Below are 56,379 nucleotides of genomic sequence, written 5' to 3' on the forward strand. Positions count from 1 at the left end.
TCGGCAACAGCATGGCGTTGCTATCACGCAGCGCCTGCATGAACAGCGCGCCGGACATCACCAGCGCTTCCTTGTTGGCCAGCAGGACGCGCTTGTCGGCCTTTACCGCAGCCAACGTAGGCCGCAGCCCGGCGGCCCCGACGATCGCCGCCATGACGGCGTCGGCTTCCGGATGCGCCGCCACTTCACACAGCCCACCCTCTCCGACCAGTACGCGGGTGCCCAGGCCCGCCTGCTGCAGATCCTGCTGCAGGCAACGTGCACTGGCCTCCTCGGCGACCACCGCATAGCGCGGCCGATGGATAAGGCAGAGTGCGCGCAGCTCGTCGATACGGGAGAACGCCGTGAGCGCGAAAGCCTGATAGCGTTCCGGATGGCGAGCAATCACATCCAGGGTGCTGAGTCCGATGGAACCGGTGGCTCCGAGCACGGTGACCTTCATGAGCTGACTCACCAGGCACCCCAGCGGGCGAGCCAGAGCAATACGACGAAAACCGGGATCGCCGCGGTAAGGCTGTCGATGCGATCCATCACGCCGCCGTGGCCGGGCAATAACTGACTGCTGTCCTTGATGCCAGACTTGCGCTTGAACATGCTTTCAGTGAGATCGCCCACCACCGAGATCAGCACGACCAACGCCGCCCCGACCAGCGCCAGGATCATGGCCTGTCCGTCCCAGCCCCGATAAAGCCCGACGCCCAAGGTGATCACGAGACTGGTCGCCAATCCGCCGAACAGCCCTTCCCAGCTCTTGCCAGGACTCACCAGCGGAGCCAGCTTGCGCTTGCCCAGCGCGCGCCCACAGAAATAGGCGCCGATATCTGCTGCCCAGACGAGCACCATCACCGCCACGATGAGCCAGTTGCCCAGCGGCCACTGCTTGAGTACGACCAGCGCCTGCCAGGCCGGCAGCAGGATCAGCAGACCGATCAACAGACTGCCCGGCGCACCGCCCCATAACCCCGTGCTTCGGGGATAGGTGAGTACCAGGGCGGTTGCCGCCAGCCACCACAGCACACCGGCCCAGAGCAACCAGGGCGCAAGCCCCGGGGCCTGATACGCCAGCACCAACAGGATCGCCACTGTAACGGCATAACCCACCCGCACCGGCTGGCTCTCGTAACCAGCCAGGCGCGCCCATTCCCAGGCACCCAGGGTGACCACCAGCCCGATGAACAACGCGAAGGCGACGCCATGCAGCAGAAAGAAACCGATCAGCGCAACGGGGAGCAGGATCAGCGCCGTGATGATTCTCTGTTTCAGCATTCAGCCCCAGCCTCTTTTTCGACCTGCTCGCAGGTCTTGCCGAAGCGACGCTGACGCGTGGCGTAGTCCGCCAGCGCCTGGCGCATCGCCTCGTGTTTGAAATCGGGCCAGTAGAGGTCCGAAAAATAGAGCTCCGCATAGGCAATCTGCCACAGCAGGAAATTACTGATGCGGCGTTCGCCTCCGGTGCGTATGCACAAGTCAGGAAGCGGGCCGCCCTCGGTGGCAAGATGGCCTTGAAATAGAGCCGGCGTGATTTCGTCGGGATTCAGCCGTCCGGCCTGGGCCTCGCGCGCCAGCTGCTGGGCGGCCTGCACGATGTCCCACTGACCGCCGTAGTTGGCCGCCACCTGCAAGACGAAGCGATTGGCGCCAGCGGTCATGGCTTCGGCCTGAGCCATCGCAGCCTGCAATTCGGGATGAAAACGCGAGCGATCGCCGATGACCCTCAGGCTGATGCCATTCTCGTTGAGCTTTCTCGCTTCGCGGCGCAACGCCGACAGGAAAAGCTCCATCAGCGCACCCACTTCTTCGGCCGGACGCTGCCAGTTCTCGCTGGAGAAGGCGAACAGCGTCAGCACCTCGACGCCCGCTTCCGCGCACACTTCGATCACTGCTCTTACCGCGTCGACCCCGGCCTTGTGGCCAGCCACTCCCGGCAACAAACGCCTTTTAGCCCAGCGATTGTTGCCATCCATGATGATTGCGACATGACGGGGAACGCTCCGCCCGGCAATCTGCCTGACCTTTTCCATGAAACGACTCTACTTGCGCTATAAGCGCGGCGAACGATAAAGGATGAACCCAGACCTGCGCATCACGTAGCCGACGCAACAAGGATGCTGGCTGCCCAAGGCGGGCCAATCGGCGACCCGCATGGAATGAGACAGCACCCCGCATCAGACGATAGCCGAACCGGGCCTTATACGGCCATCAGATCGGCTTCTTTGGCTTCGAGCGACTTCTCGATTTCGGCGACGAACTTATCGGTGAGCTTCTGCACATCGTCCTGCGCACGACGCTCTTCGTCTTCGCTGATTTCCTTTTCCTTGACCAGGTCCTTGAGCTGCGCGAGCGCGTCGCGACGAATATTGCGTACGGCTACGCGCGCGTTTTCCGCCTCGCCACGCGCCTGCTTGGAGTAGCCTTTTCGGGTCTCCTCGGTCAGAGCCGGCATCGGCACGCGAATGGTGGTACCCGCAGTGGCCGGATTCAGGCCCAGATCGGCAGTCATGATGGCCTTCTCGACGGCCTGGATCATGCTCTTGTCGAACACGCTCAGGGCGAGGGTGCGAGAATCCTCGACGGTCACGTTGGCGACCTGGCGCAGCGGAGTATCGCTGCCGTAGTAGGACACCATGACGCTGTCGAGAATGCTCGGATGCGCCCGACCGGTGCGAATCTTGGCGAAAGCATGGCCGAGGGATTCCAGGCTCTTCTGCATGCGCTCCTGCGCGTCCTTCTTGATCTCGTTGATCATTCGTTCGACTCCTCGATCAGTGTTCCTTCGGCGCCACCGAGCACGATGTTCAGCAGGGCGCCGGGCTTGTTCATGTTGAAAACTCGTAGCGGCATATTGTGATCGCGGCACAGGCAGATGGCTGTCAGATCCATCACGCCGAGCTTGCGATCGAGCACGCCATCATAGGTCAGTCGCTCGAATTTCTCCGCATTCGGATCCTTGAACGGGTCGGCCGTATAGACGCCGTCGACCTTGGTCGCCTTGAGCACCACATCGGCATGGATCTCGATAGCCCGCAGGCACGCTGCCGAGTCCGTCGTGAAGAAGGGGTTACCGGTTCCCGCAGAGAAGATCACCACTTCGCCGGTATTGAGATGGCGCATGGCCTTGCGGCGGTCGTAGTGATCGGTCACCCCGACCATAGAGATGGCGGACATCACCAGTGCCGGAATATTGGAGCGCTCGAGCGCGTCACGCATGGCCAGAGCATTCATCACGGTGGCCAGCATACCCATGTGGTCCCCGGTGACCCGATCCATGCCCGCTGCCGAGAGCGCCGCACCACGGAACAGGTTGCCACCGCCAATCACCAGGCCGACCTGGACGCCGATTCCAACCAACTGGCCAACTTCCAGCGCCATTCGATCCAGCACCTTGGGATCGATCCCGAAATCTTCGGACCCCATCAGCGCTTCGCCGCTTAACTTGAGCAGAATCCTTTTATAGCGAGGTTTGCGTCCACTAACCTGCTGAGCCATTGCGAGTCTCTCCTGCGGCGTTTCGATGTAAGAAGGCTGAAGCAAAATATCTGCGGTGTGACAGCGCGAAGCGGCTTTGGTGCCACGACGCATGTGACAGGGCGCTAAAAACAAAGTCCTGCACCCATTTGACAAAGAGGCCGCGCGCGTTAGCGGGCAGCCTCTTTCATTACAGCAACGTGCCTTACTGCTTGGTAGCCGCTACCTGGGCAGCTACTTCGGCAGCGAAGTCGACCTCGGCGCGCTCGATGCCCTCGCCCACTTCGTAGCGAACGAAGGAAACGATCTCGGCGCCGGCCTTCTTCGCCAGGTCACCGACCTTGACTTCCGGATCCTTGACGAAAGGCTGCTCGACCAGACTGGCTTCGGCCAGGAATTTCTGGATGCGGCCACCGACCATCTTCTCGACGATTTCGGCTGGCTTGCCCTTGATCTTGTCTTCGTTCAGCGCAAGGAAGACGCCCTTCTCGCGCTCGACGGCTTCCTCGGAAACCTCGGACGGATTGAGGAACTGCGGGTTGCTCGCGGCAACATGCATCGCGATTTCCTTGGCCAGGTCGGCATCGCCACCCTTGAGCACGACCAGTACACCGATACGGTGACCGTGCAGGTAGGTACCGACGACCTCGCCTTCAACACGAGTCAGGCGACGGATGTTGACGTTCTCACCGCATTTGGCGACCAGCGCTTCACGAGCCGGTTCTTGCGCCGCGATCAGCGGAGCCGCTTCGGTCAGTTGCTGGGCGAATGCCTTGTCCAGGCTGTCGGCAACGAAGGCCTTGAAGTCGTCTTGCAGGGCCAGGAAGTCGGTCTGGGAGTTGACTTCGATGATCACGGCAGCCTTGTTGTCATCGGCAACCTTGACCGCGATGGAACCTTCGGCAGCGATGTTGCCGGCCTTCTTGGCCGCCTTGATCGCGCCAGCGGCACGCATGTCGTCGATCGCTTTTTCGATGTCGCCGCCGGCAGCAGTCAGTGCCTTCTTGCAGTCCATCATGCCCTGGCCGGTACGCTCGCGCAGTTCTTTAACCAAGGCCGCAGTAATTTCTGCCATGTCGCAATCCTCTCGATAGGTATTCAAACCATTCATCCGCCACGCGGATGATCAATTCGGAAGTGGCAAAAAGGGGGCCTAGCCCCCTTTTTGTTCAACGGGTATCAGCTATGCAACGACGCTCGCTCAGCCTTCGGCGGCCTCGGGTGCAGCTTCTTCGACGAACTCGTCGGAACCGCCACCAGCATTCTGACGACCACGCAGGACAGCGTCAGCCATCGCACCAAGGTAAAGCTGAACGGCGCGGATGGCGTCGTCGTTACCTGGGATGATGTAGTCGACGCCTTCAGGGCTGCTGTTGGTATCGACGATGCCGATAACCGGGATGCCCAGCTTGTTGGCTTCGGAGATGGCGATACGCTCGTGATCGACGTCGACGACGAACATCGCGTCAGGCAGGCCGCCCATGTCCTTGATACCGCCCAGGCTGCGATCGAGCTTTTCCAGATCGCGAGTGCGCATCAGGGCTTCTTTCTTGGTCAGCTTGGCGAAAGTACCGTCCTGGGACTGAACTTCCAGCTCACGCAGACGCTTGATCGAAGCGCGGATGGTCTTGTAGTTGGTCAGCATGCCGCCGAGCCAGCGATGATCGACGAACGGCGAGCCGCAACGGGCCGCTTCTTCGCGAACGATCTTGCCAGCGGAGCGCTTGGTGCCGACGAACAGGATCTTGTTCTTCCCGGAAGCCAGCTTCTCAACAAAGCTCAGGGCTTCGTTGAACATCGGCAGGGTCTTCTCGAGGTTGATGATATGGATCTTGTTGCGCGCGCCGAAAATGTACTTGTCCATTTTCGGGTTCCAGTAACGGGTCTGGTGGCCGAAGTGCACACCGGCCTTCAGCATATCGCGCATGGTGACTTGAGACATGGGACTTCCTCAGATAAGTCGGGTTAGGCCTCCACGCATCCCGATATCCAACCCTTGCGGGCACCCAGGATACCGTGTCGATACGTGTGTGGGGTTATGCTCGTCGGGGACTGCCCTTCAGAGCGGCGCGTTTTATAGCATAGTTCGAAGGCTCGATCCATAGCGCGAACGATCGAAAAGCTGCTTCAGGGTAGCTGGCGAACGCGCCAGCGGGCCTTCCGCTTTTTCGACTGTCGACCTATTTGGTTTATCATCGGCGTTTCCGTTTCTGCCTTGCGCCCAGCTGCGCCCACGAGGTTTGCATGACCGTTAGCATCAAGACGCCCGAAGATATCGAAAAGATGCGCATCGCCGGCCGGCTGGCCGCCGAAGTGCTCGAGATGATCGGCGAACACGTGAAGCCAGGCGTCACGACCGAAGAGCTCGACCGGCTGTGCCACGACCATATCGTCAACGTGCAGAACGCGATTCCCGCGCCGCTCAACTATAAAGGCTTTCCCAAGTCGATCTGCACCTCGGTCAACCATGTCGTCTGCCATGGCATTCCGGGCGACAAGCCACTCAAGAACGGCGACGTTCTGAACATCGATATCACCGTCATCAAGGACGGCTACCACGGCGACACCAGCAAGATGTTCCTGGTCGGCACCGTTCCCGAATGGGCCGAGAAGCTCAGCCGCGTGACTCAGGAATGCCTCTATAAGGGCATCGAGCTGGTGCGTCCCGGCGCTCGCCTGGGAGACATCGGCGAGGTCATCCAGAAGCACGCAGAAAAGAACGGCTTCTCGGTGGTACGCGAGTATTGCGGGCACGGCATCGGCAAGGTATTCCACGAGGAGCCCCAGGTGCTTCATTACGGCCGCGCCGGCACGGGCCTGGAACTGAAGGAAGGCATGACCTTCACCATCGAACCGATGATCAACCAGGGCCGCCCGGAAACCCGGCTGCTGGGCGACGGCTGGACGGCCATCACCAAGGATCGCAAGCTTTCCGCGCAGTGGGAGCACACCGTCCTGGTGACCGCGAACGGTTACGAGATCTTCACCCTGCGCAGCGACGACACCATCCCCCGCACCTCGGCCTGAACCGTTCTGGCCGCTCGGTGTTGCAGTATTAAGGAGGGCGCCATGCCTCAGGTGGATTCAGAGCTGTTCGATCATGGCCAGTTCCAAGCAGAGCTGGCGCTGAAGTCGAGCCCCATCCCTGCCTTCAAGAAGGCTATTCGCAACGCCCGAGAGGTGCTCGACAGCCGCTTCTCCAGTGGCCGGGAAATCCGCACGCTGATCGAGGACCGCGCCTGGTTCGTCGACCAGATCCTGCGCGCGGCCTGGGGCCGCTTCGACTGGAGCGAGGACGCCGACATCGCCCTCGTGGCAGTCGGTGGATACGGTCGCGGCGAGCTGCACCCCTTCTCCGATATCGATCTGTTGATCCTGCTCGATGACAGTGATCACGAAATCTTCCGCAACCCCATCGAAGGTTTCCTGACCCTGCTGTGGGACATCGGCCTGGAGGTCGGACAAAGCGTGCGCTCGATCGCCGAGTGCGCCGAACAGGCCCGTGCCGACCTGACCGTCATCACCAACCTGATGGAAAGCCGGACCATCGCCGGCCCCGAGCGGCTGCGCCAGCAGATGCTGCAGGTCACCAGCACCGACGAAATGTGGCCGAGCCGCGAGTTTTTCCTCGCCAAGCGCGCCGAGCAACTGGCACGGCACGCCAAATATAACGACACCGAGTACAACCTGGAGCCGAACGTGAAGGGGTCGCCCGGTGGGCTGCGCGATATCCAGACGATCCTCTGGGTAGCGCGCCGCCAGTTCGGCACACTGAACTTGCGGGCGATGGTCGGCGAAGGCTTCCTGACTGAAAGCGAAAACGCGCTGCTCGCCTCCGCCCAGGAGTTCCTCTGGAAAATCCGCTACGCCCTGCACATGCTCGCAGGACGTGCGGAAGACCGTCTGCTGTTCGATCACCAACGGCGTCTGGCTGCGCTGTTCGGTTACGAAGACAGCGATGGCAAGCTCGCCATCGAGCGCTTCATGCAGAAGTACTACCGCGTGGTGATGAGCATCGCCGAGCTCAGCGACCTGATCGTCCAGCACTTCGAGGAAGTCATCCTGAGCGATGGCGACTCCCCAGCCCCTGTTGCGCTCAATAACCGTTTCCAGCTCCATGACGGCTATATAGAGGCTACCTGCGCTTCGGTCTTCAAGCGCACGCCCTTCGCCATCCTCGAGATATTCGTGCTGCTGGCGCAGAACCCCGAGATCAAGGGCGTGCGCGCCAATACCATTCGCCTGCTGCGCGATCACCGTCACCTGATCGACGACGATTTTCGCGCCGATATCCGCAACACCAGCCTGTTCATCGAGCTGTTCAAATGCCGCGAAGGCATCCATCGCAACCTGCGCCGGATGAACCGCTACGGCATCCTCGGGCGCTACCTGCCCGAGTTCGGCCATATCGTCGGGCAGATGCAGCACGACCTGTTCCATATCCACACCGTCGATGCCCATACGCTCAACGTCATCAAGTACCTACGCAAGCTGACCAAGCCCGGCGTGGCGGAGAAGTTCCCGCTGGCGGCCAAGCTGGTCGAGCGCCTGCCCAAACCTGAACTGATCTACCTGGCCGGCCTGTACCACGATATCGGCAAGGGCCGCGGCGGCGATCACTCCGATCTCGGGGCCGTCGATGCCGAGCTGTTCTGCACTCGCCACCAGCTACCCGCATGGGACACGCGGCTGGTGGTCTGGCTGGTGCAGAACCACCTCTGCCTATCCACCACGGCGCAACGCAAGGATCTCTCCGACCCGCAGGTGATCAACGACTTCGCGCAACTGGTCGGCGACGAGACGCACCTGGACTACCTCTACGTGCTCACGGTGGCGGACATCAACGCCACCAATCCGAGCCTGTGGAACTCCTGGCGTGCCAGCCTCCTGCGTCAGCTGTATACCGAGACCAAGCGCGCCCTCAGACGCGGCCTGGAAAACCCGCTGGGCCGCGAGGAGCAGATCCGCCAGACCCAGCGTGCCGCGCTGGATGACCTGGTGCGCAACGGCACCGATCCCGACGATGCGGAACAGCTCTGGGCCCAGCTGGGCGACGACTACTTCCTGCGCCATACCGCCACCGATGTCGCCTGGCACACCGAAGCGATCATCGAGCACCCCAGCGATGGCGGGCCGCTGGTATTGATTCGCGAAACCACCCAGCGCGACTTCGAAGGCGGCACCCAGATATTCATCTACGCCGCGGACCAGCATGACTTCTTCGCGGTAACCGTAGCGGCGATGGATCAGCTCAACCTGAACATCTACGATGCCCGGATCATCACCTCCACCAGCCAGTTCACCCTCGACACCTACGTGGTGCTGGATGCCGACGGCATTCCCATCGGCAACAACGCCGAACGTGTCGAGGAGATCCGCCAGGGGCTGGTCGAAGCTCTGCGCAAGCCGGAGGACTACCTGACCATCATCCAGCGCCGTGTGCCGCGCCAGCTCAAGCACTTCTCCTTCGCGCCGCAGGTGAACATCCACAACGACGCGCAGCGTCCGTTGACGGTACTCGAGATCATCGCGCCGGACCGTCCCGGCCTGCTGGCGCGCATCGGGCAGCTGTTCCTCGATTTCGACATCTCGGTGCAGAACGCCAAGATCGCCACCCTCGGCGAGCGCGTCGAAGACGTGTTCTTCATCACCGATGCCCACGCCCAGCCGCTCTCGGACCCGGCGCTATGCGCGAGGCTGCAGCAGGCACTGATCGAGCAACTGACCCAGGAAAATGCGCAGCAACCGTCTCCAAGCAGCTTCGCGATCTGAGCCTCGCTCACCCAACGAACCAGGAATTGTCGCCAGGCGGCAACCACTAGATAGAACCTGACATGAACGACGCCCTCAACGCTCTACAGCCTTACCCATTCGAGAGACTTCGCGCCCTGCTGGCTGGCGTTCAGCCGGACGCCGGCAAAACACCGATCGCCCTCTCCATTGGTGAACCTAAACACCCCTCGCCCGCCTTCGTTGGCGAAGCCTTGACGGCCAATCTCGATCAATTGGCCGTCTACCCCACTACCCAAGGTATTCCGGCGCTGCGTGAAGCCATCGCGCGCTGGTGCGAACGGCGTTTCTCGGTCGCGGCCGGTACGCTCGACCCGGCCAGCCAGGTCCTGCCGGTCAACGGCACCCGCGAGGCCCTGTTCTCCTTCACCCAGACCGTCGTACAGCGGGGCGTTGAGGGCCTGGTGGTCAGTCCCAACCCCTTCTATCAGATCTATGAAGGCGCGGCGCTGCTGGCCGGCGCCACCCCGCATTACCTGCCGTGCCTGGCGGAAAACGGCTTCAACCCCGATTTCGATGCCGTCGCTCCCGAGATCTGGGCGCGCAGCCAGATCCTCTTTCTCTGCTCGCCAGGCAACCCCACTGGCGCCCTCGTACCGCTCGCAACCCTGAAGAAACTCATCGCGCTGGCGGACCAGTACGACTTCGTCATCGCCGCCGACGAGTGCTACAGCGAGCTGTATTTCGACGAACAGACGCCGCCTCCCGGCCTGCTGACCGCCTGCGCAGAACTCGGACGCACCGATTTCAAACGCTGTGTGGTGTTCCACAGCCTGTCCAAGCGCTCCAATCTGCCGGGCTTGCGCTCGGGCTTCGTCGCGGGAGACGCGCAGCTTCTAAAAGCCTTTCTGCTCTACCGCACCTACCACGGCTGTGCGATGCCTGTGCAGACGCAGCTGGCTAGCATCGCCGCGTGGAACGACGAGGTCCACGTGCGCGCCAATCGCGACCTGTACCGGGAAAAGTTCGACGCGGTGCTGGACATTCTCCAGCCCGTGCTGGAAGTCGGACGCCCCGACGGAGGGTTCTATCTCTGGCCGAAGACGCCGATCGACGACCAGACCTTCGCCCGCGACCTCTTCGCGCAACAGCACGTCACAGTGGTTCCGGGCTCGTACCTGTCTCGTGAGGTGGATGGTTTCAATCCGGGCGCCGGACGGGTGCGCATGGCGCTGGTCGCGCCGCTCGCCGACTGCGTCGAGGCAGCGCAGCGGATCCGTAACTACCTGCAGAGCCGCTGACACATGGCGCCGGGCGAACAGCCCGGCGCCTCGACTTCAGGCCACGCCTGGCGGAATCTTGTCCTTGCCGTAGTCGCGCAGCTTTTCCAGATTTTCCGGCTTCATGTGCTCCGGGATATCGCTGCGCGGCTGCCGATCATCCTGCCGCTCGCGGTCGGTGTCGTTCTGCTCGCTCATGATGCTCTCCTCTTATCTCTGCGGATGCGCGGCTCGTAGCCTCAGATCGCGTTTTCTTCCCAGATCAGTTCACCCTCCTCGTCGACCTCGATCACCTTGGTCAGCGCCGCCTCGGCCGCGACGTCCGCTTCCGAAGCGAGGTCGTAGCGCTGGCCGTTGGCAACGGTAAAGACTCGCGCAGGGTCATCCGTATCACGACGTTTCACGGCGATGACCGCCTCGAAGGCGTCGTCGGCCGGAACCGCCGAAGAAACTGCCTCGAACTTCTCGAAATGCTTGCGCGCCATGGTGCTGCTCCATCGTTGCGAATGTCTTCAATGGACAGACGCGGACGGCAAAAGGTCGAACGCAAGCACCGGCGGCAACGGTGCATCATCGATGCAACGTGGCATAATCGCCGACCCGGTATTGGCAGAGGTCACGGAGAACCGTCATGCCCAACGACAAGCCGCTGGTGCGCCTATTCGGCATCAAGGCGTGCGACACCATGAAAAAGGCCCGCACCTGGCTCGATGAGCAGTGTGTCGAGTACGCCTTTCACGATTACAAGAGCGTCGGCATCGACCGTGCGCACCTGCAGGCCTGGTGCGACGAGCACGGCTGGCAGACCGTGCTGAACCGCGCGGGTACGACCTTTCGCAAGCTCGACGACGCGCAGAAGGCCGACCTCGACCAGAACAAGGCCATCGAACTGATGCTCGCGCAGCCCTCGATGATCAAGCGCCCGGTGCTCGACCTGGGCGACCGCACCCTGGTCGGCTTCAAGCCCGACCTCTACGCCGCCGCGCTGCCGGCGCGCACCTGAACCCGACATGCGCCCCACGCCGGGCGCGACTGACCAGAAGGAACCGTAATGTCCACTACTCTCTTCAGCCTGGCGTTTGGCGTCGGCACCCAGAACCGTCAGGGCAACTGGCTGGAAGTCTTCTATGCGCAGCCGCTGCTGCGTCCAGCCGGTGAACTGGTCGACGCGGTCGCCAATCTGCTCGGTTACAGCGGTGGCAACCAGGCAATCAGCCTGACCACCTCCCAGGCTTCGCAGCTGGCCGACGCCGTCAAGTTGGTCGACCCTGCGCAATGCGCGTTGCTGACCCGTTTGGCTGAGAGCCAGCGCCCGCTGGTGGCGACCTTCCTCGCGGAAGATGCCGCATTGACCTCCACGCCCGAGGCCTACCTCAAGCTGCACCTGTTGTCGCACCGACTGGTCAAGCCCCACGGCCTGAACCTCGCCGGTATTTTCCCGCTGCTGCCCAACGTGGCGTGGACCAGCGAAGGCGCGATCGACCTGGCCGAGCTGGGCGAACGTCAGCTCGAAGCACGCCTGAAAGGCGAGCTGCTGGAAGTGTTCTCGGTAGACAAGTTCCCCAAGATGACCGATTACGTGGTGCCGGCCGGTGTGCGCCTGGCCGATAGCGCGCGCGTGCGCCTGGGCGCCTACATCGGAGAAGGCACAACCGTCATGCACGAGGGTTTCGTCAACTTCAACGCCGGCACCGAAGGCCCGGGGATGATCGAAGGCCGCGTCTCGGCCGGCGTCTTCGTTGGCAAGGGCTCCGACCTGGGCGGCGGCTGCTCCACCATGGGCACCCTGTCCGGCGGCGGCAACATCGTCATCTCGGTGGGCGAAGGCTGCCTGATCGGCGCCAACGCCGGTATCGGCATCCCGCTCGGTGACCGCAACACCGTGGAAGCCGGCCTCTACATCACCGCCGGCACCAAGGTGAACCTGCTCGACGAGCAGAACGCATTGGTCAAGGTAGTGAAGGCACGTGAACTGGCCGGTCAGACCGACCTGCTGTTCCGCCGCAACTCGCAAAGCGGCGCGGTCGAATGCAAGACTCACAAATCCGCTATCGAGCTCAACGAGGCGCTCCACGCGCACAACTGACAGGAGCAGCGACGGGCTGCAAGCCGTAAGCCGCCTCCAGCGCCGCTTCAGCTTGCCGCTCGAGCTTTCAGCCTATGGCCCTCACGTCCCCCTGGCGAGCCGACTTCCCGGCGATCTCCGTGCTCGAAGCCGAAGGCCAGACCTACCTCGACAGCGCCGCCACGGCGCAGAAGCCGCAAGCCTTGATGGACCGGGTGTACGGCTACTTCCGCAGCGGCGCGGCGAACGTGCACCGGGCCCAGCACCTGCCCTCCGAACGTGCCACCCGCGCGTTCGAAGCGACACGCGAAACCACCGCGCGCTGGCTCAACGCCTCCGCAGACGACGAAATCGTCTTTACCCATGGCGCCACCGAGGCGTTCAACCTGCTGGCGTATGGCCTGGAGGCGCAGTTCCAGAGCGGCGACGAGCTCGTCATCAGCGCACTCGAACACCATGCCAACCTGCTGCCCTGGCAGCAGCTCGCGCGGCGCAAGGGGCTGCGGCTGGTGGTCCTGCCGATCGATGCGCAAGGCCGGGTGGACCTGCAGGTCGCTTCCGGGCTGATCGGCCCACGCACACGGCTGCTCGCAATCAGCCAGCTCTCCAATGTGCTGGGTACCTGGCAACCGCTCACCGAACTGATCGCTCTGGCCCGAAGTGTGGGTGCGATCACCGTGGTCGATGGCGCCCAGGGGATCGTCCACGGACGCCACGACGTGCAGGCGCTCGGCTGCGATTTCTATGTGTTCTCCAGCCACAAGCTCTACGGGCCGGAAGGCCTGGGCGTGCTCTACGGGCGCCGGGACCGCTTGCGGATGCTCGAGCACTGGCAGTTCGGCGGCGAGATGGTTCGCCACGCCCGCCTGGAGGACGCCGATTTCCATGCGCCGCCGATGGGCCTGGAAGCCGGAACCCCCGCGATTGGCGCCGTGATCGGCCTGGGCGCCACGCTCGGCTATCTGGGCGGTCTAGACGCCGAGGCCGTTCGCCGCCACGAAAGCGCACTGCTTGATAGGCTGTGCCAGGGGCTGCGTCAGCGCACCGGCGTACGGCTGCTGGGCGAGCCGCAGGCAGCGCTCGCCAGCTTCGTCGTCGAGGGCGTGCACAATGCCGACCTGGCGAACCTGCTCGGCGAGCAGGGCATCGCCGTTCGCGCCGGGCAGCATTGCGCGATGCCCCTGTACCAGAGTCTCGAACTCGGTGGCGCGATACGGGTGTCGCTGGCGCTGTACAACGATGGCAGCGATTTGGACCGCTTCTTCGCCGCACTGGACGCGGCGCGGGAGATACTCGGATGACCTTGCCCGCCGCGGCCGCCGAAGCCATGCAGCGGTTCGCCGCTGCGGGTGGCTGGGAGCAACGCGCGCGCCTGCTGATGCAGTGGGGCGAGCGCCTCGAGCCGCTGGACGACAGCGAGCGTAACGAAGCCAATCGCGTTCAGGGTTGCGAAAGCCAGGTCTGGCTGACCGGCACGCAACAGGACGGCCTCTGGTACTACCGCGCGGCCAGCGAGGCTCGCCTGCTGCGTGGCCTGCTGACACTGTTGATCGAACGCGTCAACGGACTCAGCGCCGAAGAACTCGCCACCCTCGACCTCACTCAGTGGTTCACCGATCTCGGCCTCGCGCGGCAACTGTCCCCCTCGCGCAGTAACGGCCTGATGGCGGTGCTGCGTCGTATGCGCGCGTTGTCCGAGCAAGGCTGACCAACCGTTAGGCCGCGCCAGCAGCGGCATGGTTTCGCCATCTATCTCTGCCCCGCCGGCACCCTGATTCAGCGCTTGCCGGCAGACCGCTCCGCAGGTCGTCGCGCACCGGCGACCAGCTTGTCCACCGCACGGGCGGCGGCCACCATGCCGAAGCTCGCGGTTACCATCATCGACGCCCCGAAGCCGCCGGCGCAGTCGAGCTTGACGCCCTCGCCCACGAAGCTTTTCGACTGGCAGACGCCGCCATCGGGCTTCGGATAGCGCAGCTGCTCGGTGGAAAAGACGCAGGGCACGCTGTAGTGCCGGCCCGGCGTACGCGAGAAGTTGTAATCGCGGCGCAGCATGGAGCGCACCTTGGCGGCGAGCGGATCGTTGAAGGTTTTGTTCAGGTCGGCGACCTGGATTTGCGTCGGGTCGATTTGCCCACCCGCCCCGCCGGTGGCGATGATCTGGATCTTGCGCCGCTTGCACCAGGCGATCAGCGCCGCCTTGGCCGGAACGCTGTCGATGCAGTCGATGACGCAGTCCATCTCTTCGGTGATGTACTGATCCATGGTGTCACGGGTGACGAAGTCCGCTATCGCATGGACAGTGCAGCGCGGGCTGATGGCCCGCAGCCGCTCGGCCATCACCTCGACCTTGGGCCGGCCGACCATTCCCTCCAGCGCATGGACCTGGCGGTTGGTGTTGGTCACGCATACATCGTCCAGGTCGAACAGGGAAATTTCGCCGACGCCACTGCGCGCCAATGCCTCGGCCGCCCAGGAACCCACCCCGCCGATGCCCACCACCGCGACGTGAGCCGCCATCAGGCGCTCGAGCCCCTCGCTGCCATACAACCGGCCGATGCCGCCGAAACGCTCGTCTTGTCTGTCCACTGGCTGCCCTCCGCTATCGGCGCAGTTTATCGAAACCCGTCCCTGCACCCAAACGGGGAGACAGGCGAGGCGCAGCCCGGCGCGGGTCAAATGATCGGCATTGCTTTAAAATGGCGCTCTTTGTCCGTGCCATCCGGAGTCGCAATGCCCGTCGCCCCGCTTTCCCCGACCTTGGAACTCGCTTGCGAGCTGATCCGTCGCCCCTCCGTCACCCCCGCCGACGAGGGCTGCCAGGAGCTGATGCGAAAGCGCCTGGCCGACGCGGGGTTCGCCATCGAGCCGATGCGCATCGAGGACGTCGACAATTTCTGGGCGATCCGCGGCAGCGAAGGGCCGGTGCTGTGCTTTGCCGGCCATACCGACGTGGTGCCCACCGGACCGCAGGCAGCCTGGGAACACAAGCCCTTCGAAGCCAGCATCGACGAACAGGGCATGTTGCGCGGGCGTGGCGCCGCCGACATGAAGGGCAGCCTCGCGGCCATGGTGGTCGCCGTCGAGCGCTTCGTCGCCGAATACCCGCAGCACCGGGGCCAGATCGCCTTCCTGATCACCAGCGACGAGGAAGGCCCGGCCCATCATGGCACCAAGGCCGTGGTCGAGCGCCTGCGTGAACGCGGCCAGCGGCTGGACTGGTGCATCGTCGGCGAGCCCTCGAGCACCACGCTGCTCGGCGACGTGGTGAAGAACGGCCGGCGCGGCTCGCTCGGCGGCACCCTGACCGTGCGCGGTCAGCAGGGCCACGTCGCCTACCCACACCTGGCGAAGAACCCGATCCATCTGGCGGCACCGGCGCTGGCCGAGCTTGCCGCCGAACACTGGGACGACGGCAACCGCTTCTTTCCGCCAACGAGCTTCCAGATCTCCAACCTCAACTCCGGTACCGGCGCCACCAACGTGATTCCCGGCACCCTTGAAGCCGTGTTCAATTTCCGCTTTTCCACCGAATCGACCGTCGAGCAGTTGCAGCAGCGCACCGCCGAGATCCTCGACCGCCACGGTCTGGACTGGCACGTCGACTGGGCGCTGTCCGGCCTGCCGTTTCTCACCGAACCGGGCGAGTTGCTCGATGCAGTGGCCTCCAGCATTCGCGAGGTCACCGGCCGTGAAACGACTCCATCGACCAGCGGCGGCACCTCCGATGGACGCTTCATCGCCACGCTGGGAACCCAGGTGGTCGAGCTGGGCCCGGTCAACGCCACCATTCACCAAGTGGACGAGCGCATCCTTGCCAGCGACCTGGACGTACTGACCGACGTCTATCACCAGACGCTGGTTCGCCTGCTCGCATGCTGACCTGCCCGCTCTGCCAGGCACCGCTGCATGACGCTGAGCGAGGCGTCGCCTGCCCGGCCGGGCATCGCTTCGACCGGGCGCGCCAGGGCTACCTCAACCTGTTGCCGGTGCAGCACAAGAACAGCCGCGACCCGGGCGACAACCAGGCGATGGTGGAGGCGCGCCGGCGCTTTCTCGACGGTGGCCACTATGCACCGCTCGCCGCGCGGCTAGCCGAACTCGCTGCCGACCGCGCGCCGGACAACTGGCTGGACATCGGTTGTGGCGAAGGCTACTACACCGAACAGCTGGCCCGTGCCCTACCCCATGCCAAGGGCTATGCGCTGGACATCTCCCGCGAAGCGGTCAAGCGCGCCTGCCGCCGGGCGCCGCAGCTCGACTGGCTGGTCGCAAGCATGGCGCGCATTCCGCTGGCCGACGCCAGCTGCAACCTGCTGGCCAGCGTATTCAGCCCGCTCGACTGGACCGAGGCGCGGCGCCTGCTGTCCAGTGGCGGTGGCCTGCTGCGCATGGGCCCGACCCGTGATCACCTGTGGGAACTGCGGGCCCGGCTGTATGACGAAGTGCGCGATTATGACGATGAAAAACACCTGTCGCTGATTCCCGAAGGCATGCACCTCGCCCATAGTGAAACATTGAGCTATCGCCTGCGCCTGGATGACACCCAGGCCCGCGCCGACCTGCTGGCCATGACACCGCACGGCTGGCGGGCGAGCGCCGAGCGCCGAGCCGCGGTGATCGAGGCGCCACTTGAGGTCGGCGTTGCGATACGCTACGACTGGATTCAGCGGGACTAGCCCGGCCCCCTTCAGACAAGGCAGACAGATGCGTCAACCGGATATCGAAATCTACCTCAGGGACGCTGATCAGCAGGCCGTCTCGGCCTGGCTGGAACAGGCCATCGGGCCCTGCTCGCCGTGGCAGCAGAAAGGCCAGACCTTCAAGTGCAATGCAGCCGACGTGCCGGTGACCTGGCTGCCCAAGGCGGCCGGCAAATGGCATTGCCTGCTGCTGGAAAGCGATACCACGCCGTGGCCGGACGATCTCGCCTGCGCGCGCGCCGCCTATCAGGCGCTGGGTGTCGAAATACGCTGCGCGCCGGGGAGCTGGCAGGAGGAGGAAGCGGTGGAAGACGCCGACCGCTGGATCAGCGTCAGCGAACGTGGCGAAGAGGAAATCGTCTGGCGCACCGGCTGAGCGCCTGATGCAAAGAGGAGGCGCAGCTGACGCGGCAGCCATCCGCGCCGCCAGTTGCCACAGCCTGAACCGGATATAAAGAAAGGCCCGTCGATGACGGGCCTTCTGGTCTCAGGCGCCGGAAACGTCTTCGGCTTGCAGGCCTTTCTGACCCTGGATCACCGAGAACTCCACTTTCTGGCCCTCGGCCAGGGAGCGGTGACCCTCGCCACGGATAGCGCGGTAGTGCACGAACACATCGGCCCCGCTATCACGCTGAATGAACCCATAGCCCTTGGCATCATTGAACCACTTGACGGTTCCGATCTCACGATCAGCCATTACCACTTCTCCAACTCTTTTTTATTAGCCTCCGGGGAGGGTTTCGACGGCTCACGAGAACGTTCTTCCATGACCGGCCTTGCAAGAGCAGGGAGCGGGTACGAGTCGCATTCCAGGGAAGCCGCTTCGGGAGTATAAAGCACTCGCTACGGCTTTAAATGACTTTTTTGATTTCGCCAGAGCCCTTGCGCCACTAGGCTTCCAGCGCTTCTTCGGCGAGTCCCGAGCAACTCGCACAGCATTGATGCAGCCTTCAGGGGTGCTTTTGCAACGGCGCCCTATAACTGAGCAATTTGCTCGTCCCCAGTCCCAGACTCACCAGCGATTCGACCCACTTCAGCGCCACCTGGACACCATCGATCACGGGGGCACCGAGGGCATCCTGCAACGGCCTGGCCCATTGACTCATGCCGGCACAACCGAGCACCAGGCATTCGCTGCGATCGTTCTGAAGAATTTCCCGCCCGAGCGCGAGCAGTCGTTGGTAATGCGCCGGGTCACGCTCGAGTTCGAGCACGGGTATGTCGGCCGCATGTACCCTGGCGCAGCGCCGGTCAAGCCCATAGGCGCTCATGTTCCGTTCGATGATGTGGATCGAGCGCGGCAGGCTGGTGAGGATCGAATACCGCACGCTGAGCATGCTCGCCGCATGCATCGCCGCCTCGCCGATCCCGATTACCGGTCCGCTGGCGAGCTCTCGCGCGGCATCCAGGCCGGTATCGTCGAAACAGGCGATGATGAAACCGTCCACGCCTGCGGCCTGTCCCCTGGCCACGGCCGGCAACAGATGAAACGCCGCCTGCACCCCGTCGGCCGCACCTTCGATGCTGGCCACCGAAGCCGGCAGATGCAGCACCTCCAGTTCGGTATCGGGTCCCTTGACGCGCCGGCCGGCCTTGTCCAGCAGCTGCGCCATGCCGGCCGAGGCATTGGGGTTGATCAGCTGGATCTTCATGCGCCCTTCCTTGCCCGAGCGCTTACCGCCATCGCCAGCAACACCAGGGCGATGAGGCTGAAGGAAAACAGCGTGGTTAGAGTGCCCAGCGCGTAGAGCACCGGGGTGGTGACGTTGGTGGTCATGCCGAAAACCTCCAGAGGCAAGGTGTTGAAGCTGCCAGCGACCATCAGCGTACGGGCGAACTCGTCATAGGACAGGGTCAGCCCGAACAGCGCCACGCCGAACAGGCTGGGGGCAATCAGCGGAAGGACGATCAGACGCACCGTTTGCCAGGGGCTCGCGCCTAGGTCGCGGGCGGCCATTTCGTAGGCGCGGTCGAAGCGATTGAACACCGCGAACATGATCAGCAGCCCGAACGGCAGCGTCCAGGTCAGGTGCGCGCCGAAGGCCGAGCTGTACCAGTTCGGGTCCCAGCCCAGACGATCGAACATCAGGCCGATGCCGAGGCTGACCAGAATGGACGGAATGATCAGGCTGGCCAGGGTCAGGTAGAACAGCCACTGGCTACCGGCGAACCGGCGGCGATAAGCGAAGCCGGCCAGCACCGAGAACAGCAGCGTACAGACCATCACCCCAAGCCCCAGCAGGATCGAGCGCATGAACGAGCCGCCGAAGTCGCCGACTTGCTGGGTGGTGAACAGATTGCCGAACCAGTGCAGCGACACGCCGTTGAGCGGAAAGGTCAGCCCGCCGTTCGGCCCTTGGAACGAGAGGATGCCGATGGTCAGCGTCGGCCCGTAGAGAAACAGGAGGAACAGCCCGAAGACCACACTCAGGAAGTAGAAACTGGCCGGGCGGCGGGTGCGTTTCATGGCTACAGCTCCTTGCGGATGTCGACCAGACGGAACATCGCCACCAGCATCAGCAGCACGGTGGCCAGCAGCACCACGGCACCCGCAGCGGCGGCCGGATACTGCAGCAGGCTGATCTCGTTGTGGATCAGTACACCGACCGAAGCCCTAAGCCCGCCGCCCATGATCCGCACGGTGACGAAATCCCCCATCACCATGGTCAGCACAAAAATGCTGCCGATCAGGATGCCGGATTTGCACAGCGGCACGATCACCAGCAGCAGGATCTGCCAGGTATGGGCGCCGGCGTCGCGCGCCGCCTCGATCAGCCGGCGGTCGATGCGCATCATGGTGTTGAAGATCGGTACCACCATGAACAGCGTGTACAGATGGACGTAGGCCAGCACGATGGAGAAATCGCTGTAGAGCAGAAACTCCAGGGGCTGGTCGATCAGCCCCACGCTCTGCAGGCTGGAGTTGACCAGGCCATTGCGACCGAGCAACGGAATCCAGGAAATCATCCGGATGATGTTGGATGTGAAGAACGGAATCGTGCACAGCAGAAACAGCAGCGTCTGCATCCGGGTGCTGCGGATGTGGAACGCCAGGTAATAGGCGACGGTGAACCCCAGCACGAAGGTGATCGCCCAGGTGATCACCGCGTACTTGAATGTGTTGAGGTAGGCCTGCCAGGTCACCGACGAGGACAGCAGATACTGGTAGTTATCGAAAATGAACGCCGGTAGCAGCTGGTAGGAGTCGTAGCCCCAGAAGCTCACCGTGACGATCACGGCAATGGGAAAGACCAGGAAGACCAGCAGCGTCAGCGCCAGCGGCAGCGACTGCAGGTGACTGATGTTGGCGAGTGCGGTACGCATGCGGGTTTCCATGTTGGCGCCGGCCCGCCCGCGCCGAAGCGAAGGCGGACCACTGCGCTTGGGTGCTCAGGAGACGATGAACTCGTTCCACTTGCGGATCATGTGGCGGTTCTCGTCCATCACCGAGTTCCAGCAGGCCACGCTGCCCATGCGCTGCTCGTAGGAGCCGCCGTCACGCACCGCACCGGCCTTCTCCATGACTTCCCCTTGCGGGCTGAGAATGTCGCCTTGGGCCGCCTTGCCTTCCATCCAGTAGCCCCACTCGTCCTCGCTCATGAACTGCCGCGAGGTCTCCGGTGCGGCGCTGTAGTAGCCCTGGCGGTTGAGGTAGGCGCCGACCCAGCCGGAGAGGTACCAGTCGATATATTCGTACGCCGCGTCGAGCTCCAGGCCCGACAGGTGCTTGGCCAGGCCAATGCCGCCGCCCCAGGCACGATAGCCCTCTTCCAGTGGCTGGTAACGGCACTCCACGCCACGGCTGCGCACTGCGGCCACCGCTGGCGACCACATCGACTGGATCACCACTTCGCCGGATGCCATCAGGTTCACCGACTCGTCGAAGCTCTTCCAGAAAGCGCGGAACTGGCCGTCCTTCTTGGCCTGCATGAGAATCGCGATGGTCTTGTCGATCTCCTCCTTGGTCATGTTGCCCTTGTCGCCGTAGCTCACCTCCCCCATCGACTCGCAGATCATCGCCGCGTCCATGATGCCGATCGACGGGATATTGAGGATCGAGGTCTTGCCCTTGAAGGCCGGGTCCATGATGTCGCGCCAGTTGGTGATCGGCCGGCCCACCAGATCCGGACGGATGCCTAGCGTGTCGGCGTTGTAGATGGTCGGCACCAGCGTCATCCAGCGTGTCGGCTCGCTGGCGAACTTCACCGAATCGGCGCTTTCGACGAAGCCGACCGTATGGGGCGCGGTCCCCTGGGCAATGGTCGAGTCGGCTGTCAGCTTGCCGTTGATGAACAGTGGCGAGATCTTGTCGAAGTTCTTCAGACGCGTCGTATCCATCGCCTGCATCACGCCCGACGGGAAGACCTTCTTGCCGATCCAGTACTCGATGTCGGCGATGTCGTAGGATTTGGGCTGAGTCACCGCGCGTTGCGCCACCGCATCGGAGTCCAGCGCCGTGAGCTGCAGCGTGATGCCCAGGTCTTCCTTGGCCTTGCGCGCGATGTCGTTGAGGTTGGACACGCCGGTACCGAACTGGCGCAGCGTGACGTTCTTGATGTTCTGCGCCCAGATCATCGGAAATCCGGTGATCGCTCCGGACCCGACCGCAACCGCCGACGCGGCGCCCAGCCCCTTGATCAGGCTACGCCTGGACAATCCCTTTTCGGCCACCGGGGCGGTGATTGCGGTGTTCTGCTCAGGCGTGCTGTCGTCGTGCTCTTTCATGGCTGGACCTCCGTGGTCGGGTTGGCATGCTGTGGGGAAAACAGATTGATGTGGGCGCAGCTCCAGCCGAGGCAGACCTCGCTGCCGACCTCCGGAACCTGCTGCGAGCGGTCGGGCAGGTAAACCAGCAATGGCACCGAACCGGCACTCTCGCACTCGACGTAGATGAAGGCGCCCTGGAACTCGACGTCGGTGACGCGCACCGGCAACAGGAAGCGCCCCGGTGCCGGTGCGGTCGTCGCCGGCAGGATGTCCAGGTGATCGCTACGCACCGAAAAGGAAACCGGCGTTCCAGCCGCAGCCTCGCGGAAAGGGCCGAGCTGGGTGTCGCCCAGGAGCCCGCGAGGGGCACCTTCGATGATCAACTCGGTGCCCGGCGCAGAGCGGCTGCCAAGGCTGCCCTGCATCAGCGCATGGCCGCCGATGAATTGAGCGACGAAGGGGGTGCTTGGCGTCTCGAACAGCGCCCGTGGCGAGCCGACCTGCTGGATCCGCCCGCCATCCATCACCACGGCCAAGTCCGCGAGGGCGAAGGCCTCTTCCTGAGAGTGGGTGACATGAATGAAGGTCAGGTCGAGCTTCTTCTGGATCGCCTTGAGTTCCTTGCGCATGCGAATCCGCAGAAAAGGATCGAGCGCCGAAAGCGGCTCGTCGAGCAGCACCACGTCCGGCTGGGTGATCAGCGCGCGCGCCAGCGCCACGCGCTGCTGCTGTCCTCCGGAAAGCTGGTCGGGGTAACTTTCGGCGAAGTCCTGCATGTTCACCAGCGTCAGCAGCTCCCGGGCCCGGGCATGGCGATCGGCCTTGCTCATGCCGGCGATGCGCAGGCCGAAGGCGACGTTGTCCAGGCAGCTCATGTGCGGGAACAGCGCATAGTTCTGGAACATCATCGCGGTGCCGCGCTGGGTTGGCGAAAAGTCGGTGACGTTGCGGTTGTCCATCAGGATGTCGCCATCGCTGACCTGCTCATGGCCGGCGAGCATTCGTAACGTGGTGCTCTTGCCACAGCCGCTTGGGCCGAGCAGACAGCAGTAGCTACCGCTGGGAATGACCAGATTGATATCGCTGACGGCGCTACGCGCATCGTAGGATTTATGCACCGCGACCAGTTCGACCCGTCCTTTGCCTGACATCACCATCGCCCGCATTGCTAACAATTTTGTTTTTTAAGTTAGCAACAGCTATGCCATCGACTGCGACGCTTCAGGCTGCGCGTGCGCAAACGGCTGAAAGACGACAGGTTTTAGTGATCGGACGAAAACCTGATAACCCTGCCTTATCTGGTCTTCTGGCGGAGAATCGCACCATCGCAGTGCAGCACCAGAAGCCGTGCACCGCCTTTAACAAGCCTCCAACCCCTTGCGCATAAATTGTTAACAATTAGAATCGAGGCTGTCTATCGTCCGGGCCGATGCTCGGCAAGCCACGAGTGAGTAGTTCTATGGCCAGCGTCGTCGCCCGCGAGGTTCAGCGCATCTTCACCGCTATCTACGACGCCATCGTCGAGCAAAGGCTGCCCCCGGGCACCCGGCTCACCGAGCTGAATTTGGTGGAGGTATTCGGGGCCAACCGCAATCACATCCGCAGCGCGCTACGCGATCTGGCTCACCGCAAACTGGTCCGCCTGGAAATGAACCGTGGCGCTTTTGTCGAGGAACCGACACCGGAGCAGGCGCGTGAAGTCTTCGCCGCGCGCCGCGTCATCGAGCAGGCGATCGTCGAGGAAGCGGTACGACGCATGCGACCAGCCGACCGCAAGGCAATCCGCGAACATCTGGCCGAAGAGCTGGCGCTGGGGCACGACAGCGACAAGCCCGCCTTCATTCGTCTGTCCGGGGATTTCCATCGGCTGCTCGCGCGCATCGCCGGTAACGGTACGCTGGGCGACATCCTCGACGGGTTGATCGCGCGCAGCTCGCTGATCATCGCGCTCTACGAGAACCAGACCGGCGTCCAGTGCTCCCACAACGAGCATCAGGAGCTGGCCGACGCACTGCTTAGCGGCGATCCGCAGCGGGCCACCGCCTGCATGGCCAGGCACTTGCTGAAGATCGAGGAGCGCCTGCGCCTGGCTACAGCGGAAGAGGCGGAGATCGATCTATTCCAGGTGTTCGCCGCCCACCGCAAGTGATCCTTACCCTCGGTGTTCTGGAGCGTTTTGCGGCCCGCTCGCGGATACGTCACACTAGCGCCCCCCGCGCCCCGGCCCAACGTTCGCAGAAGATCCATGACCCGCTCGCCCTTTCACCGCCTCGTGTTCGGCGCCCTGCGCCGCCTGCTTTATCTGTGGGTTCGCTCCGAAGCCATCAACCAGTCGGCCTTCACCCTCAAGCTCGACCGTAGCAAACCGGTGCTCTATGTCCTGCAGAAGGATTCGCTGAGTGACCTGGCCGTGCTGGATGTGGAGTGCATGAAGGCCGGCCTGCCCCGGCCGGTGGTGCCGGTAGCCGTCGGGGATCACGTGGAGCCAGCGGCATTCTTCTTTCTCATGCCGGCGGCGAGCTGGTTCGGCCGGCCGAACCGTTTCGTCGCCTCGCCGACCCTGGTACGGCTGGTCGACGCACTGGACCACAACGCCGTGGACAACGCCCAGATCGTGCCGGTCAGCGTCTTCTGGGGCCAGTCGCCAGACCGCGAGACCAGCCCGTGGAAGCTGTTGTTCGCCGACAGCTGGGCGGTGACCGGTCGCCTGCGGCGCCTGGTGAGCATCCTGATCCTGGGGCGCAAGACTCGCGTGCAATTTTCCTCGCCGATCCAGCTCAGCGAACTGGTGGCGATGAACAAGGGCCAGGAGCGCACGCTACGCATGGTCCACCGCATCCTGCGGGTGCATTTCCGCAACCAGAAAACCGCCGTGATCGGCCCGGACCTGTCCCACCGCCGCAACCTGGTCAAGGGGTTGGTACATGCGCCGCACGTGCGCCAGGCCATTCGCGACGAGGCCGAACGCGAAAAGATTTCCGTCGAGAAGGCCGAGGCTCAGGCGCTGCGCTACGGCAACGAGATCGCCTCGGACTTTGCCTACACCGCGGTGCGTTTTCTCGAAGTCCTGCTGTCCTGGTTCTGGAACAAAATCTACGACGGCATCAAGGTCAACCACCTGGAGCAGGTGCAGGAAGCGGTCCATGGCCATGAGGTGATCTACGTGCCGTGCCACCGCAGCCACATCGATTACCTGCTGCTCTCCTACCTGCTGTTCCGCAACGGCCTGACGCCGCCGCACATCGCTGCCGGGATCAACCTCAACATGCCGGTGATTGGCGGCCTGCTACGCCGCGGCGGGGCTTTCTTCATGCGCCGCACGTTCAAGGGCAACCCGCTGTACACCGCGGTGTTCAACGAATACCTGCACACCCTCTTCAGCCGCGGCTTCCCGGTGGAGTATTTCGTCGAGGGCGGGCGCTCGCGCACGGGACGCATGCTGCAGCCGAAGACCGGCATGCTGGCGATCACCCTGCGCAGCTTCCTGCGCTCCTCGCGCCAGCCGATCCTCTTCGTGCCGGTCTACATCGGCTACGAGCGGGTGCTCGAAGGGCGCACCTACCTCGGCGAGCTGCGCGGCGCGGCGAAGAAGAAGGAGTCGATATTCGACATCTTCAAGGTCATCGGTGCCCTCAAGCAGCGCTTCGGGCACGTCTATGTCAACTTCGGCGAGCCGCTCAAGCTCGCCGAATTCCTGGAACAGGAACAGCCCGGCTGGAGGCGCCAGGAGCTGGCGCCCGAGTTCCGTCCCGAGTGGCTCGCCGACACCACCAACCGCCTGGCAGAACGGGTGGCGCAACGCCTCAACGAGGCTGCCGCGATCAACCCGGTCAACCTGGTGGCCACAGCGCTGCTGTCGACCAGCAAGCTGGCCCTGGACGAACGGGCGCTGGCGCGGCTGCTCGATCTCTACCAGGCGCTTCTGCGCGCGGTGCCCTACTCGCCCCATGTCACCCTGCCCGAAGGCGACGGCCTGGCGCTGATCGCCCACGTGCAGAGCATGGACCTGCTCGCAGAACAGAAGGACGCGCTGGGCAAGATTCTTTATCTGGACGAGCAGAACGCCGTCCTGATGACCTACTACCGCAACAACGTCATGCACATCTTCGCGCTTCCGGCGCTGCTGGCGAGCTTCTTCCAGAGCAGCGCACGGATGATGAGCCGCGAGCAGATCCTGCGGTTCACCCGCGCGCTGTATCCCTATCTGCAGGCCGAGCTGTTCATCCGTTGGGACATCGAGGAGCTGGACGCGGTGGTGGACCAATGGCTCGAGGCCTTCGTCGAGCAGGGGCTGCTCAAGCTGGATGGGGAGGTCTATGTCCGCCCGGCGCCAAGCTCGCGCCAGTTCGTATTGCTGACCCTGCTCGCCCGGACCATCGTGCAGACGCTGCAGCGCTTCTACATGGCCATCGCCCTGCTGCTCAATGCCGGCCAGTACACCCTGACCGCCGAAGAGCTGGAGAATCTCTGCACCGTGATGGCTCAGCGCCTGTCGATCCTCCATGGCCTCAACGCGCCGGAATTCTTCGACAAGAGCCTGTTCCGCCATTTCATCAAGAGCCTGTTGGCGCAAGGCGTGCTGCGCCAGAACGAGGGCGGCAAGCTCAGCTACCATCCACTGCTGGGCGAGCTGGCCGAGGGTGCGGCGAAGCGGGTCCTGCCAGCCGAAATCCGCCTGTCGATTCGCCAGGTTGCGCTGGAGCGCAACGAAGACTCCGTCGAACCGGCATGACCGGCTCTCCTGCCACCTTGCAAAGGACATCCATCATGATGCGCACCCTCACGCTTTTCGCCGGCCTGCTGCTGGCTGCCAGCGCCCAGGCCTTGTCGCTGAAAGACCTGAGCCAGGGCGACGCTGCCGCCGGGCTCAAGGATGCTTTGAACCAGGGCACCAAGATCGCCGTCCAGCAGCTGGGTCGCCCCGGCGGGTTCAGCAACGACCCACAGCTGCGCATCGAACTGCCCGGCACCCTGGGCAAAGCCTCGCGGGCCATGAAGATGGTAGGCATGGGCGCCCAGGTCGAGCAGCTCGAAGCGAGCATGAACAAGGCCGCCGAAGCCGCAGTGCCGCAAGCCCAGGCGCTGTTGCTCGATGCGGTGAAGAAAATGACCGTGCAGGACGCCAAGGGCATTCTCGCCGGCGGCCAGGACTCGGCGACCCGTTACCTCGACAAATCCAGCCGGGCGCAGCTGCGCGCCAGGTTCCTGCCCATCGTCAAGCAGGCCACCGACCAGGTCGGCCTGGCCCAGCAATACAATGCCCTCGCCGGCAAGGCGGCGACCTTCGGTGCGGTCGATGCCAAGCACACCAACATCGAGAGCTACGTCGCCGAGCAGGCCCTCGACGGCTTGTTCAGCGTGATCGCCGAGCAGGAAGCGAGCATCCGTCAGAACCCCGCCGCGGCCGCCACCAGCATCGCCAAGAAGGTCTTCGGCGCGCTCTGATCGGGCGGGCTACTGGCTGCATTCGTTCGCGGTCGAGACGGCTCCGATGGTTTCGCCGTCCCAGCGTCGGGAGCGGTCGTGACCGCGAATAGCCTTACCCGCGGGGCCGGATAGCCGATCAGCCCTGTTGCGGCTGCTCACCTTCCCGAACCCTGAACCAGGTCGCGTAGAGCGCCGGCAGGAACAGCAGCGTCAGCGCCGTGGCGACGATCAGCCCGCCCATGATGGCGACCGCCATCGGGCCGAAGAACACGCTGCGTGACAGCGGAATCATCGCCAGCACCGACGCGAGCGCAGTGAGCACGATCGGCCGGAAGCGCCGCACGGTCGCATCGACGATCGCCGTGAAGCGGTCGTGACCCGCGCCGATGTCCTGCTCGATCTGGTCCACCAGGATCACCGAGTTGCGCATGATCATTCCCGACAACGCGATGGTGCCCAGCATCGCCACGAAACCGAACGGCTGGCGCAACAGCAGAAGGAACAGCGCCACGCCGATCAGCCCCAGAGGCGCGGTCAGGAACACCAGCGCGGCGCGGGAGAAGCTCTTAAGCTGCAGCATCAGCAGGCTCAGCACCACGATGATGAACAACGGCATGCCGGCGTTCACCGACGCCTGCCCCCGGGACGCGTCCTCCACCGTGCCGCCCACCTCGAGCAGGTAGCCGCTGGGCAACTGCGCCCGGATGGGGTCGAGGGTCGGCGAGATCTGCGCCACCAGCGACGCCGGCTGCTCCTGCCCATAGATATCGGCGCGCACGGTGACCGTCGGCAGACGGTTGCGGTGCCAGATGACCCCTTCCTCGAAGCCGTATTCGAGCGTCGCCACCTGCGCCAGCGGCACGCTACGCCCGCTGGAGGTCGGAATCGCCAGGCTCGGCAGCATCGACAGTTCTTCGCGCTCTCGCGGCGTGCCGCGCAGCAGTATCTCGATCAGTTCGTTGTCCTCGCGGAACTGGCTGACGGAAGTACCGCTGAAGGTGCGCTGCAGGAACCCCGACAGCTCCGCCGTGCTGACACCCAGCGCCCGCGCCCGGTCCTGATCGACGTTCAGCCGCACCACCTTGCTCGGCTCCTGCCAGTCCAGATGGACGTTGGATACCACTGGATTCTCCGCCACCTTCGCCGCCACCTGCCGCGCCAGGTCGCGGGCCACGTCGATGTGTTCACCGGTTACCCGGAACTGGATGGGATAGCCCACCGGCGGACCGTTCTCGAGCCGTGTAACCCGCCCACGCAGGCTCGGGAAATCCTCATGCAGGCGCTCGATCAGCCAACGGCGCAGCGCTTCGCGATCCTCGATGGTCTTGGACAGCACCACGAACTGGGCAAAGCTGGTCGCCGGCAACTGCTGGTCCAACGGCAGGTAGAAGCGCGGCGAGCCGCTACCGATGTAGGCCACGTAGTTGTCGATACCCGCGCGCTCCTTGAGCATTTCCTCCAGGCGCAGCACCTCGGCCTCGGTGGCCTTGAGCGACACGCCCTCGGCGAGCTTCAGGTCCACCATCAACTCGAGCCGGCCGGATGCGGGGAAGAACTGCTGCGGCACCAGCCGGAACAGGCCGATCGCGCCGATGAAGGCCAGCAGCGTCAGCACGATGACCGTCTTGCGATGCCGCACACACCAGTGCACCAGCCTGCGGACACGTTGATAGAACGGGGTCGCATAGGGATCGCTGCCCGCTGCACTGCCACCGTGCTTTTGCGCATGCAGCTTGGCCAGATCCGGCAACAGGCGCTCGCCGAGCAACGGCACGAACACCACCGCGGCGATCCAGGAGGCGATCAGCGCGATGGTCACTACCTGGAAGATCGAGCGCGTGTATTCGCCCGTGCTCGACTGCGCGGTGGCGATCGGCAGGAAGCCCGCCGCGGTGATCAGCGTACCGGTCAGCATCGGGAAGGCCGTGCTGCTCCAGGCATAGCTCGCCGCCTGGAGGCGGTCGAAGCCCTGCTCCATCTTGATCGCCATCATCTCCACCGCGATGATCGCGTCGTCCACCAGCAGCCCCAGCGCCAGTACCAGCGCGCCGAGGGAAATCTTGTGCAGGCCGATGTCCAGGTAGTTCATGGCGACGAAGGTCATCGCCAGCACCAGCGGGATCGACAGCGCCACCACCAGCCCGGTGCGTACGCCGAGCGAAAAGAAGCTCACCAGCAGCACGATCACCAGCGCCTCGACCAGCACGCGAACGAACTCGCTGACGCTGGTCTTCACCGCGGCCGGCTGGTCGGAAACCTTGCGCAGTTCCATGCCGGCCGGCAGCTCCTGCTGCAGGCGGGCGAATTCGCGCTGCAACGCCTCGCCGAGCACCAGGATGTCGCCACCGCTCTTCATCGACACCGCCAGGCCGATGGCCGGCTCGCCCATGAAGCGCATGCGCGGCGCCGGCGGGTCGTTGAACCCTCGGTAAACCTTCGCCACGTCGCCGATGCGGAAGGTCTGCCCCTCGACGCGGATCGGGAAGTCGCGAATCTCCTTCAAGGTCTGGAAACTGCCGGTGACGCGCAGTTGCACCCGGTCGCTCAGGGTCTCGACGAAGCCTGCCGCGGCCACCGAATTCTGCGCCTGCAGCGCCTGGCGAACCGCCTCCAGCGGCACGCCGAGGGTCGCCAGCTTGACGTTGGACAGCTCGATCCAGATCTTCTCGTCCTGCAGGCCGACCAGCTCGACCTTGCCCACCGAGTTGACGCGCTGTAGCTGCAGTTGCAGTCGATCGGCATAGTCCTTGAGTACGGCGTAGTCGAAACCCTTGCCGGTCAGCGCATAGATATTGCCGAAGGTGGTGCCGAATTCATCGTTGAAGAACGGCCCAAGGGTGCCGGCCGGCAGGGTGTGGCGGATATCGCCGATCTTCTTGCGTATCTGGTACCACAGGTCGGGAATGTCCCGGGAGCGCAGGGCGTCGTTGGCCATGAAGGTGACCGTCGACTCGCCAGGTCGGGAGAAGGAGACGATGCGGTCATACTCGCCGGTTTCCATGAGCTTTTTCTCGATGCGCTCGGTGATCTGCCGCGACACTTCTTCAGCCGTCGCGCCGGGCCACTGGGTGCTGATCACCATGGCCTTGAAGGTGAACGGCGGGTCTTCGCTCTGCCCAAGCTTGCTGTAGGACAGCGCACCGACCACCGCGATCAGCAGCATCACGAACACGACGAGCTGCCGGTTGCGCAGCGACCAGGCCGAGAGATTGAAACCCATCGCCGTTACTCCTTGGCCATAGACGAGACAGCCCGATTGTCACGATCGACCGGTCGCACGGCCTGCCCTTCCTTCAGCAGTTGTACCCCCGCCATGACGATCCAGTCATCGGCGCGCAGCCCTTCGAGGACCGGCACCAGTTCCTCGCCGAACGCACCGGTGCGCACCGGTACGCGCTCGAGCGTGGCGTCGGCGCGCACGCGCCAGACGAAGGGTTGACCCTGCTCGGCGCTCACGGCCGACAGCGGCACCGCCAGTGGCGCGCGCTGCTCGGCGCTGATGAACACCAGCGCGCTCTGCCCAAGCTCCACCGGCGCGTCGCCTTCGCTGAAGGCTACCCGCGCCGAATAGGTCCGCGACTGCTGCTCGGCCGCAGGCGAGAGTTCGCGAATGGTTCCGGCGTATCGCTTGCCCGGCTGCGACCAGAGCTCCACCTCCACCTCCTGGCCGATTCGGTAGCGTTCCACCGACTGCTCCGGCAGGTTGATGGCGACCTCGCGCTCGCCGTCGGCGGCGAGCAGAAAGACTGTCTGTCCGGCCGCCACCACCTGCCCGACCTCGACCCGGCGCTGGGCGATCACGCCATCGCGGGTTGCGCGCAGCACCGCGTAGTCGACCTGATTGTTGGCCACGTCGAACTCGGCGCGGGCCTGCTGCAGGCGCGCCACGGCCGAGCGATAGAGGTTTTCGGCATTGTCGTATTGGGAACGGCTGACCAGCTGGCGGTCAAGCAGGGTCTTGTAGCGATCCAGCTCGGCCTTGACGACTCGCTGGTTGGCTTCGGCCGCCGCCACCTGTGCCCGTATCCCTTCGAGCTGCAGGCGCACATCCTGGGGATCGAGGCGTGCAAGGGGCTGATCCTTGCTGACCCGCTGGCCCACCTCGACCAGCCGCTCCACCACCTTGCCGGCAATGCGGAAGGCCAGCTCCGGCTCGTAGCGTGCACGCACTTCGCCTGGATAGCTTTGCAGCGCCTCGCTGGCCGGCTGCGGCTGGACCACCATCACGGGGCGAACCGGTTGTTCGGGCGGCTCACCGTTGCCACATGCAACGAGCAGAAACGCGCAACCAAGGGAATACACGACAGGCAGGGCATGGCGGAACATGGAGATTCCTCTTGGCGCGGGCGCGCACGGGATACTTATACTGGCAGGCATACTAAAAATACCGAACCGCCCAGTCCAGTATTAAAAAGGCCGTGATGAGCAATAACCTTTCCCCAGGCCCCGGACGCCCGAAAGATCCTGCCAAACGGGCAGCCATTCTCGAGGCCGCACGCGTGTTGTTTCTCGCCAAGGGCTACGAAAGCAGCAGCATGGAGGCGATCGCCAGCGAGGCAGGTGTATCCAAGCTGACCCTGTACAGCCACTTCAAGGACAAGGAAGCGCTGTTCTGCGCAGCCGTCGCGGTGACCTGCGAAGCTCAACTGCCCCGTCAGCTGTTCGAGCTGCCCGAGGGCATGCCGTTGGATGCGGTACTGCGACGCCTCGGCCAAGCCTTCTGGCGCCTGGTAAATAGCCCCGAGTCGATCGGCCTGCACCGGGTAATGGCCTCGATGGGAAAGCAGAACCCGAGCCTCTCACGCATGTTCTTCGAGGCAGGCCCCCGGCAGGTCCTCGATGAGCTGCAGGCTCTGCTCGAACGCGCGCGTGCTCAGGGTCTGCTGGATTTCGATGATGGCGCCCCGCCTGCCGACCATTTCTGCGCGATGATCAAGGGAACGCACCACTTCCATCTGCTGATCGGCTACGCCGACCCGCTCGACCAGGCGGCGATGGAGGCTCATGTGGCCGACGTGGTGGACGTTTTCATGCGCGCCTACCGGCGCTGAACGTCAGCCCAGCTTTTTCTTCGGATAGATGTCATAGCGGCTGGATTTGCCGTCCAGGCTGTAGCCGGGTGCCACACCCTCCACCGCGGGGGCCTTGCGTGGGCGCTTGACGACCACCCGATGGCTGGCCAACGCCAGCGCAGCGGCCAGCAAGTCAGGCGCATCGTTGTCGTCACCAACGAAGGGGCGAAACAGGCGCATCTCCTTCTTCACCAAGGCGCTCTTGTCGCGGTGCGGAAACATCGGATCGAGGTAGATGACCTGGGGTGGCTCGCCGTCCCAGCGGGACATGAGTTCCATGGCGTTGCCCTGCTGCAGGTGCATCCGCGCGGCAATGGCGGCGACCTCGGCATCGGCTGTCGCACGCGCCAGCCCGTCCTCCAACAGTGCCGCCACCAGCGGCTGACGCTCGAACAGGCTAACCTCGCAGCCCAGCGTGGCCAACACGAAGGCGTCCCGCCCCAGCCCGGCGGTGGCATCGAGCACCCGGGGGCGCACCCCGGGCTGGATGCCGACCGCCTTGGCGATCATCTGGCCGCTGCCGCCGCCGAACTGCCGCCGATGCGCCGCGGCACCCTCGACGAAGTCCACCCGCACCGGCCCCGGCGTATCGGACCCCAGCTCCTGCAGCTGCAACCCGGCATGACCGACCTGCAGGGCGAACTGCGCCTCGCCTTCCAGCGGCAGATCGAGCCTCTGCGCCCAGTGGCTGGCCTGCTCGGCGAAAGCGGGTTCGAGCGGTTCGACGCGAACCTTAGGAGGGATGACGGACATCGGCGGGCTCATGCATTGGGCAGACGGAAGCGCACCATTGTGCCAGAGCCTGGGCGTCATCTTCAGCGGCAGACGCCAAAGCCACCCATGTCGACATGGAAATGGTCATGGTGGGCCGCGTTGTATTCCGGCCCGAGCGTGACGTTAAAGGATTTGCATGCCGCATCCCGCACCCGACGCAGGAAGCGCGCCTTGTCGTCGTCACCCTTCCAGTCCCGCGCGACGGTGATGCGGGTGCCATCCTTCAGGTGAAAACCCGCCAGATCCAGCGCATTGGCGCTGGCGTGCTGGCTGCGCCGATTGCTGCGGGCGATGTTGCGGCAGGCGAAGCTGCCGAAGTGGTCAATGCGCGTTACCGGCTGGCCGAAGATCTCCTGCGCCGCCGGCTGCAACCCGTGGAGCTCGAACATCGCATAGGCGGCCGCCAGCGGGCAGGTCGCCAGGAACGGGCCGTTGAAGCGCACCTCCGAGCCCTGCACCCGCACACTGTTCTCCACAGGGCAGCCGGGTTCCGGCGTGCTGTCGGGCACCGCCACGTAACGCAGGGTCGAGCTGCCGAGCGCCTGCTCGCACAGGCTGCGGTCCTGTTGCAGACGGCGCAGCTTGAACGGCGTCAGCACATTGGGCGCCTCGCGCACGTTCAGCGGCGCCCAGGGATTCCAGCGCGGCGGAATATCTACGTATTCGCGCCACACCGCGAAGGCGAAGCCCGCCCCGGCCAGCAGTATCAGCAGAAGGAAACGTCCAAAGGTCATGCCAGTTCGGCAACGAGGCGCGCGCAGGGTTGCATGGCTGGCTCGGGACCTGCCGGCAAAACGTTACCAGTCTTGCGCAGCGGGTTCAGCGTCTTCGCCGAGCAGGGACAGCTGCGCGCTGCTCTGCAGCGGCGCGGCTGCCAGGTCCGGTAAACCAGAGAGCCGTTCACTCAGAAGGCGATGAAAGCGCTGAGCCAGATCCGGCGCGAGGCGGTTGTCCGGCGTATGCAGGTAAACGTGGGGCGTTTTCCCTGCCTCGATCCACCCGGCGACCTTCTCCAGCCAGGGCGCAAGGTACGCATCGTTGGCTTCGAGCAGCGGATGGCCGACGAAGCGCACTTGCGGCGACTCGCTGAAGGCCGTTGGCCGTGGAGGCAAACGCGGCTTCTTGGCCTGTGCATGCAGCACATCGGGCGTCCGCGTCAGGCAGCTGAACAGAGCTCGGGTATCCAGACAGATGCGCTCGACGCCTCGCTCGAGAAGCACACGATTCAGTCGACGCTCCTCCTCGCCCCGCGCGAAAAAAGCCCGATGACGCACTTCCACCGCCACCGGGCGGTCGAGATGCGCCAGCACCGCGATCAACTCATCCAGACGCGCAGGCCCGAAACTCGCCGGCAGCTGCAGCCAGAGCGGCATCACGCGGCGGCCCAGCGGCGCGAGCAGCGACAGAAAGCGATCGACAGCTTCGAGCGCATCGCGGAGGTCCGCTGACTGGCTGATCTCACGGGGAAATTTGGCGCAGAAACGAAACGCTTCGGGCATCTGCTCGGCCCAACGCTGCACGGACTCCGGAGAAGGCCAGGCATAGAGCGTGGTGTTGCCCTCGACCGTGTTGAATACCGAGCAGTAATGGCGCAGATAGTGGGTCGAGCTGAGCGAAGGCGGATACAGGGCGCCGCGCCAGGCGGCCTCGCTCCAGGAGGGACATCCAAGGTAATACGGCAAGCTCACCAGTGCCGGATCGCCTGCATCATGCGTAGAGATCCAGACCCAGCACCTCGTTGGCGTCGAGGTCGGTGCTCAGACTGGCGGTGCTGCTGTAACTGGCCAGCGCCTGAGCTGCCCTACTGCTCAAGGGCCGATCAGAATCGCCCGGATCGAAATGGGGCTGCGCCAGACGCGCCGGGAAGTAATCGCTGTCGACAGTGGCGCCATCGGTCGCGGCATTGACTTGTCGCGGCTGCGCAATGCGCTCCAGCCCCTGACTGGCCGAGTTGGCGGGTAATTGCTCGCGCTGCAGTTCGGCGTGGCGCTGGCTTTCCCGGTACGGCGTGACGGCGCCGCCCGGGCGAACGGGGCGGTCAAGCGGATAGGAAGAGGACGAACCATCGATGCGCATCATTCAGCCTGTAAGAGCGAAGTCGTAGGATTGGACCGCACGCTGCGCCCAATGATCGCCAATGGTTCTCTGGCGTCAAGGGCCAGCCGATCAAATACTTTTTTTCGGCGTCGCCACGTTGTCACGCAAATAAATCGGCTGCGCCAATTCCGCATCGACGGCTTCGTCCCGCCGCCAGGCGAAGCTCGCCAAGGCCAGCAGATCTTCGGCATGCGGCAGTAGCGTCGCGTCCTGGCCAACCACCGTGACCGCCAGGCGGTCAGCGTAACCCCAACCGGTACCGGCGCCGAACCAGTCGCCTTCCGCGCCACGGGGCAAGGCTACCTGCTCTGGCGGCAGCACGGCTTCGACACCAGCCAGGCGCATCTCCCCTTCTTCCTCGCGATAGCAACCCCAGTACACCTCATCCATACGCGCATCGATCGCCGCTGCGACCTGGCGCGCACCCTGCTCGCGATAGGCGCGCTGGGCAAGTACGGCGAGGTTGGATACCGGCAATACTGGCCGCTGCAATCCAAAGGCAAGACCTTGGACCACCCCAATGGCGATGCGCACCCCGGTGAAAGCGCCTGGCCCTCGCCCAAAAGCGATCGCGTCGAGCGCCGACATCGCCACGCCTGCTTCGCCGAGCAGTTGTTGGATCATAGGCAACAGGCGCTGCGCGTGCAGGCGCGGAATCACCTCGTAATGGCTCAAGACCTTACCGTCGTGCAGCAGCGCGACGGAGCAGGCTTCGGTGGCGGTGTCGAGTGCCAGCAACGTGGTCATGGTAAGTCGGACGGGATAGCGAAGGGGGCGGGCATTAAAGCGGTTTGCCGCCGGTTTTTCCAGTGCGGCGGCCAGCGCGGCGGCTAGCGCAGAGGCCAGTGTGATGTCTGCCCTGCCCCTGCCGGCGTCTGTGCGACGCTGAAACGAAAACGGCCCGCAAGCGGGCCGTTTTCTAGCGCTCGGATCGATCAGCTCAGGGCGGCGAGCACCTTGGCAGTGATCTGCTCCACCGAACCGATACCTTCGACGCAGCTGTACTTGGGCGTACCTTCGCTGGCAGCCAGGTTCTGATAGAAGGCAACGAGCGGCTTGGTCTGGGAGTGATAGACCGAGAGACGGTGACGCACGGTCTCTTCCTTGTCGTCCGGACGCTGCAACAGGTCTTCCCCGGTGACGTCGTCCTTGCCGGCGACTTTCGGCGGGTTGTGCAGGGTGTGATAGACACGCCCCGACGCGGCATGCACCTGGCGACCAGCGATGCGGCTGACGATCTCTTCGTCGTCCACCGCGATCTCCAACACGTGGTCGAGCTTCACGCCGGCCTGCTTGAGCGCTTCGGCCTGAGGAATGGTGCGGGGAAAGCCGTCGAACAGAAAGCCATTGGCGCAGTCGGGCTGAGTCAGGCGCTCCTTGATCAGCGCAATGATGATGTCATCGGAAACCAGGCCGCCGCTGTCCATCACGTCCTTGACCTGCAGGCCCAGGGGCGACTGCGCCTTGACTGCTGCGCGCAGCATGTCGCCGGTGGAGATTTGCGGGATGCCGAATTTCTCGGTGATGAAGCGTGCCTGGGTACCTTTGCCGGCACCGGGCGCTCCCAGCAGAATCACGCGCATCGATGTGCTCCTTAAGTTGGAAATAAATCCTGCCGGATGGCCAGTTTATGCGGCGCATCTCGGTAATTATTGTTAGGTGCCGCACTGCGGCAAAAGGTTGATCACCATACACAGCGCCCCAAAGCGGCACAAGCCGCCAAAAGTAGCAGCGCAGGCAGCTCATCGGTAGTCGATGACAGGCCCCCGCCCGCTACCGTCAGGGCCTTGCAGGGTACGGCCCCAACTGCGCAGCGGGGCCTCTGCGCGACGCCTTGCCGCAGCGTCAACCGGTGTTGCGCAACCCTGCCGCGATGCCCGCGACACTGACGAGCAAGGCTTGCTCCAGCGGGCTTTCCGGCTCGTTCTGCCGCTGCCGCGAGCGCGCCAGCAACTCGACCTGCAACAGGTGCAACGGGTCCAGATAGGTGTTGCGCAGGCTGAACGCTTCGAGGGTTTCCGGGCTATGGGTAAGCAGCTCGGATTGCCCAGTCAGCTGCAACACGGCTTCGACCGTCTGCGACAATCGGTCGCGCAGCTGCTGACCCAGCGGCCGCATGCCGTCCGCCACCAGGCGCTCGTCGTAACGCTCGGCAATTTCCGCGTCGGCTTTCGCCAGTACCATCTCGAGCATGTCGATGCGCGTCGAGAAGAACGGCCAGCGTTCGCGCATCTGCTGCAGCAGCTCACGCTCTCCCGCCGCCAGCGCACCCTGCAACGCCTCGCCCCAGCCAAGCCAGGCCGGCAGCATCAGACGCGTCTGGGTCCAAGCGAAGATCCAAGGAATCGCGCGCAGACTTTCCACGCCACCCTCGCGACGCTTGGCCGGCCGGCTGCCCAATGGCAGGCGCCCAAGCTCCTGCTCGGGGGTCGCCTGACGGAAGTAGTCGACGAACCGAGGATCGTCCCGGACGACCCCGCGGTATGCCTCCACGCCAGCATTGGCCAGGCGGTCCATGGCATCGCGCCAAGCCGGCTCGGGCAATGGCGGCGGCTGCAGTGTCGCCTCCAACACAGCGGCCAGGTACAGGTTCAGATTCTGCTCGGCGATCTCGGGCAAGCCGAACTTGAAGCGGATCATCTCGCCTTGTTCGGTGGTGCGAAAGCGCCCCGCTACCGAACCCGGTGGCTGCGACAGGATTGCCGCATGGGCCGGGCCACCACCGCGGCCGACCGTGCCACCGCGACCGTGGAACAGGAGCAGTTCGACGCCGTGGTCGCGGCACAGGTTGACCAGACTTTCCTGGGCCCGGTATTGCGCCCAGGCTGCCGCAGTGGTGCCGGCGTCCTTGGCCGAATCCGAGTAGCCGATCATCACCTCCTGCGGGCCATGCAGGCGCAAACGGTAGCCCGGCAGCTGCAACAGACGGTCAATCGCCGGGCCAGCGTTGTTCAGGTCATCGAGCGTCTCGAACAGCGGCACCACACGCATCGGCCGGCGTAGCCCCGCTTCCTTGAGCAGGAGCTGCACCGCCAGCACGTCGGACGCGTCGCGTGCCATCGAGATGACGTAAGAGCCCAGGGACGCGCCGGGAGCCGCCGCGACTACCGCACAGGTGGCAAGCACCTCCGCGGTGTCGGCCGAAGGCCGAAAATCGCGAGGCAGCAACGGCCGGCGGTTATCCAGTTCGGACTGGAGAAACTCGATGCGCCGCTGCTCGTCCCACTGATCGTAGTGGCCCAGCCCCAGGTAATCGGTGATCTCGCTGAGGGCGGCGGCGTGTCGGGAAGAGTCCTGACGAATATCCAGGCGAACCAGGAACAACCCGAAAGTCGCCGCCCGGCGCACGCAATCGAGCAGCGCGCCATCGGCGATCACACCCATGCCGCAGGCATGCAGCGAGTGGTAGCAGAGCTCCAGCGGCTCGCGCAGCTCGGCGTTGTCCTGCAGCACCAGCGGCGACGGCGGCAACTCCTGATGCAGCGCGCGCTGTGCCCAGTCACGAGTCGCACGCAGACGCTCGCGCAGTTGCTTGAGCAACGCGCGGTAGGGTTCGGCCGTTGAACCGGAGCGCGCGAGCAACTCTTCGCTGGCGGCCTGCATCGACAGCGCACCAATCAACTCGTCGACATCACGGTGGTAGAGATCGGCGGCCATCCAGCGCGCCAGCAGCAACACCTCGCGCGTGACCTTGGCGGTCACGTTCGGGTTGCCGTCCCGGTCGCCACCCATCCACGAGGCGAACCGGATCGGCGCCGCCTCGAGCGGCAGATGAAAGCCCGTACTGCGCCGCAGCGCGGCGTCGGTCTGGCGCATCACGCTGGGCAACGCATGCCACAAGGAATTTTCGATCACCGCGAAGCCCCACTTGGCTTCGTCGACCGGCGTCGGCCTGCTGCGGCGGATCTCCTCGGTGTGCCAGGCCTCTGCGATCAGCAGCTCGAGACGCTGCTCGATGCGCGCGAGCTCGCCAGCCGAGAGATCGGAATGGTCACGGGCGGCGAGCTCCGCGGCAATGGCATCGTATTTCTGGATCAGGGTGCGCCGCGCCACTTCGGTGGGGTGTGCCGTCAGCACCAGCTCGATGTCGAGTCGCCCGACCTGGCGGGCCAACGCCTCGCCAGGGTGGCCCGCTTCGAGCAGGCGCCCGAGCAGATCCGGCAGCACACTGCCCTCGAACGGCGGTGCCTCGTCGGGTCGTCGACGGCGCATGCGGTGGTATTGCTCGGCGATATTGGCGAGGTTGAGGAAGTGGTTGAACGCCCGGGTCATGGGCAACAGTTCATGCTCGTCCAGGCTGTCGAGGGTCTCGGTCAGCAACCGAGCCCCGTCGGCGAACCCTTGCCGTGCACCCTTGGCACCCTTGCGGATCAACTCGATCTTGCGCAGGAATTCCTCGCCATGCTGGTCACGGATGGTCCGCCCGAGCAGTTCGCCAAGCAGGTGGACATTCTCGCGCAGACGCGCATCGATCTTCGCCATTGCTGTCTTCTCCGGCTCGCAGCGCTACGCCATTGCCGCTGAACGGCGCAGCCACATTCATATCGAACCTAGAGTGCCCACCCCATGCGGGCATGGCAAGGCGAGACAACGCCTTGTGTTCGCAAGCCGGCGCGTGACGCCGCATTCGATAAGCAGCCGCTCGCGCCCGCGAGCTGAGGACGGTTAGATGAAAATCGCAGAACTGGTCAGGCACTGGGAAAGCGAAGCCAAAGGCAACATGACCCGCACCCGCTACAACATCCCGCTCGATCTGGAGTCGGCGGCGCGCCTGGCCGCGCTGGCCGAAATGTACCCGAAGCGAAACACCGAAGAGCTGCTCGGTGAGCTGGTCAGCGCAGCGCTGGAAGCCGTCGAAGCCAGCATGCCCTACGAACAGGGCAGCGAAGTCATCACCACCGACGAGCAAGGCGACCCGGTCTATGAGGATGCCGGGCCCACACCGCGCTTTCTCGAACTGTCGAAGAAACATCTGTTGCGCCTGCAGCAGGAACAGCAGCCTTGACGTCACCGGCATGCCTCGCGGCGCCTCGCGCGCGCATACCTTCTTCACTGAACGTTTGCGTGACGCCGGCCTCTGAAAAACTATGCCACGTCGCTCCACCGCCCTGACGAAGGGCCCTGGACAGCACGTTTGAGGCATTCACTGTCAGACATTCCACTGGAGACTGACCATGAGCGAAAACACTGCCGGAACCCTGAAATCACGTATTCGTCTGCCGGGCATCGCCGCCCTGGCCCTGAGCGGCCTCGTACTCGCCGGCTGCGCAGGCAGCCCGCCACCTAAGGAGCAGTTCGCCGTTACCGAATCCGCCGTTCGCAATGCCGAAAGCGCCGGTGGCACCGAGTTCGCTGCGGTCGAAATGCGCAACGCCCGTGACAAGTGGAACCAGGCTCAACTGGAGATGCAGCAGGAAAATTACGACAAGGCGCGCAAGCTGGCCGAGCAGGCGGAGTGGGATGCCCGTGTGGCCGAGCGCAAGGCGCAGGCCGCCAAGGCACAGCGGGCCGTGCAGGACGCCGATCAGGGCATTCAGGAGCTGCGCGAAGAGAGCATGCGCGCCGTGCCGCAATAAGCCCTGACGCCCATGGTTTTCGTTGAAAAGCCTGCAGATACCGCAGTCACCGTGCCATTGCTTTTCAACGATCTGCCCATTGTCGATCCGCATCAACACAGGATGACCAGATCATGCACAAACTCATTACCCTCCCTACGCTGCTTGCCGTAAGCATCGGCCTGACCGCCTGCGCCACTCCGCCGAATGAAAATCTCGAGCAGGCACGTACCCACTTCACCTCGCTGCAGAACAACCCCAGCGCCGCCCAGGTGGCCGCGCTGGAAACACGCGATGCCGAGCAGATGCTCAACAAGGCGACCCAGGCCTACGAAAACAAGGAGGACAAGGAGCGCGTCGATCAGCTCGCCTACCTGACCAAGCGCCGTGTCGAGCTGGCCGAGCAGACCATCGCGCTGCGCACCGCCGAACAGGAACTCGAACAGACCTCGGCCAGGCGCGCCGAAGCCCGCCTCGAATCCCGCGACGCCCAGCTGCGCCGCCAGCAGGAAGAGATCCGCCAGCTGCAGGAGGACCTGCAGACCAAGCAGACCGATCGCGGCACGCTGGTGACCTTCGGTGATGTGCTGTTCGACGTGGATCGCGCCGAACTCAAGCCTGGCGGCATGCGCGACGTGCAGAAGCTCGCGGACTTCCTCAACGAGAACTCCGACCGCCAGCTCATCGTCGAGGGTTATACCGATAGCACGGGTTCGGACGCCTATAACCTGCGCCTGTCCGAGCGCCGCGCAGAAGCCGTCCGCGCGGCCCTGGTCCGCATGGGCGTGGACGCGCGCCGCATCGTGACCCGTGGCTATGGCAGGGAATATCCGGTCGCCAGCAACGCCACCGCTTCGGGCCGGGCAATGAACCGCCGCGTAGAGGTCACCATCTCCAACGACTCGCAGCCGGTTCGCGAGCGTTCGAGCATGGGCAGCTAGGCGCACCTGTCGCCGTAATGAAAAGCCCCGCATCCGCGGGGCTTTTCATTTCATGAACGATTGGCCACACCCGCGCTTTCGCGGTCGAGACCGCTCCCATGAACAAGTGCGTGAACCGTGGGAGCCTCAGGGCCGCTCGACGGGTGACGTCTCTTGCCCCATGCAGCGCACGGCACGTTTGCGCTTGTCCACCAGTACGCCGGTCAGGCCCTTTTGCTCGGTGTCGAAAAGGACCAGGACGCCGTCGATGCACTGAGCCACCTGGGATGACGGACTCAGCGATACCCGGTAATCCTCGCCCGGCACCGTCTTGAGCATGGTGTAGTCATTGAGCAGCAGCGCATCTTCCGGGCGCGACAGATACAGATAGCCGTAGTACCAGAGCACCAGGACAGTGCCGATGACACTGCCGATGGCGGTGAGGATCAACGGGATGGGGCTTCGTTCGCTCATGCGGGGTTCCGGTTGCGGATCGGATCAGGGCCGGCCGCCATGGGCCGGGTCCGATCAGAGAATGTTGGAGTAGTCGGCCTCGATGCGGTCGAGGCTCAGGTGATTGAGGAAGTTCGAAAAGCACATCCAGGCCGATAGCGCGTTGAGATCCTGGAACTGCTGGGGCAGGTACTTGGGCGGCACCACCATGCCTTCGTCCACCAGTTGGCGCAACGTACGCATGTCCTCCAGGGTGGTCTTGCCGCAGAACAGCAGCGGAATCTGCTCCAGCCTTCCCTTTCGCACGGCCAGCTGGATGTAGTTGTAGACCATGATGAAACCCTTCAGGTAGGACAGGTCCTTGGTGAAGGGCAGCCCATCGGGTATCGAACCGCGGAACACCCGGCTGGCATTTCCGTAGCTGTCCTCGTCCGAATAACCCTGCTCTCGGAAGAAGCCGAACACGTCGAGGAAGTCGGCGCCCTCCTCGGCCATGTGGATGGCCCGCGTGCGGTTGGTGAGCTTGCGCAGGCGCGTCGGGTAGGACGCGAAGGCAATCACCTCCATCAGGATCGCCAGGCCTTCCTGGGTCACGGTCGACGACGGCGGCCCCTTGGCCAGGAAAGTGCAGATCGGCTGGTTCTGCCCGTTGAGGGTGGTGCCGACATGCACCAGCCCCTCATGAACCTCCAGCGCCCGGACGTCGCGCGGGTTGAACATGGCATCGCTGCGGATCTTGATGTAGTCGGCACCGGCGGCGGCATCGGCAAGAATACCGTCGGACTCGAATACCCGAATCACGCCCTCGCCTTCGCCGAACACCGCATCGAGACGCGCCTGCAGCAGCACCACGGCTTCCTTGGCGGTCACCGTCTTGGGTTCGTCCTTGAGGTCGCTGCGATCGGCGATATTGTTCAGGTAGTCCGACAGCATCAATCCGAGGTCGGCCAGGGTCGGATCACCGGCATGGAAGGCATCGGAGGCCGCGCCGTAAAGCTCCTGGGAGATCATTCCGAAGTCGGCCGTGCCGCGAGCCTCGAGCATGCGGATCACCATGCGGTATTCCTTGCACATGCGCCGCATGATCTGCCCTACCGGGCTGAACTGGCCGAGCTGACGGGTGATATCCCGTTCGATGTCCTGGAACTCCCGCTTTTTCGAGCCGGAGTCGAACGCCAGCGGACGCGAGTCGTAGTAATTGCGATCGACCTGCGGCAGCTCCCGGCATCCGCTCTCGAAGAAACGCTGGCGAACGCTTTCGTCCCATTTGACCGCATCGAGTACCCGCACAGGCGTCTGTACCTCGACGATGCGATCGGATAGCGCCCGCACGATGCTCTGATATTCGTCCAGGTTGTTACGGGTGTTCATCCAAACCTCGCCAGCGATGATCCGTACCTGTCAGGTTACACGAGCGAATCGCTCGCGTCGGGAAGCGGTTCGCCATTGACGACACGCACATCGTCACTGGCGTGGACCGCTCGGACGCGACGGCTGTCACTCGGGACGCATGTGCGGGAACAGGATCACGTCGCGAATCGAGGGGGAATTGGTCAGCAGCATCACCAGACGATCGATGCCGATGCCCTCGCCTGCGGTGGGCGGCATGCCGTATTCCAATGCACGAACGAAGTCGGCATCGAAATGCATGGCCTCGTCGTCGCCCGCGTCCTTGTCGCGCACCTGCGCATGGAAGCGCTCGGCCTGATCCTCGGCGTCATTCAACTCGGAATAGGCATTGGCGATTTCGCGCCCGCCGATGAACAGCTCGAAGCGGTCGGTGACGCTCGGATCGTCGTCGCTGCGACGCGCCAGCGGCGAGACTTCGAACGGATAGCGGGTGATGAAGGTCGGCTGCTCCAGCTTGTGCTCGACCAGTTCCTCGAAAATCATCACCTGCAACTTGCCGAGGCCTTCGAAACCGAGCACCTTGGCGCCGGCCTTCTTGGCGATGGCGCGGGCGGTATCGACGTTCTGCAGGTCAGCGGCGCTGATTTCGGGGTTGAACTTGAGAATCGCGTCGAACACCGACAGCCGGGCGAAGGGCTCGCCGAAGTGGAACACCTTGTCGCCGTACGGCACGTCGGTGCTGCCCAGAACCAGCTGCGCCAACTCACGGAACAGTTCTTCGGTCAGGTCCATGTTGTCTTCGTAGTCGGAGTAGGCCTGGTAGAACTCGAGCATGGTGAACTCGGGGTTGTGCCGGGTCGAAACGCCTTCGTTACGGAAGTTGCGGTTGATCTCGAAGACACGCTCGAAGCCACCGACCACCAATCGCTTGAGGTAAAGCTCAGGGGCGATGCGCAGGAACATCGGCAGGTCGAGTGCGTTGTGATGGGTCTCGAACGGCTTGGCTGCGGCGCCACCGGGAATGGTCTGCAGCATCGGCGTCTCGACTTCGAGGAAGTCGCGCTCGTTGAGGAACTTGCGGATATGGCCGATCACCTGGGAACGCACGCGGAAGGTGTGACGGGTTTCCTCGTTGACGATCAGGTCGACGTAGCGCTGGCGATAGCGCTGCTCGGTGTCGGTCAGGCCGTGGTGCTTGTCCGGCAGCGGGCGCAGCGATTTGGTCAGCAGACGCACGTCGGTCATCTCGACATAGAGGTCGCCCTTGCCCGAACGTGCCAGTGTGCCTTCGGCGGCGATGATGTCGCCCAGGTCCCAGTGCTTGATGGCTTCCAGGGTCTCGGCTGGCAGCGTCTTGCGATTGACGTAGACCTGGATGCGCCCGGTCATGTCCTGAATCACCATGAAGGCGCCGCGGTTGAGCATGATGCGCCCGGCGACCTTCACCGGGATTGCCGCTTCTGCCAGCTCTTCCTTGGTCTTGTCCGCGTATTTCTGCTGCAAATCGTTGCAGTAGCTGTCGCGACGGAAGTCATTGGGGAAGACGTTGCCCTTGGCACGCTCGGCGGCCAGCTTTTCCTTGCGCTGAAGGATCAGGCTGTTTTCTTCCTCTTGGATGGCGTGCTGGTTCAGCGGTTGTTCGCTCATGGTTCAAAATGCCTGGAATCGAATGGATGGATCCTGAGTAGGGTATGCCGGGCGTTCCGCTTCAGCCCACCGGGACCCGCGCCCTGTTTGGGTGGGCTGAAGCGGAACGCCGCCCGGCCCGCCCTACATCTGGATATGTGCATGTAACGTAGGGTGGGCTTTAGCCCACCGAAGCTGGCTTACGGGTGAAGCGGAACGCGCCCGCCCCACCCTGCCTGGCCAAGCGCAGCAGCTTACAGCCCCTGTTTCAGGCTGGCTTCGAGGTACTCGTCGATATCCCCGTCCAGCACCTTTTCGCAGTCGCTGCGCTCGATCCCGGTACGCAGATCCTTGATGCGCGACTGATCGAGCACGTAGGAACGAATCTGGTGGCCCCAGCCGATATCCGACTTTGAATCTTCCAGCGCCTGGGACGCCGCGTTGCGTTTCTGCATTTCCTGCTCGTACAACTTGGCCCGCAGCATTTTCATGGCGGTGTCCTTGTTGGCGTGCTGAGAACGCTCGTTCTGGCAGCTGACCACGGTATTGGTCGGTACGTGGGTGATACGCACCGCCGAGTCGGTGGTGTTGACGTGCTGACCACCGGCGCCGGAGGAGCGGTAGGTATCGATACGCAGGTCGGCCGGGTTGATCTCGATCTCGATGTTGTCATCGATTTCCGGCGAGACGAACACCGCGGTGAACGAGGTGTGGCGTCGGTTACCGGAGTCGAACGGGCTCTTGCGCACCAGACGGTGCACGCCGATCTCGGTACGCAGCCAGCCGAAGGCGTATTCGCCCTTGATATGCAGGGTGGCGCCCTTGATGCCGGCCACTTCGCCTTCGGACAGTTCCATGATGGTGGCGTCGAAGCCGTGCTTGTCGGCCCAGCGCAGGTACATGCGCAGCAGCATGTTGGCCCAGTCCTGGGCTTCGGTGCCGCCGGAGCCGGCCTGGATATCGAGGTAGGCGTTGTTGGGGTCCATCTCGCCGCTGAACATGCGGCGGAACTCCAGCCCCTCGAGAATGCCGCGCAAGCGGTCCAGCTCGGCGGCCACGTCGTCCACAGCGCTCTGGTCGTCTTCTTCGACGGCCATGTCGAGCAGGTCGCGGGAGTCGGCCAGGCTGCCGGTGAGGTCGTCGATGGTTTCGACGATCAGCGCCAGCGTCGCGCGCTCACGGCCCAGGTTCTGGGCGTACTCGGGGTTATTCCAGACGTTGGGGTCTTCGAGTTCGCGGTTTACTTCGACGAGACGATCATGCTTCTGATCGTAGTCAAAGATACCCCCGAATAGACTGGGTGCGGTCGGAGAGGTCCTTGATGCTGTTGAGGATCGGGTTGATTTCCATAGGTGAGCAGCTCTCAATCGGACGTTGCGAAAAGCCGACGATTATAACGCAGCAGCCAGCCCCTGACAGCCCGCCAGGGACGATCTGCAGCATCAGCTCGCTGCTGCCGTTTCCTTCTCCGGAACCGACTCGACGGCAGAGGCCGCGGCCTTTGCCCGCTGGCTGCCGAGAATCAGATCGGCGGCCTTTTCGGCGATCATCAACACCGGCGAGCAGGTGTTGCCCGAGACGATGTTCGGCATGATCGAGGCATCCACCACGCGCAGCCCGGCGATGCCATGGACACGCAGCTCGGCGTCCACCACGGCATCGGCGCCCTGCCCCATCTTGCAGGTGCCGGCGGGATGGAAAATGGTCGTGCCGATTTCGCGCGCGGCCTCGTGCAGCTCAGCTTCGCTCTGGTAGTCGGGGCCAGGCTTGTATTCCTCGGGCCGGTAGCGCGCCAGGGCCGGCGCGGCGACGATCCGGCGCGTCAGGCGGATAGCATCGGCGGCGACCTGCAGATCGCGCTCGTTGCTCAGGTAGTTGGGCTGGATCGACGGCGCGACCTGCGGGTCGGCCGAGCGGATCTCCACGCGGCCGCGGCTGTATGGCCGCAGGTTGCAGACCGAAGCGGTGAACGCCGGAAAGCTGTGCAGCGGGTCGCCGAACTTGTCCAGCGACAGTGGCTGCACGTGGTATTGCAGGTTCGCCGAGGGCTGCGACGGGTCGGAGCGGGCAAAGGCGCCGAGCTGGCTGGGCGCCATGGCGAGCGGCCCGCTACGGCTGGCCAGATAACGCACCCCCATGCCCATCTTGCCCCACAGCGTCGAGGCCAGCTGGTTGAGGGTCGAGACACCGCTGATCTTGTACACTAGGCGCAACTGCAGATGATCCTGCAGGTTGCCGCCAACACCGCTCAACTCGTGACGCACGCCGATCCCGAGCCTTTCCAGCAAAGACCGGGGGCCGATGCCCGAGCGTTGCAGGAGCGCCGGCGAGCCGATTGAGCCGGCGCACAGCAGCACTTCGCGGCGCGCCCGTACTTCCTGCATCACCCCGTCGCGGCGCAACGACAGCCCGACCGCCCGACCATCCTCCAGCAGAACCCGCTCCACCTCGGCATGGGTCCAGACCACCAGGTTGCTGCGCTTGCTCACCGGTCGCAGAAAGGCCTTGGAAGCGTTCCAGCGTATGCCGCTGCGCTGGTTGACCTGAAAGTAGCCGCACCCTTCGTTGTCACCGCCATTGAAGTCGTCGACGCTGGCGATGCCGCTTTCACGCGCAGCGTCGCGAAAGGCATCGAGAATGTCCCACGACAGGCGCTGCTGCTCGACGCGCCACTCGCCCTCCCCGCCATGGAATTCGCTGCCCCCGCCATGATGGTTCTGGGTTCGCTTGAACAGGGGCAGCACGTCCTTCCAGGCCCAGCCGGGGTTGCCCGCTTCGGCCCAGAGATCGTAATCGCGTGCCTGCCCGCGCATGTAGATCATTCCGTTGATCGACGAACAGCCGCCCAGCACCTTGCCGCGCGGGTAGCTGAGCGCGCGCCCGTTCAGGCCGGGCTCGCTTTCGGTGTTGAAACACCAGTCGGTACGCGGATTGCCGATGCAGTAGAGGTACCCCACCGGAATGTGGATCCAGGGATAGTTGTCGCGACCGCCAGCTTCCAGCAGGAGCACCCGCACACCGGGGTCGGCCGATAGCCGGTTGGCCAACAGGCAGCCGGCCGGGCCGGCCCCGACGATCAAATAATCGAACTGCTCCAGCATTTGCGGGTACTCCACGTCTTGTTGTTATTGTCTTGCGTAAGCGACCTCTCCGACTCGGACCGGTGACAGGCTACCGATCAGGCGTTGTCCGCGGCCCGGACCTGGCTCTCCAGCTCGGCCTTCAAGCCAGGCTCGAGCTTCAGCGCGCGTGCCAGCTCATCGAGGTAGGCGCGCTCCATGAACTGCTCCTCATCCACCGCCAGCAGACTGGCCAGGTACATTTCGGCAGCCAGCTCGGGTGTCGTCGCCGCACTGGCGACCTCCTGCGGACTCAGCGGCTTGTTCAGCTCGGCCTCGAGCCACTGGCGCAACTCAACGTCATCGGTCAGCTTGGCCATCTCGGATTCGATCAGCTGGCGCTCGCGATCATCGACGTGACCGTCGGCTTTGGCCGCTGCCACCAAGGCCTTGAGAATCCCCTGACTATGCCCTTCCACCTCGTCAGGCGGCAGCCGATCGAGGGTGCGGGGCTCAGGGCTAGTCGTGTTGCCCTGTTGCGCCTGCCAATTGTTATAGGCCTTGTAGGCCAATACCCCGAGTGCCGCCAGCCCGCCATAGGTCGTAGCCTTGCCGCCGAAACGGCGCGCTTTGCGGTTTCCGAGCAGCAGGCCCATGGCACCAGCGGCGAGCGCGCCCTTGCCGCCGCCGGACAACAAGCCGCCGAGCCCGCCACCTCCGGCTCCCGACAGCATGTCACCTAGACTGCCGCCGCCGGAAACGCTGCCGCCACGGGGCACCTGCTGCTTCTGCTGCAGCATCGCCTGACCGGATTTGAGTAGCTGATCGAGTAAACCGCTCGTTTTCATGGGAAATCTCGCTAAAACAGGTGGATGTCAGTCCTGTTCCGCCATGATCTGGCGAACAGGCGTATCGCGATGTGCCGCCCGTACATACTGAGCGGGCCAGGGCACCGAGCGGTCGCCCAGATACTCCGCCGCATGCAGGGGCCAGTAGGGATCGCGCAGCAGTTCACGGGCAAGCAGGATCAGGTCGGCCTGGCCGGTACGCAGGATGTGCTCGGCCTGCACCGCCTCGGTGATCATGCCCACGGTGCCGGTCGCGATATCCGCCTCGCGCCGCACCCGCTCGGCGAACTGGGTCTGGTAGCCGGGGCCGACCGGGATGTCGGCATTGGCAGCCGTGCCCCCGGACGACACGTCGATCAGGTCGACGCCCAGCTGCTTGAGGCGGCGCGCCAGCTCCACCGTCTCGTCAGGATTCCAGCCATCGGCGACCCAGTCGGTCGCCGAGAGTCGCACGAACAAGGGCAGCTCCTCGGGCCACACGCCGCGCACCGCTTCGGTGACTTCCAGCAGCAGGCGAATGCGGTTTTCGAACGAGCCGCCATAGCGATCCTGACGCTGGTTGGAGAGTGGCGACAGGAACTGGTGCAGCAGATAGCCATGCGCGGCATGCACTTCGGCCACCTTGAACCCCGCGGCCAGCGAGCGTTCGGCAGCCCGCACGAAGGCCTGGACGACCGCATCGATGCCCGCCTCGTCGAGCGCCGTGGGCAATGCATGTTCGGGATCGAAGGCGATCGAGGACGGACCGACCGGGGTCCAGCCGCCGGCGGCCAGCGGAACGCTACCGTGCTTTCGCAGCCAGGGTTGCCAGGTGCTCGCCTTGCGTCCGGCATGGGCCAGTTGCACGCCAGCGAATGCGCCCTGCTGTTCGATGAAGCGGGTGATTCGACGCAGCGGCTCGACATGTTCGTCGGTCCAGATACCCAGGTCTTCCGGTGAGATCCGACCATCGGCCGTGACTGCGGTCGCCTCGACGATGACCAGCCCGGCCCCCCCCACCGCACGGCTGCCCAGATGCACGAGATGCCAGTCGTTGGCCATGCCGGCCTTGGCCGAGTACTGACACATCGGCGAAACGGCGATGCGGTTGGGCAGCGTGAGCTGGCGCAGGGTCAGGGGCTGGAAGAGCTGAGTCATGGCAAACCTCGACTGCAATGGATGCGGGTTGGACACCCTTCAGTACAGACTGTTTCGCCGGACGCGCTACCGCCATTTGCACGACAACACACCGAAGCACGCCCAAGCGTCGGCAGCCATGGGCTGTTTCCCTTAGGCGGCGCCGACTTGTACCGGCACACCATTGAGCGCGGCATTGCCGGACAACGCGTCGAGGTGACGCTCGTCGGTGAGGTCGTTGGCACTCGCCCCCGGCTGACCACTGGCGATCGCCATCTGCACTCCGGGCCGCCCATGGCCCCAGCCGTGCGGCAGGCTGACCACGCCGGGCATCATGTCCTCGCTGGCCAGTACCTCGACCTCTATTTCCCCCACCCGCGAGCGGACCTTGACCCGCTCGCCGTCCAGCAGGCCGCGCCGGTTCAGATCTTGCGGATTCATCAGCAGCTGGTGGCGAGGCTTTCCCTTCACCAGCCGATGATAGTTGTGCATCCAGGAGTTGTTGCTGCGCACGTGACGCCGGCCGATCAGCAACAGCTGGTCGGTCGAACCAGGAACGGTCTCGGCGAAACGCTGCAGGTCGCCTAGGAACACTGGAGGCGCAGCCTGGATCTTGCGATCCGATGTTTTCAATCGCCCGGCCAGGCTGGGGCGTAGCGGGCCGAGGTCCAGGCCGTGGGGATGTTCGCGCAGCGCCGACAGGCTCAGTCGCTGCTCGGACGACTCGCCGTAGCGGCCATGGCGTAGTGCCAGGTCGATCATCATTTCCGGAGCCATGGTGGGCTTGAGCTCAACACCGGTACGCTCGGCGAACGCCCGGGCAAGGTGGACGAAGATCTCCCAGTCGTGCAGCGCACCGTCGGGCCTGGGCAGCACGGCCTGATTGAAGCGAGTGACGTTGCGCACCGCCAGCAGGTTGAAGGTGCTGTCGTAGTGATCGTGCTCGAGCGGCGCGGTCGGGGGCAGTATCAGGTCCGCATGACGGGTCGTTTCGTTGATGTAGAAATCGACGCTGAGCATGAACTCGAGGCCGCTGAGCGCCTGCTCCAGGCGTTGCCCGTTGGGCGTCGACAACACCGGGTTACCGGCTACGGTCACCAGCGCCCTCACCTGCCCGTCGCCTGGTGTGAGCATTTCTTCGGCGAGCGCCGAGACCGGCAGCTCGCCGCCGTACTCGGGCAGGCCCGAAACCCGACTCTTCCAACGGTCGAAGTGCCCGCCCGAGGTGGTCTCGACCAGATCGACCGCAGGCTCGGTGCAGAGCACTCCGCCGACCCGATCGAGGTTGCCGGTGACCAGGTTGATCAGCTGCACCAGCCACTGGCACAGCGTGCCGAACGCCTGAGTCGAGACGCCCATGCGCCCATAGCACACCGCCTTGTCGGCTGCGGCGAAATCCCGTGCCAGTTGCCGAATGGCTATCGCGTCGATGCCGCAACGGGCGCTCATCGCCTCGGCGCTGAACGGTGCGATGGCCGCGCGTATTTCTTCCAGCCCCATGACAGGCAGCGGGCTGGTTCGGGTCAGGCCTTCCTCGAACAACGTGTTGAGCAGCCCGAACAACAGCGCCGCATCCTGGCCAGGGCGTACGAACAGATGCTGATCGGCGATCGCCGCCGTCTCGCTGCGCCGCGGGTCGACTACAACCAGCTTGCCGCCGCGTCCCTGGATCGCCCTGAGGCGCTTTTCCACATCCGGCACGGTCATGATGCTGCCGTTGGATGCCAACGGGTTGCCGCCCAGTATCAACATGAAATCGGTGTGGTCGATGTCCGGGATCGGGATCAGCAGGCCGTGGCCGTACATCATGTGGCTGGTCAGATGGTGTGGCAGCTGGTCGACCGAGGTCGCCGAGTAACGGTTGCGCGTCTTCAGCAGACCGAGAAAGTAGTTGCTGTGGGTCATCAACCCATAGTTGTGAACGCTCGGGTTGCCTTGGTAGACGGCCACCGCATTGTTGCCGTGGCGCTCGCGGACGTCAGCCAGGCGCTCGGCGACCAGCGCGAACGCTTCGTCCCAGCCGATCGCCTGCCACTGCTCGCCGTTGCGGCGCATGGGCTGGCGCAGACGGTCCGGATCGTTCTGGATGTCCTGCAGGGCGACCGCCTTGGGACAGATATGGCCACGGCTGAAGCTGTCCAGCGCATCGCCCTTGATCGAGAGAATCTCTTCGCCGCGGGTTTCGATGGCCAGGCCGCAGATCGCTTCGCACAGGTGGCAGGCGCGGTAGTGAGTGGTCGTGTCGTTCATCACGGGTTCCGCCGATCGTTCTTGTAGTCCCGCCACTCTAGGCGTGCGGCGGATGACTCACAATCGAAGGAAGCGCGGGCAAATGCCCGCTGATTCAGGGCGCCGATCTTGCAATCGCTGGCGCCGCGTCCGGAATCAGCGCGCGGCGATATGGGCGACCAGCAACTGCACGCTTTCGCGGCCGCGGTACTCGTTGACGTCGAGCTTGTAGGCGAGCTCGACCCAGCGTACCGACGCGTTGGGCCAAATGTCCCGGTCGATGTTGAAGGCGATGCCGTCGAGGCTCAGCGAACCGCATTCGCTCTTGAGCACCAGCTTCAGGTGCTTTTCCCCGACCAGACGCTGCTGGACCAGCTGGAACACGCCATGGAACAGCGGTTCGGGAAAGTGCTGCCCCCAGGGGCCGGCATGACGCAGCGCCCTGGCCAGCTCCAGATGGAATTCCTCGACGCTGAGCTGCCCATCGGTGAGCAGGCGCCCGGTCAGATCCTCTTCGCACAGCTGGCGCCTGACCTCGGCGTCGAACGCGGCGGCAAAGGCGCCGAAGTTGGCCTGCGGCAGCGACAGCCCGGCGGCCATCGCGTGACCGCCGAACTTGCTGATCAGCCCCGGATGGCGCGCCGCGACGGCATCGAGCGCATCGCGAATGTGAAACCCCGGCACCGAGCGCGCCGAACCCTTGAGCACGCCTTCGCCCGCATCCGCGAAGGCGATGGTCGGACGGTGGTAGCGCTCCTTCAGGCGCGAGGCGAGGATGCCGATCACGCCCTGGTGCCACTCGGCGTCGAACAGGCACAGGCCGAACGGCATATCTTCGAGCGGCAGGTCCTTGAGCTGGGCGAGCGCCTCGCGCTGCATGCCCTGCTCGATGGCCTTGCGGTCCTGGTTGAGCTGGTCGAGCTGAGCGGCCATGTCGCGCGCCAGCGCCTCGTCCTCGCAGAGCAGGCACTCGATGCCCAGGGACATGTCGTCCAGGCGCCCGGCCGCGTTCAGGCGCGGCCCGATGATGAAACCGAGATCGGTGGAGGTGATGCGCTGGTGATCGCGCCCGGCCACTTCGAGAATCGCCCGCAAGCCGGCTCGAGCGCGTCCGGCTCGAATACGCGCCAGGCCCTGGTGAACGAGGATGCGGTTGTTGGCGTCCAGAGGCACCACATCGGCCACGCTGCCCAGCGCGACCAGGTCAAGCAGCTCGGCGAGGTTCGGCTCGGTCCAGCCGTTGCGGGTGAACCATCCGCGTTCCCGCAGCCGTGCCCGCAGCGCCAGCAGTACATAGAAGATCACCCCGACGCCGGCGATGCACTTGCTCGGGAAACTGCATTCGGGCTGGTTCGGGTTGACGATGGCATCGGCAGCCGGCAACTCCGGGCCAGGCAAGTGATGGTCGGTGACCAGCACCTTGAGCCCCGCCGCCTTGGCGGCCGCAACGCCGTCGACGCTGGAGATGCCATTGTCCACCGTCACCAGCAGGCCCGGCTGGCGCTCCAGGGCGACGGCGACGATTTCCGGCGTCAGTCCGTAGCCATATTCGAAACGATTGGGCACCAGGTAATCGACATGGGCCGCGCCGAGCTGACGCAGCCCCAGCACGCCCACGGCGCTGGCCGTGGCGCCATCAGCGTCGAAGTCTCCGACGAAGAGAATCCGCTGGCGGCGCTCCAGCGCCTCGACCAGCAACTCGACCGCCGCGTCGATCCCCTTGAGCTGGCCGTACGGGATCAGCCGCGCCAGCCCCTTGTCCAGCTCCCCCACCGATTGCACCCCGCGCGCGGCGTATAGCCGTTGCAGCAGCGGCGGCAGGTCACCCAGATCCGGCAGGGTTTCGGGTAACGGGCGGGGTTCGATACGCATGGTCAGTTCCGGTGGCTAGCGGTACAGCGGTTCAGAGCGAGGTGGCGGCACGTGCGGCCTGGTCGTAGAGACCCGACATCGCGCGCAGCAGCCCGGCGAGACGATGAACCTCGTCAGGATCGACGTTGAGGTTCTCGAACGAAGCAATCAAGCATTCGCGGCGGATGTCGGCGTATTCCTTGCAAAGCTCTCGGCCTTTGTCCGTGGTGCGGTAATACATTTCCTTGCCCTGCTTCTCGCCCTCAACCAAACCGAGCTTGGCGAGTTTCTTCAGCGCATAGGTCACGGTATGGGTGTCTTCTATATTGAGGACAAGGCAAATGTCCGCCTGACGCTTGGCGCGTCCGCGGCTGGTCAGGTTGTGCAGCACCATCACGTCGAGCGCATTCATCTCGACCGCGCCGGAGGCTTTCATGCAGCGCTCCATCCAGCGCATCAGCGCATTGCTGGCGACGATGATGCCGTATTCGAGTTCGGAGAGTTCCTGGGATTGTTCGGCGAGATGCGCCGACGCGACGATCGGCGAGCGCAATGGGCGGGGAGTTTTCGCATCGACCATGAGCGGTTCCATGACGTGGGGGCGATGGCGCGACCTGGGCCGCACGCTGGAATGGGTGCCAAGCATACCGCAATGCACCCCTGAGGTGCCGTCAGGACGAGTCATCAGAAAGTTATCAATAAATCGTTGATATTTTATCATCGTTCACGCATTCTCCGCCGCACGTGCGACGAATAAAGAGAGGATCCGCCATGAACCTGCTCCTGAACTGCGACATCGGCGAAAGCTTCGGTGCCTGGACAATGGGCCTGGACGCTGAAGTGATGCCCTTCATCGACTGCGCCAACGTCGCCTGTGGCTTTCATGCCTCCGACCCACAGATCATGCGCCGCACCGTGGCACTGGCCGCGCAGCACAACGTGCGCATCGGTGCCCACCCGGCCTATCCCGACCTGGTCGGCTTCGGTCGCCGCTCGATGGCCTGCAGCCCCTCGGAAGTGGAGAACATGCTGCTCTACCAGATCGGCGCGCTCGACGGCATCTGCCGCGCCGAGGGTACCGTCGTCAGCTACGTCAAACCCCACGGCGCGCTGTACAACGACATGATGCGCCAGCCCGAACTGCTGCGCGCGGTGATGCGCGCCATCAAGGCCTATGACGCGACCCTGCCGTTGATGCTGATGTCCACGCGGGACAACGGCGCCAGCCAGGCGCTGGCCGAAGAGCTGGGCATCACCCTGTGGTTCGAAGTCTTCGCCGACCGCGCCTACGACGCCGCCGGCATGCTGGTTTCGCGCAGCCTGCCCGGCGCCGTCCATCACGAAGCCGAGACGGTGGCAGCCCAGGCCCTGACCCTGGCCAAGGGCGAGCCGCTGACCGCCAGCGACGGCAGCGCCCTGGTGCTGCAGGCCGACACGCTTTGCGTACACGGCGACAACGCAGGCTCCATCGCCGCCGTGCAGCGCATCCGCCAGGCGTTGCGGGAGCTGGCTGCGTGACGCCGCGCATCGAAGTGGTCGGCGTCGACAGCCTGATGCTGCGCCTGTTCGACCAGATCGACGAAGGCAACATGCCCTGGATGCTGGCCGCGACCCAGCGCGTGCGCGAGGCCTTCGGGCCGGCGCTGCGCGACCTGGTACCCTCCTACACCACGCTCTTGGTGCATTACGACCTGACGACGATAGACGACCGCCAGGCCCGCCAGCGCATCACTGACGCCTTCGAAGGCCTGCAGCCGACCGCCGGGGCCAGCGCCCGCCAGCATGAGATCCCGGTCTGGTACGACCCGAGCGTCGGCCCCGAGCTCGAGCCGCTGGGCAAACGCAGCGGGCTGGGCGCAACCGGTGTGATCGACCGCCACAGTTCCCACACCTACCAGGTCTTCGCCCTGGGCTTCGCGCCCGGCTTCGCCTTCATGGGGCTGGTCGATGAAATCCTCGCCAGCCCAAGGCTGCAGACGCCACGCAAGCAGGTACCGGCCGGCAGCCTGGGGATTGCCGATCGCCAGACCGCCATCTACCCGCTGGTTTCGC

Annotated in this window: 54 protein-coding genes (2 of these 54 only partly in view); 19 read left to right on the forward strand and 35 right to left on the reverse strand. The window is 64.3% G+C overall.

Annotated elements, in window-relative coordinates:
• The 7 genes from ispC to rpsB all read right to left on the reverse strand — a co-directional run.
• Positions 1-442, reverse strand: partial view of a 1-deoxy-D-xylulose-5-phosphate reductoisomerase gene (ispC, locus tag G7026_RS12930; protein ID WP_181071516.1) — the start only. The gene continues 737 nt to the left of window position 1, outside the view; the window shows 442 of its 1,179 coding nt (coding positions 1-442); it begins with the start codon at positions 440-442; its stop codon lies beyond the left edge, outside the window.
• Between the two features lie 8 nt (positions 443-450).
• Entirely contained in the window at positions 451-1,266 is an 816-nt protein-coding gene (locus G7026_RS12935; protein ID WP_181071328.1) for a phosphatidate cytidylyltransferase, read from the reverse strand.
• The gene (gene uppS / locus G7026_RS12940; protein WP_181071329.1) at positions 1,260-2,021 is read right to left on the reverse strand and encodes a polyprenyl diphosphate synthase; all 762 of its coding nucleotides are present in this window, start codon (positions 2,019-2,021) and stop codon (positions 1,260-1,262) included. The genes G7026_RS12935 and uppS overlap by 7 nt, the downstream gene beginning before the upstream one ends.
• A 167-nt stretch (positions 2,022-2,188) precedes the next feature.
• Complete coding sequence (gene frr, locus G7026_RS12945; protein ID WP_181071330.1) at positions 2,189-2,746, reverse strand: ribosome recycling factor; 558 nt, start codon at positions 2,744-2,746, stop codon at positions 2,189-2,191.
• Positions 2,743-3,486, reverse strand: coding sequence for a UMP kinase (pyrH, locus tag G7026_RS12950; protein WP_181071331.1), 744 nt, complete (start codon positions 3,484-3,486; stop codon positions 2,743-2,745). Before pyrH ends, frr begins: the two co-directional genes overlap by 4 nt.
• A gap of 184 nt (positions 3,487-3,670) precedes the next feature.
• Complete coding sequence (gene tsf / locus G7026_RS12955) at positions 3,671-4,540, reverse strand: translation elongation factor Ts (protein ID WP_181071332.1); 870 nt, start codon at positions 4,538-4,540, stop codon at positions 3,671-3,673.
• Positions 4,541-4,666: 126 nt separating this feature from the next.
• Entirely contained in the window at positions 4,667-5,407 is a 741-nt protein-coding gene (gene rpsB / locus G7026_RS12960) for a 30S ribosomal protein S2 (protein WP_181071333.1), read from the reverse strand.
• 302 nt (positions 5,408-5,709) lie between these two features.
• On the opposite strand from rpsB, the gene map reads away from it, so the two are divergent.
• The 3 genes from map to dapC all read left to right on the forward strand — a co-directional run bounded on the left by map (position 5,710) and on the right by dapC (position 10,496).
• Positions 5,710-6,492, forward strand: coding sequence for a type I methionyl aminopeptidase (gene map, locus G7026_RS12965; protein ID WP_181071334.1), 783 nt, complete (start codon positions 5,710-5,712; stop codon positions 6,490-6,492).
• A 42-nt stretch (positions 6,493-6,534) separates the two neighbouring features.
• Positions 6,535-9,237 carry a [protein-PII] uridylyltransferase gene (locus tag G7026_RS12970; RefSeq protein WP_181071335.1) on the forward strand — a complete coding sequence of 901 codons (2,703 nt, stop codon included), beginning with the start codon at positions 6,535-6,537 and terminating at the stop codon, positions 9,235-9,237.
• A 62-nt stretch (positions 9,238-9,299) separates the two neighbouring features.
• The gene (dapC, locus tag G7026_RS12975) at positions 9,300-10,496 is read left to right on the forward strand and encodes a succinyldiaminopimelate transaminase (RefSeq protein WP_181071336.1); all 1,197 of its coding nucleotides are present in this window, start codon (positions 9,300-9,302) and stop codon (positions 10,494-10,496) included.
• A 36-nt stretch (positions 10,497-10,532) separates the two neighbouring features.
• Here dapC and G7026_RS12980 read toward each other — a convergent pair whose 3' ends face one another.
• Entirely contained in the window at positions 10,533-10,673 is a 141-nt protein-coding gene (locus G7026_RS12980) for a hypothetical protein (RefSeq protein WP_181071337.1), read from the reverse strand.
• 41 nt (positions 10,674-10,714) lie between these two features.
• The gene (locus G7026_RS12985; RefSeq protein WP_181071338.1) at positions 10,715-10,960 is read right to left on the reverse strand and encodes a hypothetical protein; all 246 of its coding nucleotides are present in this window, start codon (positions 10,958-10,960) and stop codon (positions 10,715-10,717) included.
• 146 nt (positions 10,961-11,106) lie between these two features.
• Here G7026_RS12985 and G7026_RS12990 point away from each other — a divergent pair, with 146 nt between their 5' ends.
• From G7026_RS12990 to G7026_RS13005, 4 genes are all read left to right on the forward strand, one after another.
• Positions 11,107-11,478 (forward strand): ArsC family reductase, encoded by a 372-nt coding sequence (locus tag G7026_RS12990; RefSeq protein ID WP_181071339.1) that lies wholly within the window; start codon positions 11,107-11,109, stop codon positions 11,476-11,478.
• A gap of 48 nt (positions 11,479-11,526) precedes the next feature.
• Positions 11,527-12,561: a 2,3,4,5-tetrahydropyridine-2,6-dicarboxylate N-succinyltransferase gene (gene dapD / locus G7026_RS12995; protein WP_181071340.1), complete on the forward strand. Its 1,035-nt coding sequence runs from the start codon at positions 11,527-11,529 to the stop codon at positions 12,559-12,561.
• 74 nt (positions 12,562-12,635) lie between these two features.
• Positions 12,636-13,841, forward strand: coding sequence for an aminotransferase class V-fold PLP-dependent enzyme (locus G7026_RS13000; protein WP_181071341.1), 1,206 nt, complete (start codon positions 12,636-12,638; stop codon positions 13,839-13,841).
• Positions 13,838-14,248 carry a SufE family protein gene (locus G7026_RS13005; protein ID WP_181071342.1) on the forward strand — a complete coding sequence of 137 codons (411 nt, stop codon included), beginning with the start codon at positions 13,838-13,840 and terminating at the stop codon, positions 14,246-14,248. The genes G7026_RS13000 and G7026_RS13005 overlap by 4 nt, the downstream gene beginning before the upstream one ends.
• A gap of 68 nt (positions 14,249-14,316) precedes the next feature.
• Here the strand turns inward: G7026_RS13005 and tcdA are convergent, their stop codons facing one another.
• Complete coding sequence (gene tcdA, locus G7026_RS13010) at positions 14,317-15,129, reverse strand: tRNA cyclic N6-threonylcarbamoyladenosine(37) synthase TcdA (protein WP_181071343.1); 813 nt, start codon at positions 15,127-15,129, stop codon at positions 14,317-14,319.
• A 144-nt stretch (positions 15,130-15,273) separates the two neighbouring features.
• On the opposite strand from tcdA, the gene dapE reads away from it, so the two are divergent.
• The 3 genes from dapE to G7026_RS13025 are packed head-to-tail and all read left to right on the forward strand — an operon-like array spanning position 15,274 to position 17,619.
• Positions 15,274-16,422, forward strand: coding sequence for a succinyl-diaminopimelate desuccinylase (gene dapE / locus G7026_RS13015; RefSeq protein WP_181071344.1), 1,149 nt, complete (start codon positions 15,274-15,276; stop codon positions 16,420-16,422).
• Positions 16,416-17,219 carry a putative RNA methyltransferase gene (locus tag G7026_RS13020; protein WP_181071345.1) on the forward strand — a complete coding sequence of 268 codons (804 nt, stop codon included), beginning with the start codon at positions 16,416-16,418 and terminating at the stop codon, positions 17,217-17,219. The genes dapE and G7026_RS13020 overlap by 7 nt, the downstream gene beginning before the upstream one ends.
• A gap of 28 nt (positions 17,220-17,247) precedes the next feature.
• Positions 17,248-17,619 carry a hypothetical protein gene (locus G7026_RS13025; RefSeq protein ID WP_181071346.1) on the forward strand — a complete coding sequence of 124 codons (372 nt, stop codon included), beginning with the start codon at positions 17,248-17,250 and terminating at the stop codon, positions 17,617-17,619.
• A gap of 111 nt (positions 17,620-17,730) precedes the next feature.
• On the opposite strand, the gene G7026_RS13030 is transcribed toward G7026_RS13025, so the two are convergent.
• From G7026_RS13030 to G7026_RS13055, 6 genes are all read right to left on the reverse strand, one after another.
• A complete protein-coding gene (locus G7026_RS13030; protein WP_138410031.1) occupies positions 17,731-17,940 on the reverse strand; it encodes a cold-shock protein in 210 nt (69 codons plus the stop codon).
• A gap of 253 nt (positions 17,941-18,193) precedes the next feature.
• Positions 18,194-18,895 carry an aspartate/glutamate racemase family protein gene (locus G7026_RS13035; RefSeq protein ID WP_181071347.1) on the reverse strand — a complete coding sequence of 234 codons (702 nt, stop codon included), beginning with the start codon at positions 18,893-18,895 and terminating at the stop codon, positions 18,194-18,196.
• On the reverse strand, positions 18,892-19,710 hold the full coding sequence (locus tag G7026_RS13040) for an ABC transporter permease (protein ID WP_181071348.1): 819 nt from the start codon (positions 19,708-19,710) through the stop codon (positions 18,892-18,894). The genes G7026_RS13035 and G7026_RS13040 overlap by 4 nt, the downstream gene beginning before the upstream one ends.
• 2 nt (positions 19,711-19,712) lie before the next feature.
• A complete protein-coding gene (locus G7026_RS13045) occupies positions 19,713-20,567 on the reverse strand; it encodes an ABC transporter permease (RefSeq protein WP_181071349.1) in 855 nt (284 codons plus the stop codon).
• A 66-nt stretch (positions 20,568-20,633) separates the two neighbouring features.
• Positions 20,634-21,968, reverse strand: a complete 1,335-nt coding sequence (locus G7026_RS13050) for an ABC transporter substrate-binding protein (protein ID WP_181071350.1) — start codon at positions 21,966-21,968, stop codon at positions 20,634-20,636.
• Entirely contained in the window at positions 21,965-23,101 is a 1,137-nt protein-coding gene (locus G7026_RS13055; RefSeq protein WP_181071351.1) for an ABC transporter ATP-binding protein, read from the reverse strand. Before G7026_RS13055 ends, G7026_RS13050 begins: the two co-directional genes overlap by 4 nt.
• Positions 23,102-23,409: 308 nt before the next feature.
• Between G7026_RS13055 and G7026_RS13060 the strand changes: the two genes are divergently transcribed.
• The 3 genes from G7026_RS13060 (at position 23,410) to G7026_RS13070 (ending at position 27,395) form a co-directional block, all read left to right on the forward strand.
• The gene (locus G7026_RS13060; protein ID WP_181071352.1) at positions 23,410-24,099 is read left to right on the forward strand and encodes a GntR family transcriptional regulator; all 690 of its coding nucleotides are present in this window, start codon (positions 23,410-23,412) and stop codon (positions 24,097-24,099) included.
• A 96-nt stretch (positions 24,100-24,195) separates the two neighbouring features.
• Positions 24,196-26,682: a glycerol-3-phosphate 1-O-acyltransferase PlsB gene (gene plsB / locus G7026_RS13065; protein WP_181071353.1), complete on the forward strand. Its 2,487-nt coding sequence runs from the start codon at positions 24,196-24,198 to the stop codon at positions 26,680-26,682.
• A 35-nt stretch (positions 26,683-26,717) separates the two neighbouring features.
• Complete coding sequence (locus G7026_RS13070; protein WP_181071354.1) at positions 26,718-27,395, forward strand: DUF4197 domain-containing protein; 678 nt, start codon at positions 26,718-26,720, stop codon at positions 27,393-27,395.
• A 118-nt stretch (positions 27,396-27,513) separates the two neighbouring features.
• Here the strand turns inward: G7026_RS13070 and G7026_RS13075 are convergent, their stop codons facing one another.
• Together G7026_RS13075 and G7026_RS13080 are read right to left on the reverse strand one after the other, a co-directional pair.
• Complete coding sequence (locus G7026_RS13075) at positions 27,514-30,597, reverse strand: efflux RND transporter permease subunit (protein ID WP_181071355.1); 3,084 nt, start codon at positions 30,595-30,597, stop codon at positions 27,514-27,516.
• Between the two features lie 5 nt (positions 30,598-30,602).
• A complete protein-coding gene (locus tag G7026_RS13080; protein WP_181071356.1) occupies positions 30,603-31,703 on the reverse strand; it encodes an efflux RND transporter periplasmic adaptor subunit in 1,101 nt (366 codons plus the stop codon).
• 95 nt (positions 31,704-31,798) lie between these two features.
• Between G7026_RS13080 and G7026_RS13085 the strand changes: the two genes are divergently transcribed.
• The gene (locus tag G7026_RS13085) at positions 31,799-32,428 is read left to right on the forward strand and encodes a TetR/AcrR family transcriptional regulator (RefSeq protein ID WP_181071357.1); all 630 of its coding nucleotides are present in this window, start codon (positions 31,799-31,801) and stop codon (positions 32,426-32,428) included.
• 3 nt (positions 32,429-32,431) lie between these two features.
• On the opposite strand, the gene G7026_RS13090 is transcribed toward G7026_RS13085, so the two are convergent.
• The 7 genes from G7026_RS13090 to ppc all read right to left on the reverse strand — a co-directional run bounded on the left by G7026_RS13090 (position 32,432) and on the right by ppc (position 39,802).
• Positions 32,432-33,202, reverse strand: coding sequence for a class I SAM-dependent methyltransferase (locus G7026_RS13090; RefSeq protein ID WP_181071358.1), 771 nt, complete (start codon positions 33,200-33,202; stop codon positions 32,432-32,434).
• A 62-nt stretch (positions 33,203-33,264) separates the two neighbouring features.
• Positions 33,265-33,957 carry an extensin-like domain-containing protein gene (locus G7026_RS13095; protein WP_181071359.1) on the reverse strand — a complete coding sequence of 231 codons (693 nt, stop codon included), beginning with the start codon at positions 33,955-33,957 and terminating at the stop codon, positions 33,265-33,267.
• A gap of 63 nt (positions 33,958-34,020) precedes the next feature.
• On the reverse strand, positions 34,021-34,914 hold the full coding sequence (locus tag G7026_RS13100) for a DUF72 domain-containing protein (RefSeq protein WP_181071517.1): 894 nt from the start codon (positions 34,912-34,914) through the stop codon (positions 34,021-34,023).
• A 16-nt stretch (positions 34,915-34,930) separates the two neighbouring features.
• Positions 34,931-35,299: a hypothetical protein gene (locus tag G7026_RS13105; protein WP_181071518.1), complete on the reverse strand. Its 369-nt coding sequence runs from the start codon at positions 35,297-35,299 to the stop codon at positions 34,931-34,933.
• A gap of 90 nt (positions 35,300-35,389) precedes the next feature.
• Positions 35,390-36,067 carry a tRNA (adenosine(37)-N6)-threonylcarbamoyltransferase complex dimerization subunit type 1 TsaB gene (tsaB, locus tag G7026_RS13110; RefSeq protein ID WP_181071360.1) on the reverse strand — a complete coding sequence of 226 codons (678 nt, stop codon included), beginning with the start codon at positions 36,065-36,067 and terminating at the stop codon, positions 35,390-35,392.
• Positions 36,068-36,255: 188 nt separating this feature from the next.
• Positions 36,256-36,903 (reverse strand): adenylate kinase, encoded by a 648-nt coding sequence (gene adk / locus G7026_RS13115; RefSeq protein ID WP_181071361.1) that lies wholly within the window; start codon positions 36,901-36,903, stop codon positions 36,256-36,258.
• Between the two features lie 262 nt (positions 36,904-37,165).
• A complete protein-coding gene (ppc, locus tag G7026_RS13120; RefSeq protein ID WP_181071362.1) occupies positions 37,166-39,802 on the reverse strand; it encodes a phosphoenolpyruvate carboxylase in 2,637 nt (878 codons plus the stop codon).
• Between the two features lie 187 nt (positions 39,803-39,989).
• On the opposite strand from ppc, the gene G7026_RS13125 reads away from it, so the two are divergent.
• From G7026_RS13125 to G7026_RS13135, 3 genes are all read left to right on the forward strand, one after another.
• A complete protein-coding gene (locus tag G7026_RS13125) occupies positions 39,990-40,325 on the forward strand; it encodes a pilin assembly protein (protein WP_181071363.1) in 336 nt (111 codons plus the stop codon).
• A gap of 169 nt (positions 40,326-40,494) precedes the next feature.
• Positions 40,495-40,896 carry a DUF4398 domain-containing protein gene (locus G7026_RS13130; protein WP_181071364.1) on the forward strand — a complete coding sequence of 134 codons (402 nt, stop codon included), beginning with the start codon at positions 40,495-40,497 and terminating at the stop codon, positions 40,894-40,896.
• 113 nt (positions 40,897-41,009) lie between these two features.
• Entirely contained in the window at positions 41,010-41,816 is an 807-nt protein-coding gene (locus G7026_RS13135) for an OmpA family protein (protein ID WP_181071365.1), read from the forward strand.
• Between the two features lie 126 nt (positions 41,817-41,942).
• Here G7026_RS13135 and G7026_RS13140 read toward each other — a convergent pair whose 3' ends face one another.
• The 10 genes from G7026_RS13140 to G7026_RS13185 form a co-directional block, all read right to left on the reverse strand.
• Positions 41,943-42,269 carry a hypothetical protein gene (locus G7026_RS13140; protein ID WP_181071366.1) on the reverse strand — a complete coding sequence of 109 codons (327 nt, stop codon included), beginning with the start codon at positions 42,267-42,269 and terminating at the stop codon, positions 41,943-41,945.
• A 54-nt stretch (positions 42,270-42,323) separates the two neighbouring features.
• A complete protein-coding gene (locus G7026_RS13145) occupies positions 42,324-43,619 on the reverse strand; it encodes a flavohemoglobin expression-modulating QEGLA motif protein (protein WP_181071367.1) in 1,296 nt (431 codons plus the stop codon).
• Between the two features lie 126 nt (positions 43,620-43,745).
• The gene (lysS, locus tag G7026_RS13150) at positions 43,746-45,245 is read right to left on the reverse strand and encodes a lysine--tRNA ligase (RefSeq protein WP_181071368.1); all 1,500 of its coding nucleotides are present in this window, start codon (positions 45,243-45,245) and stop codon (positions 43,746-43,748) included.
• Between the two features lie 233 nt (positions 45,246-45,478).
• A protein-coding gene (prfB, locus tag G7026_RS13155; protein ID WP_181071369.1) for a peptide chain release factor 2 occupies positions 45,479-46,574 on the reverse strand; the annotation gives its coding sequence in 2 pieces (ribosomal slippage) (positions 45,479-46,501 and positions 46,503-46,574; 1,095 coding nt in all).
• Positions 46,575-46,666: 92 nt separating this feature from the next.
• Positions 46,667-48,325: a GMC family oxidoreductase gene (locus tag G7026_RS13160; protein WP_181071370.1), complete on the reverse strand. Its 1,659-nt coding sequence runs from the start codon at positions 48,323-48,325 to the stop codon at positions 46,667-46,669.
• Between the two features lie 77 nt (positions 48,326-48,402).
• A complete protein-coding gene (locus tag G7026_RS13165) occupies positions 48,403-49,131 on the reverse strand; it encodes a tellurite resistance TerB family protein (protein ID WP_181071371.1) in 729 nt (242 codons plus the stop codon).
• Positions 49,132-49,158: 27 nt separating this feature from the next.
• Positions 49,159-50,268, reverse strand: a complete 1,110-nt coding sequence (locus G7026_RS13170) for an NADH:flavin oxidoreductase/NADH oxidase (RefSeq protein ID WP_181071372.1) — start codon at positions 50,266-50,268, stop codon at positions 49,159-49,161.
• A gap of 132 nt (positions 50,269-50,400) precedes the next feature.
• The gene (locus G7026_RS13175) at positions 50,401-52,497 is read right to left on the reverse strand and encodes a molybdopterin oxidoreductase family protein (RefSeq protein WP_181071373.1); all 2,097 of its coding nucleotides are present in this window, start codon (positions 52,495-52,497) and stop codon (positions 50,401-50,403) included.
• 135 nt (positions 52,498-52,632) lie between these two features.
• Complete coding sequence (recJ, locus tag G7026_RS13180; protein WP_181071374.1) at positions 52,633-54,348, reverse strand: single-stranded-DNA-specific exonuclease RecJ; 1,716 nt, start codon at positions 54,346-54,348, stop codon at positions 52,633-52,635.
• 31 nt (positions 54,349-54,379) lie between these two features.
• A complete protein-coding gene (locus tag G7026_RS13185; RefSeq protein ID WP_181071375.1) occupies positions 54,380-54,907 on the reverse strand; it encodes a winged helix DNA-binding protein in 528 nt (175 codons plus the stop codon).
• A gap of 191 nt (positions 54,908-55,098) precedes the next feature.
• Here G7026_RS13185 and G7026_RS13190 point away from each other — a divergent pair, with 191 nt between their 5' ends.
• Both G7026_RS13190 and pxpB read left to right on the forward strand, forming a co-directional pair.
• Complete coding sequence (locus tag G7026_RS13190; RefSeq protein ID WP_181071376.1) at positions 55,099-55,845, forward strand: 5-oxoprolinase subunit PxpA; 747 nt, start codon at positions 55,099-55,101, stop codon at positions 55,843-55,845.
• A protein-coding gene (gene pxpB / locus G7026_RS13195) for a 5-oxoprolinase subunit PxpB (protein WP_181071377.1) crosses the window boundary here: on the forward strand, positions 55,842-56,379 show its 5' portion. Its footprint extends 167 nt past the window's final position; the window shows 538 of its 705 coding nt (coding positions 1-538); it begins with the start codon at positions 55,842-55,844; the stop codon falls past the right edge of the window. The genes G7026_RS13190 and pxpB overlap by 4 nt, the downstream gene beginning before the upstream one ends.

It is taken from the genome of Stutzerimonas azotifigens (genome assembly GCF_013522725.1).
Taxonomy (GTDB): Bacteria; Pseudomonadota; Gammaproteobacteria; order Pseudomonadales; family Pseudomonadaceae; genus Stutzerimonas; species Stutzerimonas azotifigens_A.

Bases quoted from the DNA above. Each gene is read 5' to 3' on its own strand.
- G7026_RS13090 (WP_181071358.1), bottom strand. From the start codon at position 33,202: ATGTCCGTCATCCCTCCTAAGGTTCGCGTCGAACCGCTCGAACCCGCT.
- G7026_RS13030 (WP_138410031.1), bottom strand. From the start codon at position 17,940: ATGGCTGATCGTGAGATCGGAACCGTCAAGTGGTTCAATGATGCCAAG.
- G7026_RS13040 (WP_181071348.1), bottom strand. From the start codon at position 19,710: ATGAAACGCACCCGCCGCCCGGCCAGTTTCTACTTCCTGAGTGTGGTC.
- dapD (WP_181071340.1), top strand. From the start codon at position 11,527: ATGTCCACTACTCTCTTCAGCCTGGCGTTTGGCGTCGGCACCCAGAAC.
- G7026_RS13165 (WP_181071371.1), bottom strand. From the start codon at position 49,131: ATGAAAACGAGCGGTTTACTCGATCAGCTACTCAAATCCGGTCAGGCG.
- G7026_RS13190 (WP_181071376.1), top strand. From the start codon at position 55,099: ATGAACCTGCTCCTGAACTGCGACATCGGCGAAAGCTTCGGTGCCTGG.
- G7026_RS13045 (WP_181071349.1), bottom strand. From the start codon at position 20,567: ATGCGTACCGCACTCGCCAACATCAGTCACCTGCAGTCGCTGCCGCTG.
- adk (WP_181071361.1), bottom strand. From the start codon at position 36,903: ATGCGCGTGATTCTGCTGGGAGCGCCCGGTGCCGGCAAAGGTACCCAG.
- G7026_RS13095 (WP_181071359.1), bottom strand. From the start codon at position 33,957: ATGACCTTTGGACGTTTCCTTCTGCTGATACTGCTGGCCGGGGCGGGC.
- G7026_RS12985 (WP_181071338.1), bottom strand. From the start codon at position 10,960: ATGGCGCGCAAGCATTTCGAGAAGTTCGAGGCAGTTTCTTCGGCGGTT.
- G7026_RS13185 (WP_181071375.1), bottom strand. From the start codon at position 54,907: ATGGTCGATGCGAAAACTCCCCGCCCATTGCGCTCGCCGATCGTCGCG.
- G7026_RS13025 (WP_181071346.1), top strand. From the start codon at position 17,248: ATGCGTCAACCGGATATCGAAATCTACCTCAGGGACGCTGATCAGCAG.
- G7026_RS13000 (WP_181071341.1), top strand. From the start codon at position 12,636: ATGGCCCTCACGTCCCCCTGGCGAGCCGACTTCCCGGCGATCTCCGTG.
- dapE (WP_181071344.1), top strand. From the start codon at position 15,274: ATGCCCGTCGCCCCGCTTTCCCCGACCTTGGAACTCGCTTGCGAGCTG.
- pyrH (WP_181071331.1), bottom strand. From the start codon at position 3,486: ATGGCTCAGCAGGTTAGTGGACGCAAACCTCGCTATAAAAGGATTCTG.
- map (WP_181071334.1), top strand. From the start codon at position 5,710: ATGACCGTTAGCATCAAGACGCCCGAAGATATCGAAAAGATGCGCATC.
- G7026_RS13035 (WP_181071347.1), bottom strand. From the start codon at position 18,895: ATGAAGATCCAGCTGATCAACCCCAATGCCTCGGCCGGCATGGCGCAG.
- G7026_RS13060 (WP_181071352.1), top strand. From the start codon at position 23,410: ATGGCCAGCGTCGTCGCCCGCGAGGTTCAGCGCATCTTCACCGCTATC.
- frr (WP_181071330.1), bottom strand. From the start codon at position 2,746: ATGATCAACGAGATCAAGAAGGACGCGCAGGAGCGCATGCAGAAGAGC.
- G7026_RS12980 (WP_181071337.1), bottom strand. From the start codon at position 10,673: ATGAGCGAGCAGAACGACACCGACCGCGAGCGGCAGGATGATCGGCAG.
- uppS (WP_181071329.1), bottom strand. From the start codon at position 2,021: ATGGAAAAGGTCAGGCAGATTGCCGGGCGGAGCGTTCCCCGTCATGTC.
- G7026_RS13005 (WP_181071342.1), top strand. From the start codon at position 13,838: ATGACCTTGCCCGCCGCGGCCGCCGAAGCCATGCAGCGGTTCGCCGCT.
- G7026_RS13170 (WP_181071372.1), bottom strand. From the start codon at position 50,268: ATGACTCAGCTCTTCCAGCCCCTGACCCTGCGCCAGCTCACGCTGCCC.
- lysS (WP_181071368.1), bottom strand. From the start codon at position 45,245: ATGAGCGAACAACCGCTGAACCAGCACGCCATCCAAGAGGAAGAAAAC.
- tsf (WP_181071332.1), bottom strand. From the start codon at position 4,540: ATGGCAGAAATTACTGCGGCCTTGGTTAAAGAACTGCGCGAGCGTACC.
- tsaB (WP_181071360.1), bottom strand. From the start codon at position 36,067: ATGACCACGTTGCTGGCACTCGACACCGCCACCGAAGCCTGCTCCGTC.
- G7026_RS13140 (WP_181071366.1), bottom strand. From the start codon at position 42,269: ATGAGCGAACGAAGCCCCATCCCGTTGATCCTCACCGCCATCGGCAGT.
- G7026_RS13050 (WP_181071350.1), bottom strand. From the start codon at position 21,968: ATGAAAGAGCACGACGACAGCACGCCTGAGCAGAACACCGCAATCACC.
- G7026_RS13145 (WP_181071367.1), bottom strand. From the start codon at position 43,619: ATGAACACCCGTAACAACCTGGACGAATATCAGAGCATCGTGCGGGCG.
- dapC (WP_181071336.1), top strand. From the start codon at position 9,300: ATGAACGACGCCCTCAACGCTCTACAGCCTTACCCATTCGAGAGACTT.
- plsB (WP_181071353.1), top strand. From the start codon at position 24,196: ATGACCCGCTCGCCCTTTCACCGCCTCGTGTTCGGCGCCCTGCGCCGC.
- G7026_RS13105 (WP_181071518.1), bottom strand. From the start codon at position 35,299: ATGCGCATCGATGGTTCGTCCTCTTCCTATCCGCTTGACCGCCCCGTT.
- G7026_RS13135 (WP_181071365.1), top strand. From the start codon at position 41,010: ATGCACAAACTCATTACCCTCCCTACGCTGCTTGCCGTAAGCATCGGC.
- G7026_RS13160 (WP_181071370.1), bottom strand. From the start codon at position 48,325: ATGCTGGAGCAGTTCGATTATTTGATCGTCGGGGCCGGCCCGGCCGGC.
- G7026_RS13020 (WP_181071345.1), top strand. From the start codon at position 16,416: ATGCTGACCTGCCCGCTCTGCCAGGCACCGCTGCATGACGCTGAGCGA.
- G7026_RS13130 (WP_181071364.1), top strand. From the start codon at position 40,495: ATGAGCGAAAACACTGCCGGAACCCTGAAATCACGTATTCGTCTGCCG.
- G7026_RS13055 (WP_181071351.1), bottom strand. From the start codon at position 23,101: ATGTCAGGCAAAGGACGGGTCGAACTGGTCGCGGTGCATAAATCCTAC.
- rpsB (WP_181071333.1), bottom strand. From the start codon at position 5,407: ATGTCTCAAGTCACCATGCGCGATATGCTGAAGGCCGGTGTGCACTTC.
- G7026_RS12935 (WP_181071328.1), bottom strand. From the start codon at position 1,266: ATGCTGAAACAGAGAATCATCACGGCGCTGATCCTGCTCCCCGTTGCG.
- recJ (WP_181071374.1), bottom strand. From the start codon at position 54,348: ATGCGTATCGAACCCCGCCCGTTACCCGAAACCCTGCCGGATCTGGGT.
- G7026_RS12970 (WP_181071335.1), top strand. From the start codon at position 6,535: ATGCCTCAGGTGGATTCAGAGCTGTTCGATCATGGCCAGTTCCAAGCA.
- ppc (WP_181071362.1), bottom strand. From the start codon at position 39,802: ATGGCGAAGATCGATGCGCGTCTGCGCGAGAATGTCCACCTGCTTGGC.
- G7026_RS13080 (WP_181071356.1), bottom strand. From the start codon at position 31,703: ATGTTCCGCCATGCCCTGCCTGTCGTGTATTCCCTTGGTTGCGCGTTT.
- G7026_RS13125 (WP_181071363.1), top strand. From the start codon at position 39,990: ATGAAAATCGCAGAACTGGTCAGGCACTGGGAAAGCGAAGCCAAAGGC.
- G7026_RS13085 (WP_181071357.1), top strand. From the start codon at position 31,799: ATGAGCAATAACCTTTCCCCAGGCCCCGGACGCCCGAAAGATCCTGCC.
- G7026_RS13070 (WP_181071354.1), top strand. From the start codon at position 26,718: ATGATGCGCACCCTCACGCTTTTCGCCGGCCTGCTGCTGGCTGCCAGC.
- G7026_RS12990 (WP_181071339.1), top strand. From the start codon at position 11,107: ATGCCCAACGACAAGCCGCTGGTGCGCCTATTCGGCATCAAGGCGTGC.
- G7026_RS13075 (WP_181071355.1), bottom strand. From the start codon at position 30,597: ATGGGTTTCAATCTCTCGGCCTGGTCGCTGCGCAACCGGCAGCTCGTC.
- G7026_RS13175 (WP_181071373.1), bottom strand. From the start codon at position 52,497: ATGAACGACACGACCACTCACTACCGCGCCTGCCACCTGTGCGAAGCG.